Below are 57,671 nucleotides of genomic sequence, written 5' to 3'. Positions count from 1 at the left end.
GGCATCGCCCTTGCCCAGCGTCTGCGCCATCAGCGTGCCGATCCCGCTGGCGGCATCGCCCAGCGAGACGCCGGGCGCCAGATTCATCGACAGCGTCACCGCCGGCAGGCCGGCGTAGTGGTTGATCGCCACCGGCCCCACGCCCATGCGCACGTCGGCCACCGCGCGCAGCGGCACCATCGGGCCGCCGGCCGCGGTCAGTACCGCGCTGGTGCCCGAACTGCTGTTGGAGGTCTGCGTGCCGATCGCGGTGATGCCCGGGTTCTGGTTGCCGTTGAACGACAGCGCATCCAGGCCGTTGAGATCGGCCTGTGCCGATGGCTCGACCTGCAGCAACACTTCGTACTGGTCGGTGTCGCCATAGATGGTGCTGATCTTGCGGCCGCCGTACGCGCTCTGCAGGGTGTCCTGCAAGCCGGCGGCGGTGACGCCCAGCGCCGCGGCCTGCTCGCGGTGCAGGATCACCTCGATCTGCGGATTCTTGAGCTGCAGGTCGCTTTGCGGGTCCTGTACGCCGTCCACCCGCCCGATGTCCTGCAGGATCGCGTCCGACTGCGCGTACAGCGCCTTCTGGTCGGTCGACTGCAACACGTACTGCAGCGAGCCGTTGGAGGCCGTCGGCCCCATGTCGATCGCCGGCGGATTGCGCATGTTGAGGGTGACGCCCTGGATCCCGGCCACCTGCTTGCGCACCGCCTGGATGACCTCTTCCGCGGTGCCGCTGCGCTCGGACAACGGCTTGAGCCCGATCAGCAGGCGACCGCTGTTGCTGAGCGTGTTGTCCGAGCCGATCACCGATTCCACATTGGCGACGTTCGGATTGCGCTGGATGATCTTCACCACCGCGTTCTGCTTGGCCAGGAAATCGGCGAAGGCGGTGCCTTCCGGGACGCGGGTATCGCCATCGATCTTGCCCGAATCGACCTGCGGGATGAAGCCCTTCTCGACGATGGCGTACATGCCTGCGGTGCACACCAGCGTGGCGATGCCGATCGCGGCCATCAGGCCGATACGCTGCGTGGACCATTCCAGCGAGCGCGCGTAACCGCGCTCGGAAGCCTCGACCAGCCGATCGAAGCGCTCGAACACCCAGCCCGCACTCTTCTTCGGATCCAGCCAGCGGCTGGCGAGCATGGGCGTGAGGGTCAGCGAGACGATCCCGGAGAGGATCACCGCGATCGCGATCACCATGCCGAACTCGGAGAACAGCCGCCCGACCAGCCCGCCCATGAACACGATCGGCAGGAACACCGCCGCCAACGACAGCGTCATCGACAGCACGGTGAAGCCGATCTCCTGCGTCGCGGCGATGGACGCATCCATCCGGCTGGCGCCCTGTTCGGCGTGGCGGACGATGTTCTCGATCACCACGATCGCATCGTCGACCACGAAACCGACCGACAGGGTCAGCGCCAGCATCGAGATGTTGTCGAGGCTGAAATGCAGCAGGCGCATCACCGCGAAGGTGCCGATCAACGAGGTCGGCAGCGCCAGGGCGACGATCAGCGTCGCCATCCAGCTCCTGAGGAACAGCAGGATCACCACGATCACCAGCAGCAGCGAGCCGAGCAGCGTCCATTCGACATCTTCCACCGACGCGCCGATATAGTCGCCACGGTCGTAGAGCACATCGAGCTGGGCATCGCCGGGCAGCTGCGCGCGGATCGCGGGCAGCGCCGCCTGGATGCCACGGGTCACCGCCAGCGTGTTGGCGCCCGGCTGGCGATGGATGTTGATCTCGATCGCGCGCTGGCCATTGAGATAGGCCGCGGTCTGCAGGTTCTCGACGCTGTCCTGGGCATGGCCGATGTCGCGAAAGCGCACCGGCGCGCCGTCCGCATAGGACAGCACCATGTTGTCGAAGTCCGCCGCACGCTTGAGCTGGCCGTCGGCGCGGACGGTGTAGGAACGCGCCCGCCCCATCAGCGTTCCCGCCGGCGCGTTGCTGTTGCCCGCCTGCACCGCGGAAACGATCTGGTCGAAGCCCATGTGGCGGGCAGCGAGCAGGTGCGGATTGACGAACAGGCGCACCGCATACTTCTGCGCGCCGTTGACGTCGATCTGTCCCGCGCCCGGCACCGATGCCAGGCGCAACGCCACGCGATCCTTGGCGAACTGGTTGAGCAGCGGCAGCGCGATCGTCTTCGAGCGCACGATCAGATGCATGATCGGGGCCGCGCTGGGATCCTCCTTCCGGATCTGCGCCGGGTTGATTTCGCGCGGCAGCAGGCCGGCCGCCTGCGACACCGCGTTCTGCACGTCCTGCGCCGCCGCATCGACATTGCGGCTCAACGCGAACTGCAGGACGACCCGCGTGCTGCCGACGCTGCTGGTCGAGCTCATCGTCTCCAGCCCCGGCAGGCCGCTGAACTGGCGTTCCAGCGGCGTGGCCACCGCCGCGGCCATGGTCTCGGGATTGGCCCCCGGCAGCGACATGTTGACGGTGATGGTCGGGAAGCTGACGTCGGGCAGTTCGCTCACCGGCAAGGCGAAATACGCCATGCCGCCGGCCAGCACCAGGGCGATCATCAACACCGACGTCATCACCACGCGGCGGATGAACACGGCCGATGGATTCACGCGTGCCGCCCGGTGGCCGCCGCGCCTTGTCTGGCGGGCTGGTCGTTCGATCGCACCGCCGCGCCATCGCGCAGTTCGTTGGGAACGGTCAGGATGACGGTATCGCCCTTGCGCAAGCCCTTGCTGATCACCGCCTGCCCATCGACCATCCGCGCCACGGTCAACGGCCGCGCCATCGCCCGCCCGTTCACCACGCAGTACACGTACGGACCCTGCTGCCCCTGCTGCAGCGCGCCTTCGGGGACGGACAGGGTCTGCGGATCCTCCGCCAGGATCACCCGGACGCTGACGAACTGTCCGGGCCACAGCGTCGCGCCGGCATTGGCGAACCGCGCGCGCAGCTCCAGCGTGCCGCTACTGCTGTCGAATGCGTTATCGAGAAACGTCAGCCGGCCGCGGTCGAGCACGCGGGCGCTCACCGCATCCAGCGCCAGCACCGTCAGTCCAAGGCCATCGCGTCCTGCGCGTGCCGCGCGCACCGCATCGACCTGCACGTGGGCGAGCGCGAAGCGCACGTCGATCGGAGCGTTCACGTTGATCGTCAGCAGCGCCGTGCTGGAACCGCTCGACACCAGATTGCCCGGCTTGACCCCGATGGCGCCGGCACGGCCGTCGATGGGCGCACGAATCTGGGTGTAGGCGAGCGACAGCCGGGTCTGCTCGACCTGGGCCAGATCGACGGCGACGGTCCCGCGCAGGGAGCGCAGCGTGTCGGCCGCGGTGACGTAGGTCTTCGGATCCACCGCGCCGGTCTTGGACAGCTTGCTGTAGCGCGCTTCCGTGTCGGCCGCATCCGCGGCGAGCGCCTGGTCGCGCACCAGGGCGGCGCGGGCCTGTGCCAGCGTGGCGCGCAGCGGCCGCGGGTCGATGGTGAACAGCAGTTGCCCGGCGCGGACCTGCTCGCCGTCGTGGATCAGCACCGACTGCAGCACGCCGTCGGTCTGCGGCCGGACATCGACGGTATGCGGCGACACGATGATGCCGGAGGTTTCGATGATGTCCGGCACGGTGTGCGGTGCGACCGTCATCGTCTGCACCCGCAACGGCTCGGGCGCCGGCGTCGGCTGACGGCGATGTCCGATCCAGTAACAGAGGCCGACGATCACCAGGCACAACGCGGCCAGTCCCGACAGGACCGCCATCCGCCCCGCGCCGCGCTCGCCGCGGGCCATGGCCGGCCGGCCTGCGCCCTGGCCGCTGGCGGGCATCGCCGCGCCGGGATCGCCGCAGCTGGCACGCATGGCGGGGAGTCCTGCGCCGGCATCCGGGTGCCGCCCAGGAAACCACTCATTGTTCTGGCTTTGCATACCGTTGCGTCCGCACTGGTGATGAATGACCATGCCGCGACACCAGGAACTGTGTGCGCACGCAACGGCATGACTTCTGCCTATGATTCCACAGGCGCAGTAACGGTATCGTGATAGGACGCATCTTGCAGCAGGCGACGACGCGACGACGCGACGACGCGACGGCGCGACGCAAGTCGCAGACGCCAACGCAGACGATCCCTCTGAGCCGATGCCGCCAACCGCCGCGACGCCCCGCTCGGCCGGATGCTGCAGCGGCAGGACCGGGCGCTGCGGCTGGGCGCGGATGTGCGGATGCGACGGCGCCGCGTCATCCGGCATTTACGCCTGCCCGGGGCCGTGATGCACTGGCTGCCGCTCCAGCGCCTGCTGCGCGACCGGCAATTGCCGCCCAGCGCCGACCTGGCGTTGCAACGGATCGCCGCCGGCGGCGGCGCCGTGCCGCGCCAGCAGCCCGCACGCCCTCGGCCTGGCGCCGAGGGTTCCGCGCCGGCCGACCACGGCCCGCTGCGTTGCGACGATCGCGCAACCTCGCGCGCACTGGCAACGGCTACAATCGGCCCATGCGCGTCTTCCTCCAGCAACGTCCCGGCGGCAACGAGCCGCCCCGCTACATCCAGCTGACCCTGCAACCGGACCTGTTCGGCGGCTGGGAGCTGTTGCGCGAGACCGGCCAGATCGGCGGCCGCGCGCAGCTCAAGCGCGAGCAATACCTGCTGCAGGACGCCGCCCACGCCGCCTTCGAGAAAGCCCGCGATGCGCAACTCAAGCGCGGCTTCCAGGTCATGTTCACCCGCGGCGCCGACGCCCCGCGCTAAGGAAACCCCCATGCTCAAGAACGACCGTCTGCTGCGCGCCCTGCGCCGCGAGTCCGTGGACCAGACCCCCGTGTGGCTGATGCGCCAGGCCGGGCGCTACCTGCCCGAGTACCGCGCCACCCGCGCCCGCGCCGGCAGCTTCCTGGCCATGGCCAAGAACCCGGAACTGGCCTGCGAAGTGACCCTGCAGCCGTTGGCGCGGTTCCCGCTGGACGCGGCGATCCTGTTCTCCGACATCCTCACCATCCCCGATGCGATGGGCCTGGAGTTGTATTTCGTCGAAGGCGAGGGCCCGAAGTTCAAGCACCCGGTGCGCGACGCGGCGGCGATCGCCCGGCTCGGCGTGCCGGACATGGAGACCGAGCTGCGTTACGTGATGGACGCGGTGCGGGTGATCCGCCGCGAACTGGACGGCAGCGTGCCGCTGATCGGCTTCTCCGGCAGTCCGTGGACGCTGGCCTGCTACATGGTCGAGGGCGGCGGCAGCGACAACTATGCGCGGATCAAAGCCATGGCCCTGAACGATCCGGCCGCGCTGCACCAGTTGCTGTCGGTCAACACCGATGCGGTGATCGCCTACCTGGCGGCGCAGCGCGCGGCCGGCGCGCAGGCGCTGCAGGTGTTCGACACCTGGGGCGGCGTGCTCAGCCCGGCGATGTACCGCGAGTTCTCGCTGCCCTACCTGCAGCGCATCGCCCGCGAACTGCCGCGCGGCGACGGCGCCGAGCGCACCCCGCTGATCCTGTTCGGCAAGGGCAACGCGCCGTACCTGGAGGAGCTGGCCGCCTCCGGCGCCGAAGGCCTGGGCGTGGACTGGACCGTCGACCTGGCCGAGGCCGCGCGCCGCACCGGCGGCCGCGTCGCGCTGCAGGGCAACCTGGACCCGGCCACGCTGTACGGCGCGCCGGCGGCGATCGAGCGCGAGGTGCAGCGCGTGCTGCACAGCTACGCCGACGGCAACGGCTCGGCGGATGGTCACGTGTTCAACCTCGGCCACGGGCTGTCGCCGGACATGCAACCCGAGCACGTCGGCGCGCTGGTCGCCGCGGTGCAGGCGCACAGCCGCCGCACGCAGGCATAGCCCCGCGCGGCAAACCGTCGCAACACGCGCTTCCGCCATCGTGCAGTCGGGACTGAAGTCCCTCCCACAGTGCTCCCGGCCAGCGCGCCGCAAGTCCCTGTAGGAGCGGCTTCAGCCGCGACCAGCGGAGTCGGAACTACACCGGCTCCGGACACTGCCTGTCGGGGCTGAAGCCCCTCCTACAGTGCACCCAGCCCGCTCGCCGCACGCTCCCTGTAGGCTTCAGCCGCGACGAACGAAGCGGTGGACCCGACGGGGTCGCACAGCGTCGGGACTGGAACCCCCACCAAAAACCAGGACAGCATGCCGCGCAACGCGCCTTGCTCCGCCAGCGCAACCGGGCGGCAACGGGCGCAGCGCGCCACGACCGCCCGTTACTGCACGGCGCCACGACGCGAGCTGCGCGATCCTGTCCGCTCCTCGCGTCGCCGTGCGTGCCGATGTCCGCGCCTTCTTCCGATCCGATCGCCGTTGCGACCTACCGCAGTTTCCGGCCGCTGCTGTGGCTGGTGTCGCTGGCCATCTTCATGCAGATGCTGGACGCGACCATCGTCAACACCGCGTTGCCGGCGATGGCACGCAGCCTGGGCGAGAGCCCGCTGCAGATGCAGTCGGTGGTGTTCAGCTATGCGTTGGCGGTGGCGATGTTCATCCCCGCCTCGGGCTGGATCGCCGACCGCTACGGCACGCGCCGCACCTTCCTGACCGCGATCGTGCTGTTCACCCTCGGCTCGTTGCTGTGCGCGGCCGCGCCACGCCTGCCCTACCTGGTCGCCGCGCGCGTGCTGCGGGGCATCGGCGGGGCGATGCTGCTGCCGGTCGGACGCCTGGCGGTGATGCGTTCGGTGTCGCGCGCACAGTTCCTCAACGCGATGAGCTTCATCGCGATCCCGGCGCTGATCGGGCCGCTGGTCGGGCCGACGCTCGGCGGCTGGCTGGTGCAGGTGGCCTCCTGGCACTGGGTGTTCCTGATCAACCTGCCGATCGGCGTGATCGGCTTCGTCGCGGCGCTGAAGGTGATGCCGGATTTCCACGGCGAGCAGCGCACCCGCTTCGACCTGATCGGCTACGCGATGCTGGCGTTCGGCATGATCGCGCTGTCGCTGGCGCTGGACGGGATCTCCGAGTTGGGCCTGCGCCATGCGTGCGTGATGCTGCTGGCCATCGCCGGCCTGGCCGCGCTGATCGGCTACTGGCTGCACGCGGCCAATGCACCGGCAGCGCTGTTCCCGCTGCATCTGTTCAAGGTGATCAGCTTCCGCATCGGCATCCTCGGCAACCTGTTCGCGCGCGTGGGCAGCGGCAGCATGCCGTTGCTGATCCCGCTGCTGCTGCAGGTCGGCCTGGGCATGAGCCCGATGCGCGCGGGCCTGATGATGATCCCGGTGGCGCTGGCCGGCATGGCCTCCAAGCGCGCGGCGGTGAAGCTGGTGCAGCACTGCGGCTACCGGCGGGTGCTGATGACCAACACGGTGCTGGTCGGCCTGGCGATGGCCAGCTTCGTGCTGTTCGAGACCGGCCAGCCGCTGGGCTGGCGGCTGCTGCAGCTGGCGCTGTTCGGCGCGGTCAACTCGTTGCAGTTCACGGTCATGAACACGGTGACGCTACGCGACCTGGACCGCGACCAGGCCAGCGCCGGCAACAGCCTGCTGTCGATGGTGATGATGCTGGCCACCGGCTTCGGCGCGGCCGCCGCCGGCAGCCTGCTGGCGGCGTTCAACGACCACCTCGGCGACAGCCACGGCGCCACCGCCGCCCTGCACGCGACCTTCGTCTGCGTCGGCGCGATCACCCTGACCTCGACCCTGATCTTCTGGCAGTTGCCGGACAGCCGGCCGCATCCGGACAAGCAGGTGGAGGAAGTGGCGGAGTAGCCGGGACCAGGGACCAGGGACCGGGGACCCGGGGGAGCGCCGCGACGGTCGTTTTGCCGAGCCAGTGAAGCGATCACGCGAAACATCACGCTTTCCCGGGTCCCCGGTCCCCGGTCCCCGATCCCGGCTCCACCACCCCCTCGATCGCCTCAGCCAACATGTCTCCCGTCACCGGTTTGCGCAGGAAGCCGTCGAAGCCGGCCGCGCGGGCCTGCGGTTCGGCGTCGGCGTCGGCGCGGGCGGTGACCGCGATCAGCGGCATCTCGTAGCCGAACACGCGCAGCTGCCGCGCCAGCGCCAGGCCGTCCAGGCCCGGCAGGTCCAGGTCCAGCAAGGCCACGTCGAAGCGGGCGCCAGCCGCTTCGGTCAGCGCCGCCAGGGCGTGCGCGGCATGGGTGATGTGGTGCCCGCGCGCGCGGAGCAGGCCGCTGACGACCTCGGCGACGGTGGGGTCGTCCTCGACCAGCAGGATGCGCAGCGGCTGCGTCGGCGCCTGCGCATCGCGCGCGCTGCGGGTGCCGGCGGGCAGCGCTTCGGGAATCCACGGCAGCGGCAGGTCGACGATGAAGCGGGTGCCGACGCCGAGCTTGCTGTGCAGTTCCACGCGCCCGCCCATCGCCACCGCCAGCTCCTGGCAGATCGCCAGGCCCAGCCCGCTGCCGCCATAGCGCGCGGCGGTGCGCGAGCCGTCGGCCTGCTCGAAGCGCTGGAACAGCCGTACCTGCCGCTCGGGGTTGATCCCGGGACCGGTGTCGGCGACCTCGAAACGCACGCCCTGGCGCTCGTGCAGCGGCGCCACGCGCAAGGTCACGCTGCCGTGGTCGGTAAACTTGATCGCGTTGTTGAGCAGATTCAGCAGGATCTGCCGCACCCGCGTCGCATCGCCGTTGGCGGTCACCGCCGCCGGCATCGTGTTGTCCAGCGCGAATGCCAGGCCGCGGCTGTGCGCCATCGGCGCCATCATCGCCTCCAGCTCGGCGATCAGCTGGCCCAGGTCGAACGGCTGCTGTTCCAGTTCCAGGCGTCCGGCCTCGATCCGCGCCAGGTCCAGCGCGTCGTTGACCAGACGCAGCAGGTGCGCGCCGGCGCTACGGATCGCGTCGGTATAGCCGCGCTGTCTGGGATCCAGCGGCGTGGCCAGCAGCAGTTCGCTCATGCCGAGCACGCCGGTCATCGGCGTGCGCACCTCGTGCCCGAGCGTGGCCAGGAAGCGGGTCTTGGCCAGCGAGGCCTGCTCGGCCAACTCCTGCTTGTGCAGGGCCAGCTGCCAGGCGTTGCGCCGACGCAGGCGGCGTCGGTACCGGTAGGAGGCCAGCCACAGCGCCAACAGCACCAGCAAGGCCAGCCCGGCCAGCCCCCAGGGACTGCGCCACCACGGCGGCAGCACATGGAAACGCAGCGTGATAACCTTCGACCACACCTTGTCGGCGGTGCGCGCCTGCATTTCCAGGGTGTAGTGGCCGGACGGCAGGCGCGAGAACAGGCGTTCGCCGCCGGCACCGACATCCACCCAGTCCGGGTCGTAGCCGCTGAGCCGGAACCGGTAGGTGTTGGCGTCGGTCTCGGAGAACGACAGCAGGCGCGCGACCACATGCAGGTCGCGGTCGCCTTCCCGCAGCACGATGCTGCCGGCATGCAGCAGGTCCAGCGCGCGCTCGCCGCGGCGCACGCCGATGCGTTCGACCACCAGCGGCGGCTGCCGCCGCGATGGCACGACCTGCGACGGCTCGAACAGCACCACCCCGTCCGGGGTACCGCCGAGGATCTGCCCGCTGCGCGCCTGGATCAGGGTCTGGGCGTGGAATTCCTGGTTGGGCAGGCCATCGTGCACGCTGTAGGAGCGGATCGCCTTGCTCGCCGGATCGACCCGAATCAGGCCGCGCACGCTGCTCAACCAGGCCACGCCGCTGGCATCGACCACGATGCCATTCGGTGCCAGCGACGGGAACTCCTGCTGGACGTCGATGCGGTCGAGCAGGCTCAGCCGCTCGCCGTCCCACAGATAGCGCTCCAGGCGGCCGAGGCTGGCCAGCCACACCACGTTGCCGTCGGTGATGGTGAAGGCGCTCAGCGGCCGCGTCGGCGCACCCGGCACCGGCAAGAAGCGTTCGGTGGTCGCGTCCCAGGCCAGCACGCCGTATTCGCCGAGCACCCAGGGTTGGCCCAGCGGGCCGGGCCGGGCATCGTCCAAGGTCAGCTCCGACGGCAACCCGTCCGCGCCCAGGGCGATGTTGCGCAGCACGTGCCCGTCCAGATCGCGGACCTGGGCGCCGCAGAACTCGCCGAACAACCACAGGCGGCCATCGCCGCTGAGCACCAGCCGGTCGATTTCACCGGGCATCGGCGCATCGGCGCCATCCTGCTTGCCCCAGCGCCGCACTTCGCCGCTGACCGGGTCGTAACGCAACACCGCCGCCGCGGCCGCGGCCCACACCCGGCCCTGCGCATCCTCGCCCAGCACGCGCGACCATTCGCGGCCGAACAGCGCGGTGATGTGGTGGCGCACCGCACCGGTGTCAGGATCCAGCTTATCCAGCATGCCGCGGGTTCCGGCCAGCCACACCCCGCCATCGCGCGAGGCGGCGGTCGCGATGACGTAGGGATTGCCCATCGAGTCCGGATCGTCGACCCGGTACGACAGCACCGAGAACTGCCGCCAGTTGGCCGGCAGATACCACAGGCCGGCGTTGAAGCTGGCGAACCACAGATCGCCTTCGCGGCCCTCGAACGCCAGCGACCAATTGGGCTTGACCAGCCCATGCGCGGAGTTGCTGTACAGCGGCACGTTGCGGATCTGCCCGGCATCGCCCTCGCGGCCCAGGCCATCGAGGGTGTCGAACCAGCGATTGCCGTGGCGGTCGTGGACCAGCATGCCCAGCACGCTCTCGCTCGGCATGTTGCGCCAGTACGGCGCCACCGCGCTACCGTCGGCGCGCAGCAGGCGCGTACCGCCCTGGGTGGTCACCCACAGCGAGCCGTCGCGCTCGGGGGTCAGGCCCTGCACCTCCGGACGCGGCAGCGCCGAGGCCGGTAGCCGTTCGAAGTCGTGCCCGGTCCAGCGCGCCACGCCGCCGTGCGTCCCCACCCACAGCGTGCCGTCAGGCGTGGTCGCCAGCGAGGTCACCACCGGCGACGGCAGGCTGCGCTCGTCGCCCGGCCTCGGCATGTAGCGGCTCAGCTTGCCGTCCGCCTGCAGCCGTTCCAGGCCGCTGTTGGCGGTGCCGAACCAGATGCTGCCGTCGGGGGTGGATGCGATCGACCAGACCGTGGCGCCGCCGATCTGCGGAAAGTTGCTGCGGTCGTAGTAGCGGAACGTGCGCCGGTCCGCCGAGAGCATGCCCAGGCCGGCGTTCTGGGTGCCGAACCAGACCCGGTTCTGCGCATCCACGTGCACGGTCCAGATCTTGTTGTCGCGCAGCCCGTCCTCGATCCGCCAGATGCGGTAGCCGCGCCCGTCGAACCGCGCCAGGCCGTCGCTGCTGGCCAGCCACAGGTAGCCGAGCCGGTCTTCGGCGAAGCCGTTGATGCTGTTGGACGGCAAGCCGTCGGCCACGGTCAGCTGGCGCGGCTGCGGCGTCGGTGGCACCGCCGCCACGGCAAGCGCCGACCACAGCAGCAGCAGCCATCCCAAGATCCTTCTGGACCGCATCGTCATCTCCCTGTGCATGGAGGCCGGGTCTGCCAACGTCCGCCGCCATCGTCGGCGATAAGCGCGGCCGCTGGCAACCGACGGGTGGTGGACGCGGGACTCGAAAAGCGGCGCATGCGTTGCCTGCGAATCCGCTGCGGCCCTTACGCTTTCCGGGTCCCGGGTCCCGGGTCCCGAGTCCCGAGTCCCGCCCCCCCATCCATCACCCGCCGAATCGCTGCGGCCAGCATGTCGCCAGTGACAGGCTTACGCACGAAGCCGGCGAAACCGGCCGCCTTGGCCGCGGCCTCGGCCTCGCCGTCGGAACGCGCAGTGACCGCGATCAGCGGGAAGTCGTAGCCGAGCGCGCGCAGCTGCCGCGCCAGCGCCAGGCCGTCGAGCGCCGGCAGGTCCAGGTCGAGCAGGCCCAGGTCGAAGGTGGCCTGGCTGACCTCGGTCAGCGCTTCCAGGCCATGCGCGGCGCAGGCCACGTGGTGGCCGCGGCCGCGCAGCAGTTCGGCCATCACCTGGGCCACGGTGGGTTCGTCCTCGACCAGCAGGATCCGCAGCGGCGCCTGCACCCGCGCCGGCAGCGGCACCACCGTCAACGCCTCGGCAGGCCGCAGCTGCCAGCGCAGCGGCAGCGTCACCCGGAAGCGCGCGCCATGCCCGAGCCGGCTTTCCACCTGGATGCGCCCGCCCATCGCCATCGCCAGTTCCTGGCTGATCGCCAGGCCCAGCCCGCTGCCGCCGTAGCGGACGGCGGTGCGCGGGCCTTCGCCCTGTTCGAAGCGCTGGAACAGCCGCGCCTGCTGCTCGGCGCTCATGCCCGGGCCGGTGTCGGCGACCTCCACGCACAGCCCGTGCCCGCTGTGCAGCGGCGACAGGTGCAGCGTGACCGAGCCGCTGGCGGTGAACTTGATCGCGTTGCCGACCAGATTGAGCAGGATCTGCCGCACCCGCAGCGCATCGCCGTTGACGGTCACCGTGCCCGGCAAGGTGTCGTGGCATTCGAAGCGCAGCCCGCGCGCCTGCGCCAGCGGCGCCATCAGGTTCACCACATCGGCGATCAGCGCCTGCAGCGCGAAGGGCTGCAGGTCCAGCTGCAGGCGCCCGGCCTCGATCCGCGCCAGGTCCAGCGCGTCGTTGACCAGGTGCAGCAGGTGCGTGCCGGCGCGGCGGATCGATTCGGTGTAGCCGCGCTGCCTGGGATCCAGCGGCGTGGCCAGCAACAGTTCGCTCATGCCGAGCACGCCGGTCATCGGCGTGCGCACCTCGTGCCCGAGCGTGGCCAGGAAGCGGGTCTTGGCCAGCGAGGCCTGCTCGGCCACTTCCTGCTTGTGCAGCGCCAGCTGCCAGCCATGCTGGCGGCGCAGGCGGCGGCGGTAGGCGCGCAGCGACACCAGCAACAGCAAGGCACCGACGGCGAGCAGCCCGGCGATGCCCCAGACGCTGCGCCACCACGGCGGATACACCTGGAACGGCAAGCGCAGCGTCGGCGACCAGGCGCCGTTGCGGGTGCGCGCCTGCACCTCGAGCACATGCGCGCCGGCCGGCAGCTGCGGCAGCGTGCGCTCGCCGGCGGCGCCGACCGGGACCCAGTTGCGGTCGTAGCCGGACAGGCGGAAGCGGTAGCCGATGCCCTCCGGATCGACGAACGAGAGCAGCCGCGCCACCACGCGCAGGTCGCGGTCGTCCGGCTGCAAGGCGAAACCGCCGCTCGCCGGCAGCGCCAGCAGGCGCTCGCCGCGGCGCACCTGCACACTCTCCACGCTCAGCGCCAGCGGCACCGACGGCGGGTCCGGCATGCGCGTGTCCAGCAAGGCCACGCTGCCGTCGGCGGTGGCCGCCACCAACACCCCGTCGGCGGCCATCAGCAGCCCGCGCTTGACCACTTCCTGGCTGCTCAGGCCGTCGCGCGCGCCGAACGCGCGCACCGCCGGCTGGTGGCGCGGATCGATCCGGAACAGGCCGCGGCGCATGCCCAGCCAGGCGCGCCCCTGCTGATCGACGACCAGGCCCTGCGACTCGGTCGCCGGCACGCCTTCGGCCGCCGCATAGCGGTGCAGCTGCCGCCAACGCCCGCGCTCGCGGCGCCACAGCTCGAGTCCGGACAGACGATGCAGCCACAAGGTCTGCGCATCGGCGAAGGCGAACGACTGCAGCCGTTCGCCATCGAACTCCGGCAGGGCGCGGAACTGCCCGGCGGCGGCATCCCAGTAGTACAGGTGCTCGGCGGCCAGCCACGGTGTGCCGTCCGGCGCCAGATCGAACGCGGCGATATCGGCGGCCGCGGCCAGGCCGCGCTGCGGGCCGTGGATGTTGTCCAGCACGTGGCCGTCGGCGAGCGCGCGCACCTGCACGCCGAAGCCGGGGACGGCCACCCACAGGCTGCCGTCGGCGCGCTCGCGCAACCAGTCGTTGCCGCCGATGTCAGGGGTGGGGTCGCGCGCCGACCTGTGGCTCCAGCCCTGCAGCGCGCCACCGCCGGCCGAACCGCGCAACAGCGTGCCGCTGCTGCCCAGCCACAGCATGCCGGCGGCGTCCTGCAGCACCGACATCAAGCGCATATTGGGCAGGTCGGAGGTCCATGTCGATTTGCGCAGCTCGCCGCTGGCCGGTTGCAACCGGTACACGTTGCCGCCGGTGCCGGCCAGCCATGCCCCGCCATCGCGTGCCGGCGCCAGGCCCGCGTACAGGTCCGGCGCCAGGCCGTGCGCCGGCCCCAGCACCGCCAGCCGCCGCCAGTCCGGACGCAGGTAGCCCAGGCCGCGGGTCGGCAACGACACCCACAGCCCGCCTTCCTTGTCGCGCAGCATGCTCACCACCACGTTGGCGCCGGACACCGCCGCCTCGCCCTCGCTGATGTGGCGCAAGGCACCGTCGGCCGGCTTGTGCCACAGGCCCTGGCCGTTACCCAGCCAGTAACCGCCGCTGCCGTCCTCGGCCATGCACAGGACCCCGCGCTGCAGTGCGCCGGTCCAGTCGGCCCGCTGCCAACGCCCGTCGTGACCGAGCCGGTACAACTCCCGGTTGGCGCCGACCCACACCCCGTCGGACAGCGCGACCAGCGCCGACAGCCGCTGCTGCGTGCCATCGCTGCCGGGCAGCCGGTAGGCGCTGGCGCGGGTGCCGTCGTAGCGCACCAGACCCTTGATGGTGCCGACCCACAGCACCCCGGAGCGATCGAACGCCAGGCCCACCACCGCGCTGTCGAGCATCGCATCGACCTCGCTGTCGCCGCCCTGGATGCGCTGCACACGCCCGTCCGCCGGCAGCCGGTACAGCCCGCCGGCATAGGTGCCGAACACGATCTCGTCGCCACGGCTGGTGATCGCGAACACATCGTCGCTGCGCATCGCCGGTTGCGTGGCCATGTTGAAATGGCGGAAGCCGCGGCGCCCGGCGTCGAGCACGCTCAGACCGCCGCCTTCGCAGGCCACCCACACCCGGTTGCGCGCATCGATGTGCAATTCCTGCACGTAGTTGCAGCGCAGCGACTGCGGATCGTCCGGATCGTGGCGCCAGATGCGGAATTCGCGCCCATCGTAGCGGGCCAGGCCGTCGCCGCTGGCGATCCACAGGTAGCCGTCGCGGTCCAGGCCCAGCCGCGAGATCTCGCTGGAGGGCAGCCCGTGCTCGGCGCCCAGCACGCGGAACCGCGGCAGTTCCGGCACCGTCGCCAGCGCGCTGGCGCAGCAGCCGGCCAGCAGCAGTAGCAGCCAGGCGAGCATCCAGCCGCGGCGCAGGCGTCGAGGACATGGGGTTTGCATCGACATCGGCTCCAGCGGCAGTGAACGATCGGCGGCGGATGAACACCGGCGCACTGCCGGGGCCGGCCGCAAACAGCGCGGCCGCTCCGTGCCGCCTTGATGCGGCAGCGTTCTTATACCGCGGGGGGCGGCAAAATCCCACCCGCCGCGCGGCGCAACGAACCATTGCACGGCGCGCAGGCGCAAGCGCGGCGGACTGCGCCTAGAATCCGGGCTACACCTTCCTTCTGGCCGACCCATGCTCCAGCGCTGCCTGTTCGCCCTGCTGCTGACCCTGCCGACCGCCGCGCTGGCGGCCCCGGCGCAGTACGCGCTGGACCCGGTGCACACCCGCGTGCTGTTCGCGATCGAGCACGCCGGTTTCTCCAAGGCGCTGGGTACCGTGTCCGGCAGCACCGGCACGCTGCTGTTCGACCCGGACGACTGGCGCAGCGCGCGGCTGGACGCGCGGGTGCCGCTGCAGCGCCTGGACCTGGGCGACGACAAATGGAACCGCGCCGCGCTGGCGCACAACCTGGTCGATGGCGAACGTTTCCCCGAGGCGCGCTTCGTCTCCACCCGAATCGAGCCGATCGACGCCACCCACGCCAAGGTGTTCGGCACGCTGACCCTGCACGGGGTCAGCCGCGAGATCGCGCTGGAGGTGACCCTCAACGCGCTGAAGCGGCATCCGCTGCCGCCGTTCCGCCGCACCGTCGGCTTTTCCGCTACCACCACGCTGCAGCGCGCCGACTTCGGCATCGCCGCCTGGCCGTCGGTGATCGGCGCCACGGTCGAAGTGCGCATCGAGGCCGAGGCGACCCGCGCCGGCAGTGCCGATGCCGACCCGCCGCCAGCGGATGCGCCGGCGGATGCTCCGGCCGCCGCCACCCCCAGCGCCAGCCAGGACGCCACGCCATGACCGCCAGGAACACCGCCGAGCGCTGGGGCAGCGTCAGCCAGACCCTGCATTGGCTGATCGCCGCCTTGATCCTGCTGCTGGGCGTGGTCGGCCTGACCATGGGCGAGCTGCCGAAGACGCCCAAATACTTCTGGGTCTACACCGCGCACAAGTCGCTCGGCCTGACCGTGCTGGCGCTGGTGATCGCGCGCCTGGGCTGGCGCCTGTATGCCGGCACGCCCAAGCCGGTGCCGGGCACACCGAGCTGGCAGGAACGCATCGCCAGCGCCACCCACGTGCTGCTGTACGTGCTGATCTTCGCCATGCCGCTGTCCGGCTGGCTGTACGACTCCAGCAGCGGCCTGCGCCCGTTCCGCTGGTTCGGCCTGGTCGCCGTGCCCAAGCTCAGCGCGCCCGACGCACACCTGCGCGAGCTGTCGCATGCGGTGCACGAATGGGGCTTCTGGATCCTGATCGCAGTGGTGCTGGCGCATGCCGGCGCCGCCTTTTACCACCACCTATTCCAACGCGATGCCACTCTGGCGCGGATGTTGCCGCGCGGCTGGCTGAGCCCCAAATCCTGAGGAGTTCCCGCATGTCGTCCCGTTTCGCCTCCCCCGCCGCCGTCGCCGCCAGCCTGGTGGCGATGCTCGCCGCCGTCCCCGCGGTCGCCGCCGACTACGTGCAGGCGCCGGGCTCGAGCCTGGTGTTCGCCAGCAAGTACGACGGCGAAGTGTTCACCGGCCAGTTCCCCGGCTTCGACACCAAGCTCAGCTTCGACCCGGCCCACTTGGCCAGCGCCAGGCTCGACGTGGCGATCCCGCTGGCCGGCGCCAAGAGCGGCAATGCCGACCGCGACTCCACCTTGCAGGGGCCGGACTTCTTCGACGTGGCCAAGTTCGCCACCGCCCACTACCGCGCCGACAAGTTCCGCGCGCTCGGCAACAACCAGTACGCCGCCGACGGCACCCTGGAACTGCGCGGCGTGTCCAAGCCGGTGACCCTGACCTTCACCTGGACCCCGGGCGCGCAGCCGGTGCTGGCCGGCAAGGCGCTGGTCAAGCGCCTGGACTTCGGCGTCGGCGGCGGCGACTGGGCCGATACCAAGACCATCCCCAACGAGACCGCGATCAGCACCAAGGTCGTGCTCAAGGCGAAGTGATCCGCCACAGGCCGCAGCGGCACGCGGCCACTGGGCGGCGGATTCCCTCGTCGGGTCCGCCGCTTTTTTTTGCCTGGACGGGCACGGCGGCGGCGATCAGCCCTGCAGTGCCAGCCAATCCGCCACCCGACACACATCGAACGGCCACCCCAGTTCGCGCCCGCCGGCGTCGCGCAGCACCGGCACGCGCTCGCCGTAGCGCGCCTCCAAGGCCGCATCGCCATCGATGAACACGCTTTCCAGCTCGCCCACGCGCGCCTGCGCCAGCACGGTCAGCGCCTGGTCGCACAGCTGGCAGTCGTCGCGCTGGTACAGGGTCAGGGACATGGCCGCGGCTCCGATGCTGCGCTGCGGGCGTCCGCACTGCGCCAGGGGCATAGAATAGACGGTCTTTGGCCTTCCACCTGTCCGGCACGTATGGCTGTCAGCACCTTCGACCTGTTCAAGATCGGCATCGGCCCGAGCTCCTCGCATACCGTGGGGCCGATGCGTGCGGCCGAGCGCTTCGTGCACCGCTGGCTGCTGGATCCGGGCCGGCTCGGCGAGGTGGTGCGGATCCGCGCCGAGGTGTTCGGCTCGCTGGCGCTGACCGGGCGCGGCCACGGCACCGACAAGGCGCTGCTGCTGGGCCTGGAAGGCCAGCGCCCGAACCTGATCGATCCGGACATCATTCCGAGCACGCTGGAGCGCATCCGCGGCAGCAAGCGCATCAACCTGATGGGCCAGCACAGCATCGCCTTCGACGAAAAGCGCGACCTGGCGCTGAACAAGCGCCAGAAGCTGCCGTACCACACCAACGGCATGCGCTTCACTGCCTACGCCGCCGACGATGAGGTGATCGCCACGCGCGACTACTACTCGGTGGGCGGCGGCTTCGTGGTCAACCAGGACGACGCCGACGACGACCGCATCGTCGCCGACGAAACCCCGCTGCCCTACCCGTTCAAGAGCGGCGACGAACTGCTGGCGCAGGCCGCGCGCAGCGGCCTGAGCATCGCCGCGCTGATGTTCGAGAACGAGAAGTGCTGGCGCAGCGAGGACGAGATCCGCGCCGGCCTGCGCGAACTGTGGAACGCGATGCAGGCGTGCGTGGCGCGCGGCATTCGCGAGGAAGGCACCCTGCCCGGCGGCCTCAACGTGTCGCGGCGCGCACCGGCGCTGTACCGCGAACTGTCGTCCAAGCCGGAAGCGGCGATGCGCGATCCGCTGACCACGCTGGACTGGGTCAACCTGTACGCGCTGGCGGTCAACGAAGAGAACGCCGCCGGCGGGCGCGTGGTCACCGCACCGACCAACGGCGCGGCCGGGATCATTCCCTCGGTGCTGCACTACTTCGACCGTTTCTGCCCGGGCAGCGACGAACAACGCATCTTCGATTTCCTGCTGACCGCCGCAGCGATCGGCATCCTGTACAAGGAAAACGCCTCCATCTCCGGCGCCGAAGTCGGCTGCCAGGGCGAAGTCGGGGTAGCCTGCTCGATGGCCGCCGGCGGCCTGGTCGCCGCGCTCGGCGGCAAGCCGGGGCAGATCGAGAACGCCGCCGAGATCGGCATGGAGCACAACCTCGGCCTGACCTGCGACCCGATCGGCGGGCTGGTGCAGATCCCGTGCATCGAGCGCAACGCGATGGGCGCGGTGAAGGCGATCAACGCCAGCCGCATGGCCATGCGCGGCGACGGCAAGCACAAGGTGTCGCTGGACAAGGTGATCCGGACCATGCGCGACACCGGCCGCGACATGCAGGACAAGTACAAGGAAACCAGCCGCGGCGGGCTCGCGGTGAACGTGATCGAGTGCTGAGCTGATGCCGCGCGCGCGTCCTGCCTGTCCGCGCGCAGCGCACCGCTGCGGCGCATGCGCGGGCCACGCCGGCGCGCAGAGCCGCGCCGCGTGCAGCGCCCGCGCGGCGACGCGGCAGTGGCTCCGCGCCACCGCGCCGCGCAGGTGGGACCTGCCTGGATGACAGGCCTTGCGGCTGTCGCGATCGCCGACGCCGCGCAGGCCGTTGTTGCGGTACGGATAAAGATCGGCGCGCCTGCGCCGATAGCGGTTTCGACGCTCCGCCGAGCCGGCACTGGAATCCCCTTGCAGCCCCACCCCGCGTCCTGGTGCACCCGTGCGCTGAAGCTGGCCATGCTCTTCGGGGCGTGGATCGCGCTGGTGCCGAGCGCCGCCGCGCTGCAGCCGGACAAGCAGTTCAACCAGTACGAACGCCAGCGCTGGGGCCTGGAACAAGGGCTGCCGCAGCTGAGCGTGCAGGCCTTCGCGCAGGATCGGCAGGGCTATCTGTGGATCGGCACGATGGGCGGGCTGGCGCGCTTCGACGGCGTGCGCATGACCAGCTTCGGCGAAAAGGCGCCGGCCAACCTGCCCGGCACCTTGATCAAGGCCCTGCACGCGGATCCCTGCGGCGACCTGTGGATCGGCACCTACCGCGGGCTGGCGCGCTACCGCGACGGACGCTTCAGCAACCTGCTGCCGCAGGATCCGCAAGCGCCGCTGCTGAACATCGAAGCGATCGCGGTCGATGCGCGGGGCACGGTGCTGGTCGCCGCGCAGGATGGCGTCTACGCCGTGGCCGGCGACAGCCTGCGCCTGCGCCATCGCATCGCCGACGGCGCTTACGCACTTTTGCCGCGCAACGGCGAACTGTGGGTCGGCACGCGCGGCGCGGTGCTGCGCTTCGCCGATGACGATAACGATGGCGACGGCGAACCACTGCCGTTGCCCGCGGATGCGCACGCCGCGCCGGTGCGGCAGTTGCTGGACGCGCAGGGACGGCTGTGGGCCGGCAGCCGCGACGGCCTGCTGTTCCGCCGCGACGGCCGCTGGCAGCGCCTGCCCGGCGACCCGGCGTTGACCCGGCGCGCGGTGGAGGCGCTGTACCAGGACAGCGACGGCAATCTGTGGGTGGGCCTGCCCGGCGACCTGCTGCGCGTGCGCGACGGCGGCATCGTCGAGCACTACGCCGAACCCGAGCAGGACGCCGCCAGTACGTTCTTCGAAGATCGCGAGCGCAACCTGTGGCTGGGCAGCCGCTGGAATGGCGCGACCCGCCTGTGGAATGGCTGGACGCGCCGCTACAGCAGCGACGAAGGCTTGTCCGACCCGCTGGTGTGGACGCTGGCGCGCGATCCCGACGGCTCGCTGTGGGTCGGCACCGGCAACGGCCTGGCGCGGCTGCGCAATGGCCGCTACCAGCAGGTGCTGCGCCGCGCGCAACTGCCCGCCGACGTGCCCTACACCCTGCTCGCCGAACCCGGCCAGCTGTGGATCGGCACCCGCCGCGGCGCGCTGCTGTACCGCGCCGGGCGCGTCACCGAGCCGGCGCACCTGGCGCCGCTGCGCGAACTGCAGGTCAGCGGCATCGTCCGCGACCGCGCGCAACGGCTGTGGTTCGCCACCAGCGACGGCCTGTTCCGCAGCGACGGCGCGCGCCTGCAGCGCTACGGCGAGCGCGAGGGCCTGCGCGACCCGCGCATCCGCCTGATCCACGAGACCCGCGCCGGGCGCCTGCTGATCGGCTCCCAGGCCGGCCTGTACGAACTGCGCGGCGAGCGCCTGCTGCCGCTCGCCGCGGCCGGCTCGGCGCTGGCCGGCGCCGACATCACCGCCGTGCACGAACTGCCCGGCGGACAGTGGGTGGTGGGCACGCTGTCGGAACAGCTGTGGGTGTTCGACGGCAAGCGTTGGAGCATGTTCGACGAACACGCCGGACTGCCGGCGAACGCGGCGTTCTTCATCACCGACGACGGCCACGGCAGCCTGTGGGTGGCCGGCCTGCGCGGCGTGTACCGGATGCCGCTGGCGAGCCTGCTCAAGCGCCTCGAGGTGGCAGGCACGCCGCTGCAGGCCGAACTGCTGCTCAACGAACGCGGCCAGCGCCACGGCGGCGTGCAGGGCCTGTGCTGCAATGGCGCCGGCAACGGCAAGGGCTTCATCGACAACGGCACGCTGTGGCTGCCCAGCCGCGACGGCGTGGTGACCATGGACACCGCCGGCATCGTCAAGAACCCGGTCGCGCCGCAGCCGGTGGTGGAGCGGATCCGCGCGCAGGGCCGCTGGATGGCGCCGCAGGCGCTGCGCGGCACGCCATTGCCGGCGCAGGCGCGCGACCTGGATTTCGAGTTCACCGCCGCCTCGTTCCAGGCGCCGGAGAACGTGGAACTGCGCTATCGCCTGGTCGGCTACGACCCGCAGTGGCGCAGCCTGGACGACATCCGCCAGCGCGTGGCCAGCTATACCAACCTGCCCGGCGGCGACTACGTGTTCGAGGTCACCGGCAGCAACAACGCCGGGGTCTGGGCGCAGGCGCCGGCACGGCTGCCGTTGCGAATCCGGCTGCGCTTCCAGGAAACGCTGTCCTACAAGCTGCTGCTGGCGCTGGGCGCACTGGTCCTGGCGCTGCTCGGCATCGGCATGGCGCGGGTGGTCAACCAGCGCCTGCGCGCAACCCTGGAGCGGCAGGTGCGCCAGCGCACCGAGGCGCTGCAGGCGGCGAACCAGCGCCTGCAGGAAGCCAGCTTCACCGACGACCTGACACAGCTGCGCAATCGCCGCTACCTGTCGCTGCACATCCCCAGCGACATCGCGCTGTACCGGCGCATGGCCGCCAACGACCAGGACATGCTGTCCTCGGGCATGCTGTTCGCGCTGATCGATATCGACCATTTCAAGTCGATCAACGACAGCGGCGGCCACCATACCGGCGACGCGGTGCTGCAGCAGATGGCGCAGTTGCTGGTCAGGCTGACCCGCGAAAGCGATTACGTGGTGCGCTGGGGCGGCGAGGAATTCCTGCTGGTGCTGCGCTCGGCGCCGCGCGAGAACCTGACCGTGGCCGCCGAGCGCCTGTGCCGGGCGATCGCCGCGCACAGTTTCGCGCTCGAACACGGTCGCCAGAGCCAGATCACCTGCTCGATCGGCCTGGCCGAATTCCCGTTCGTGCACGATCCCGACAGCCGCCTGGGCTGGGAACAGTTGCTGGTCCTGGCCGACCGCGCGCTGTACCAGGCCAAGGCCAAGGGCCGCAACGGCTGGGCCGCGTACCGGCCGGTGCTCGGCACGCAGGCCGAACAGGTGCTGGCCGCGCTGCACGAACCGGCCGAACGCATGCAACACCACGCCTGCCTGAGCCTGGTGCATTCGCGCTGCTGAGCCGCGTTGACGCCGCGCGCGCATGCCCCCGGCTAGAGTCGTGGCCTCCCTGCACGTCTTCCAGCCCGCATGCGCCGACTCCCGCTTCTCGCCGCGCTCGCCGCCGCGCTCCTGCTGGCGCCGCCAAGCCACGCCGCCACGCCCGCGCCGCGCTACGGCGCGCAGTTGGAAGGCTTCGACTATCCGTATCCGCTCGCGCGCTACGACTTTGCCTCGCAGCGCCAGCCGTTGCAGATGGCCTACCTGGACGTGGCCCCGAGCGGCACGCCGAACGGCCGCACGGTCGTGCTGCTGCACGGCAAGAACTTCTGCGCGGCGACCTGGGAATCGGCGATCGCGGCACTCACCGCCGCAGGCTACCGGGTGATCGCGCCGGACCAGATCGGCTTCTGCAAATCGAGCAAGCCGCAGGCCTACCAGTTCTCCTTCGCGCAACTGGCGGCCAACACCCATGCGCTGCTGCAGCACGCCGGCGTGACCCGGGCGGTCTTGGTCGGTCACTCGATGGGCGGCATGCTCGCCGCGCACTACGCCCTGCAGTATCCGCAGGACGTGAGCCAGCTGCTGCTGGTGAATCCGATCGGGCTGGAGGACTGGAAGGCCGCCGGGGTACCGTGGCGCAGCGTCGATGCCTGGTACGCGAAGGAACTCAAGACCGATGCCGCCTCGATCAAGCAGTATCAACAGAGCGTCTACTACGGCGGGCAATGGAAACCCGCGTACGAGCGCTGGGTGACGATGCAGGCCGGGCTGTACGCCGGCGCCGGTCGCGAACGCGTGGCCTGGAACCAGGCGCTGACCTCGGACATGGTGTTCAACCAGCCGGTGGTGCAGCAGTTCGCGCAGCTGCGCGTGCCGACCACGCTGTTCATCGGCCAGCGCGACCGCACCGCGATCGGCAAGGACCTGGCGCCGCCGGCGCTGGCCAAGACCCTGGGCGACTACCCAGCGCTGGGCAAGCGCGCCGCGGCGGCGATTCCCGGTGCGACACTGGTCGAATTCGCCGACCTCGGCCACGCGCCGCAGGTCGAGGCGCCGCCGCGCTTCAACGCCGCACTGTTGCAGGCCTTGGCCGCACCCGGCACCACGCCGTAGCGCGGCCGCAGCGTCAGCGCACCGTCAGCGCACCGCGATCCGCAGCACGTCGTCGAGCAAGGCCGCCGCGGTCACCTCGGCACCGGCACCCGGACCCTGGATCAGCAGCGGCTGCTGCAGGTAGCGGTCGCTGTGGATGGCGACGCGGTTGTCGGTGCCGGCACCGCTGGCCAGCGGATGCGCCAGCGGCAGTTCGCGCAGTCCCACCGACGCGCCATGCGCATCGAAGCGGCCGACGAAACGCAGGCAGGCGCCGTTCGCACGCGCCTGCGCCAGGCGCGCCGCCAGCGGCGCATCCAGCGCAGAAAGTGCGGCATCCACGTCCTGCGCCGCCGCCGCAGCCAACGCCGGCGGCAGCAGCGAATCGACCTGCACCTGCTCGGCACGCAGCGACAGCCCGGCCGCGCGCGCCAGGATCAGCAGCTTGCGGCGCACGTCCTCGCCGGACAGGTCCTCGCGCGGATCGGGTTCGGTGTAGCCGGCCGCCGCCGCCTCGCGCACGCACTCGGAAAATGCGCGGCTGCCGTCATAGCGGTGCAGCAGCCAGGCCATCGAGCCGGACAGCACGCCTTCCACCGCGTGGATGTGGTCGCCGCCGGCGGCCAGCGCGCGCAGGCTGCTCAGCAACGGCAGGCCCGCGCCGACCGTGGCGCTGTCGCCGTAGTGCGCGCCGGCGGCATGCCGCGCGGTGTGGATCTGTTCGGCGCGCGCCAACGCCGCGCCCTGGCCGAGCTTGTTCGCGGTGACCACGTGCACCCCGCGCGCCAGCCACTCGGCATGCCGCTGCGCCACCGCCTCGCTGGCGGTGGCATCGACCACGATGTCGCCACCGCGCAGGTCGGCGGGTTGCGGCGCGCTGCCGCCATCACCGCGCGCGGCGGCATTGGCCACGGCCAGCGCCTGCGCCGGCGCCTGCCGGCACTCTTGCAGGACCCGCGAATTGGCCAGCCAGGCGAAGGCCGGCAAGCCCGCGCGGCGCTGCTGCAGCACCTGGTAGCGCGCGACGAAGGCGCGGCCGACCGTGCCGGTGCCGAGCAGGCCGAGGCGCGGCAGTGCGGCATCGGCGGCCCGCGCCGGCGCCGGCGCTATGGCATCGGCGACGCTACTGCTCACGCGTCCACCCGTTTGCGCGCCACCGCCTCGCCTGCCTGCTGCGCACGCAGCAGACCGGCCTGCAGGTCGGCGATCAAATCCTCGCTGGACTCGATGCCCACTGACAGCCGCAGCAGGCCATCGCTGATGCCGGCGTTGGCACGGGCCTCGGCGGTCATCGCCGCATGCGTCATCGACGCCGGATGCGCGATCAGGCTCTCCACCCCGCCCAGCGACTCGGCCAGGGTGAAATAGCGCAGGCCATCGACGAAGGCGCGCACCTGCGCCTCGCCGCCGGCCAGCTCGAAGCTGATCATCGCGCCGAAACCGGTCTGCTGCCGCGCCGCCACCGCATGCCCCGGATGCGTGGCCAGGCCCGGGTAATAGACCTGGTTGACCGCGGCATGCCCGTCGAGCAGCGCCACCACCGCCTGCGCATTCTCCTGGTGCACGCGCAGCCGCGCATCCAGCGTGCGCAGGCCGCGCAGGGTCAGGAACGCATCGAACGGCGAACCGGTCAGGCCCAGTGCGTTGGCCCACCACACCAGCTGCTGGTGCAGGTCGGCGTTGGCGGCGATCACCGCGCCGCCGACCACATCGCTGTGGCCGTTGACGTACTTGGTGGTGGAATGGATCACCAGGTCGGCGCCGAACGCAATGGGCTTTTGCAGCGCCGGCGACAGGAAGGTGTTGTCGACCACCGCCAGCGCGCCGGCCTTGTGCGCGGCATCGATGACGAAACGCAGGTCGGTGATGCGCAGCAGCGGATTGGACGGGGTCTCGATCAGCACCAGCTGCGGCGACTGCGCCAGCGCCTCGGCCAGCGAGCGCGGGTCGGTCAGGTCGGCGGTGATCAGTTCGAAATGGCCCTTCTTGGCCAGCGCGTTGAACAGGCGCCAGCTGCCGCCGTACGCATCGTGCGGCACCACCAGCTTGTCGCCCGGCTGCAGCAGCGCGTTCAGCACCAGGTTGATCGCACCCATGCCGGTGGCGGTGATCACGCCGCCGGCGCCGCCTTCCAGCTCCGCCAGCGCTTCGCCGAGCAGGTCGCGGGTCGGATTGCCGCTGCGGGTGTAGTCGTACTGGCGCTTGTTGCCGAAGCCGTCGAAGCTGAAGTTCGACGACAGCACGATCGGCGGGGTCACCGCGCCGTAGGCGGTGTCGCGGTCGATGCCGGCGCGCACCGCGGCGGTGGCGGCGCTACAGGGCAGATCGTTGTCGTGGGCAGTGCTCATGCGGTAGCTCCGGTGGGGCGAAGGGCGGTGGCGAGGATCGCGTCGATGCGGTCGGTTTCTTTCAGGAAGGCGTCGTGGCCGTACGGCGAACGCAGCACGCGCAGGCTGCCGCGCGGGCCTAGCCCTTCGACCAGGGTGACCAGGTCGGCCAGCGGCACCAGGCGGTCGCCTTCCACCGCGACCACCACGGTGGGCACGGCGACGGCGGCCGGATCGATGCGGTGCAGGTCGATGGATTCGGACAGGCGCAGGTAGGCGTTGACCTGGGTGCGCGCCACGTACTGCGCGCCGGCGGCATCCAGATAGTCTTCGGCGGCGACGCGGACGCGGCCGTTGATCACTTCCGGCGGCGCGGCGAAGCGCTCGCCGAACTCTTCCGGGGTACGGTAGCTGAGCATCGCGAACTGCCGCGCCAGCGACAGCCCGTGGCTCTCGGCGCACTGCAACTGGCCCAGCGCCACCGCGCGGCGCTGCAGCGCGCGCCACGCCGCGGCATACGGATGCGCGCGGTGTGCGCCGCTGACCGCGACCAGCTTCAGCAAGCGCTGCGGATGCCGCACCGCCAGCTGCAGGCCGACCAGCGCGCCGTAGGAATAGCCGACGAAGCCATGCAGTTGGGCGATGCCCAGCGCATCCAGCAGCGCGGCGATCGCATCGGCCTGGTCGGCGCTGTCGATCGGCACGTCCAGGCTGCCATCGGCACCGACGAAGTCGAACCCGAGCAGGCGCCGCTGGCCAGGATCCAGCGTCCGCCCCGGCCCGACCAGGCCTTCGGCCCAGCCTTTCTCGGGGAAGCTCGCGTTGGCGGCCAGATGGCGGTGCGCGGAAATACCGCCGGCCACGAACACCACAGGCGCATCGGCCGGGCCGCTCAGTTCGTAGCGCAGGCGCAGCAGGTGCACGCCGGCGTGGCGCAGCGGCAACGCCACCGCGACTTCGCCACGCATCGCGATCACCCCATCGGCAGCCGGCGCGACGTCGGCGGCGTAGCGGTCCAGCGCTGGATGCGCGTCAAGGGGGCGATTTGGCGTATTCACGAAGCTCATGGCGGTATCCGGTGAGGAACGGCCATCGAGCTTCGCGGAGCTCGCGTTCGACGTGCGGAAGGCACGAATCGAACCATCTTTCGGCGGACGCGGTGGTCCCCGCAGGATTTGGCACCTACACGGTCGCTTGCGCGTCCGCTGGCTGCCCCGGCATCAAAGGGCCTGTCCCTCCGCCGGTCTCGATGGTGGCGCCACGATGCCAGCGTTTTTCGGCGCTGTCAAATCTCTTTATTCGGATGGAGCGATATAAGAATCCACATCGCGGGCTGCCGCATACTGCGCAGCGCCACGGCGCTCCCCACGCCGGCGCCAGGAGCCCCGATGCCCGGCCAGTGCCCGGCCCCCGCCAGCGTCCGCGACGCCGCCGCCATCCGCTTGCGCGCTGCGCCGCGTTGGCTGCTGCTGGCCGTGTACGGATCGGCGCTGGCGCCCGCGTGCAGCGCGGCCGGCACGCTGTATGCGTGGCGCGACGCCGACGGCGTCGCCCACTACGGCGACCACGCCACGAATCCGCAGCGCGCGGCGACGCCCGCCCCGCGGCCGCAGCCGCAGCCGCAGCAGGCGGCAGCTGATGCGGCGCTGGCACAGCTGCGCGTGGACGGCCAGCTCCCGCGCCAGCAGGCCTGGGCCGACAACCGCGTGGACGGGCCAGTGCAGGTGCAACTGCGCTCCCGCCGCGCCGACAACCTCACCGCGGTTCCGGCACTGCCGCTACGCGCGCTGCTGCCCGCCCGCGGCAGCGCGCTGCTATCGCGGCTGTATCCCGGCGACCCGCGCTATCCCAGCCCATTCGAGCTGGTCCTGGAGGCCGTGCCCGGCGACCCGGCCGCCAAGCCGCAGGACGCGCTGTACCGGCTGCCGTTCGACGCCGCCCCGGTGCGCGTGGACCAGGGCGTGGGCAGCCGTTTCAGCCACCGCGACGCGCAGAACTATTACGCGTTGGATTTCGCCCTGGCCGAAGGCACCCCGGTGCTGGCCGCGCGCGCCGGCACGGTGATGCAGGTGCAAGCGGGCTTCGCCGCGGCCGGGCTGGACCGCGAACGCTTCGGCGGCCGCGCCAACTTCGTGCGCATCCTGCATGCCGACGGCAGCATGGCGCTGTACGCGCACCTGGCGCCGCAGGGCGTGGCGGTGCGTGCGGGCCAGCGCATCGCCGCCGGACAACGCCTGGCGCTGTCCGGCAACACTGGCCTGAGCAGCGCGCCGCACCTGCACTTCGCGGTGCAAGTCAACCGCGGCATGCGCCTGGACGCGATCCCGTTCCGCATGGCCGGCGCGCTGGGCGAACTCAGGCTGCCGCGCAGCGAGGACGCCACGGACGCCACGCAACCCGTGCCAGGCGGCGCGGCGCTATAATCGCGCTCTTCCCTGTAGCCGTGATCGCCCAGTGGGCGCCGTTGCCATGTCCGATGTTGCCCAGGAAGCTGCGCGCCGCCGCACCTTCGCCATCATTTCCCACCCCGACGCCGGCAAGACCACGCTGACCGAAAAGCTGCTGCTGTTCGGCGGCGCGATCCAGATGGCCGGCTCGGTCAAGGGCCGCAAGGCCGCGCGCCACGCGACCTCCGACTGGATGGCGCTGGAAAAGGAGCGCGGCATCTCGGTGACTTCGTCGGTAATGCAGTTCCCGTACGAAGGCAAGATCATCAACCTGCTCGACACCCCCGGCCACGCCGACTTCGGCGAGGACACCTACCGCGTGCTCACCGCGGTGGACTCGGCGCTGATGGTGATCGACGTGGCCAAGGGCGTGGAAGAACGCACCATCAAGCTGATGGAAGTGTGCCGGCTGCGCGACACGCCGATCATGACCTTCATCAACAAGCTCGACCGCGAGGGCAAGGACCCGATCGACCTGCTGGACGAAGTGGAGACCGTGCTCGGCATCCAGTGCGCGCCGGTGACCTGGCCGATCGGCATGGGCCAGCGCCTGAAGGGCGTGGTGCACCTGATCAGCGGCGAAGTGCACCTGTACGAACAGGGCCGCAACTTCACCCGCCAGGACTCGACCATCTTCCCGTCGCTGGACGCGCCCGGCCTGGCCGAACGCATCGGCGCGCAGATGCTGGCCGAACTGCGCGAGGAACTGGAGCTGGTGCAGGGCGCCAGCCATCCGTTCGACCTTGCCGCCTACCGCGCCGGCAAGCAGACCCCGGTGTTCTTCGGCTCCGGCGTCAACAACTTCGGCGTGCAGCCGCTGCTGGACTTCTTCGCCGAACACGCGCCGCCGCCGCAGCCGCACGCCACCACCGGCCGCGAGGTACAGGCGACCGAAGAGAAGCTGACCGGCTTCGTGTTCAAGATCCAGGCCAACATGGACCCGCAGCACCGCGACCGGGTCGCGTTCATGCGCATCTGCTCGGGCCGCTTCAGCGCCGGCATGAAGACCCTGCACGTGCGCACCGGCAAGGACACCAAACTGGCCAACGCGCTGACCTTCATGGCCAGCGACCGCGAGATCGCCGCCGAGGCCTACCCCGGCGACGTCATCGGCATCCACAACCACGGCACCATCTCCATCGGCGACACCTTCACCGAGGGCGAGGCGCTGGCGTTCACCGGCATCCCCAACTTCGCCCCGGAACTGTTCCGCCGCGCGCGGCTGCGCGACCCGCTCAAGCTCAAGCAGTTGCAGAAGGGCCTGGCGCAGCTGTCCGAGGAAGGCGCCACCCAGTTCTTCCGCCCGCTGATGAGCAACGACCTGATCCTCGGCGCGGTCGGCGTGCTGCAGTTTGAAGTAGTCGCCTACCGGCTCAAGGACGAATACGGCGTGGACGCCAGCTTCGAGCCGGTCGGCGTGGTCACCGCGCGCTGGGTGCATTGCGACAATCCGAAAACGCTGGAGGAATTCCGCGAGAAGAACGCAATGAACCTCGGCATCGACGGCGCCGGCGAACTGGTCTATCTGGCGCCGACCCGGGTCAACCTGCAGCTGGCGCAGGAACGCGCGCCGGACGTGCGCTTCGCCGCGACCCGCGAGCACGCGCACAGCGTCGCGCTGGACTGAGGCGCCATTCTTCAGCGGCCAGCGCGCGGGCGTGAACCGCGCGCCACGTGCTGGGCCGCAACGGATGCGAATCGCTCGCAACTGATGTACCTTTTCGCGCCATGGAAGCAGACCCACGGCCCTCGCGCATGCATGCCGACGCGCCGCCTTCTACGGACTGGCGCGACGAACTGGCCAGCGCGCTGACCCACGGCCTGGGCGCAGTCGCCGCACTGGCCGGCAGCTCGGTCCTCATCACCCTCGCCGCGATCTACGGCGACGGCTGGCAACTGGCCGGTGCCATCGTGTTCGGGGTCGCCTTGCTGCTGCTGTACACCGCCTCCACGCTGTACCACGCCATCCCGCATCCCGGCGCCAAGGCGCGGCTGCAGGTGCTGGACCACTGTGCGATCTACGTGCTGATCGCCGGCACCTATACCCCGTTCACCCTGATCAGCCTGCGCGGCCCCTGGGGCTGGTGCCTGTTCGCGGCGATCTGGAGCATCGCCCTGGCCGGAGTGGTGTTCAAGCTGTTCTGCACCGGCCGCTTCCGGCTGCTGTCCACCATCCTCTACCTGGCCATGGGCTGGCTGATCGTGGTCGCGATCGAGCCGCTGCTGCATTCGGTCGATGTCCCCACCCTGTGCTGGCTGCTGGCCGGCGGCCTGTTCTACACGCTGGGCACCTACTTCTATCAACGCGACACGGTGCGCTACTTCCATGCGATCTGGCACCTGTTCGTGCTCGCCGGCAGCGTCTGCCATTTCGTTGCGGTGACCACGCAAGTGCTCTAGCGCGCCTGGCGCGACGCGCGCCTTTCGCACCCCGTGCACGCGCACCGCCTACTATGGTCGGATGGATCGCGAACCCACTTCTGCACCACGTGGCCGACGCCGCTCCTGGCCCTGGCGCCGCAACGATGGCCGCCTGCGGCGCTGGCCGTTCGTGCTCGGCGCGCTGGTACTGGCGCTGCTGATCGTCATCCTGGTGTTCGACTGGAACTGGTTCAAGGGTCTGGTGGAACGCGCCGTGCAGGCCAAGACCGGCCGCGCATTCCATATCGACGGCAACCTCGACGTCGACCTCGGCAGCACCATCACCGTCCGCGGCGAGCGCCTGCGCCTGGCCAACGCAGACTGGTCGAAACAGCCGCAGATGGCCAGCGCGCAACGTGCCGAGATCGACCTCGCGTTATGGCCGCTGCTGCGCGGCAAACTGCGCATTCCCGAGATCCGCCTGACCCAGCCGAACCTGCTGCTCGAAACCGGGCCGAACGGGCAACCCGGCAACTGGAACTTCGGCAGCAGCGATGGCGGCACCCAGGTGGTCCTGGGCCGCATGCTGGTGCAACAGGGACGGCTGCGCTTCCAGGACGTGCCCGGCCGCACCGACATCGACGTCAGCGTCGACAGCCTGACCTCGCAGCGGCGCCGCGGCGACGCGGCGCCGCCGATCGCGGTCGCCGGCGATGGCCGCTGGCGCGGCAACCCGTTCACGCTCAAGGGCAGCACCGCTTCGCCGCTGGAACTGAGCGAAAGCGACCACCCGTTCAAGATCGACCTGCGCGGCAGCGCCGGCAGCACCCGCGCGCATATGCGCGGCACCCTGACCAATCCGTTCCAGCTGCGCGTGTTCGACCTGCAGCTGAGCCTGGTCGGCACCGACATGCAGCACCTGTATCCGCTGCTCGGCATCGCCATGCCCTCCACCCCGCCCTATCAACTGGACGGCCGGCTCAAGCGCAATGGCGAAATCTGGCGCTACGAGGACTTCAACGGCCGCGCCGGCGACAGCGACCTGGCCGGCACCGTGCAGATCGACAGCGCCGGACAGCGCCCGTTCCTGCACGCCGACCTGCGTTCGCGGCGCCTGGACTTCGACGACCTGGGCGGCTTCGTCGGCGCGCCGCCGCGCACCGGCGCCGGCGAGACCGCCAACGACGAACAGAAAGCGCAGGCGGCCAAACTCGCGGCCAGCGCCAAGCTGCTGCCGTCCACGCCGTACGACCTCGGCAAGTTGCGCGCGATGGACGCCGACGTCCGCTGGAAGGCGCAGCGGATCAACGCGCAGACACTGCCGCTGGACGCCATGGACGCGCACCTGAAGCTCAACGACGGCGTGCTGCTGCTGCAGCCGCTCGACTTCGGCGTGGCCGGCGGCAACATCCGCTCGGACATCCGCATGGATGCACGCAAATCCACCATCGCCACCCGCGCGCAGATCTCGGTGCGCGGCATGCAGCTGGGCAAGCTGTTCCCGGACGGGCAACTGGCCAAGGAAGCCTCCGGCGCGATCGGCGGCGAGATCGCACTGGCCGGCACCGGCAACTCGATCGCGCAGATGCTCGGCAGCGCCGACGGCAGCGTCGCCATCGGCATGGGCAAAGGCCATGTCAGCAACCTGGTCATGGAACTGGCCGGGCTGGACATCGCCGAATCGCTGAAGTTCCTGGTCACCAAGGACCGGCAGATTCCGGTGCGCTGCGCGTTCGGCGATTTCGCGGTCAGGGACGGGGTGATGGACGCGCGCGCGCTGGCCTTCGACACCACCGACACGCTGCTCGTCGGCAGCGGCAACATCGACCTGGGCGACGAAAAACTGGACCTGCTGCTGAAGGCGCGCCCGAAGGACCACAGCATTTTGTCGTTGCGCTCGCCGTTGCGCGTCGCCGGCACCTTCAAGGACCCGACCTTCCGCCCCGACTTCAAGGCCCTGGGCATGCGCGGCGCCGTCGCCCTGGCGCTGGGCGCCATCGCCCCGCCGGCGGCCCTGCTGGCGACCTTCGAGACGGGGCCAGGCAAGGACGTCGATTGCGTTGGCCATCACTCTAAGTAGCCGGGACTCGGAACTCGGGACACGGGACTCGGAAAATCAAAAGCCCATGTTGCACTCTTGCTTTTCCGAGTCCCGGGTCCCGAGTCCCGTCAACTAGTGATATAGCGCTGCAACTGATCCAGTTCCCGCTGCTGCTCCTCGATCACCGCCTTGACCAGGTCGCCGATCGAGATCACCCCGACCACCGCGCCGGCCTGTACCACCGGCAGATGGCGGATGCGTTGGCCGGTCATCAGTTCCATGCATTGCTGCACGCTCTGCGACGGGTCCACCGTGTATACCTTCGCGCTCATGATGTCGCGCACCGGCGTGGTCGCCGAAGAGCGGTCCTGCAGTACCACCTTGCGCGCGTAGTCGCGCTCGGACAGGATCCCGGCCAGGCCCCCGTCCTGCATCACCAGGACCGCGCCGATGCCCTTGTCGGCCATCAGCCGCAGCGCATCGACCACCGCCGCATCCGGCGCCACTGCATGGATCTCACCGCCCTTGTCGCCCAACAACTGTCGTACCGTACGCATCGCTGCCTCCCGGTTCGCTGGATCGCACGGCCGAGCATACTCCTCCGCCCGGCGCACGCCAGGTGTCGACCAGATACAGCGGCCGCTGCTTGGATTCCTCGTACAACCGGCCCAGGTATTCGCCGATCAGGCCCAGCGCGATCAGCTGCGTGCCGCCCAGGAACAGGATCACCGCCATCATCGTCGGCCAGCCGGCGACCGGATCGCCCCATAGCGCCGCCTTGACCACGATCCAGGTGCCGAACAGAAAGGCGCCGAGCGCGGTCGCCAGTCCCAGATAGGTCGCCACCCGCAGCGGCGCCGTGGAGAAACCGGTGATGCCTTCCAGCGCGAAGTTCCACAGCCGCCACAGGCCGTACTTGCTGCGCCCGGCCAGGCGCGGCGCACGCCGGTACGGCAACGCCAGCTGGCGGAAACCGACCCAGCCGAACAGCCCCTTCATGAAGCGATGGCGTTCGCGCAACTGCGCCAGCGCCGCCAGCGCGCGCGGCGACAACAGGCGGAAATCGCCGGTATCGGCCGGGATCGGGGTCTTCGACAGGCGCCCGATCACGCGGTAGAACAGCGACGCGGTGCCGCGCTTGAGCCAACTCTCGCCCTCGCGCGCGATGCGGGTGCCGTAGATATCGTCGTAGCCGGCGCGCCACTGCGCGACGAACTGCGCGATCAGCTCCGGCGGATCCTGGCCGTCGGCGTCCAGCAGCATCGCAGCGCCGTGCTCGACGAAATCCAGGCCCGCGGTCAGCGCCAGCTCCTTGCCGAAATTGCGCGACAGGCGCAGCGCGCCGACCCGCGGATCGGCCGCGGCCAGCGCCAGGATCACCTCCCAGGTCGCGTCGCGGCTGCCGTCGTCCACGTACAGCACCCGCCCCTCCAGGCCATCCACGCCATCGAGCGCGGCGAGGATGCGCGGCTGCAGCAACGGCAGGGTCTGCGCCTCGTTGAAGGCAGTGACGACGACGGTCAGGCGCTCGGGTTCCATGTGCCGATGGTACGGAGCGGCCTGCGCGTTCACCAGCGGCAGCGCGCCACCTGACCAGAATCCGGAGTCGCTCCCTTTTCCCACCGGCAACGGCTGTTCCTTCTCCCCTCGGGACCATGGCCGCCTTTTTGGGGGACGGTGGCACGCAGCGCCGGATGAGGGGACGGGCGAAGCTGTTGTGGTCAAGTTTTGGTGGACACGTGGATAGGGGGTTTCAGGTAGTGGCTTTCTCGTAGTCGGCTGGAGATCGATAGCCGAGGGTGGAGTGCAGGCGGTGGGTGTTGTAGAAGCCGACGATGTAGTGGGTGATATCGGCGATGGCCTCGTTGGGGTTGGTGTAGCGACGCTGCCAGACGCGCTCCATTTTCAGGCTCAGGAAGAACCGCTCCATTACCGCGTTGTCCCAGCAGTTGCCCTTGCGGCTCATGCTGGCCACCAGCTTGTGCTTGGTCAGCAGGTCGCGGTGGGCCTGGCTGGCGTACTGGCTGCCGCGGTCGCTATGCACGATCAGCCCCGGCTTGGGCTGGCGCAGGGCAATGGCCATCTGCAAGGCGGTACAGACCAGCTCGGCCGGCATGGTCGGTGCCATTGCCCAGCCCACCACCTTGCGCGAGTACAGGTCCAGCACCGCGGCCAGGTACAGCCAGCCGCGCTCGGTGCGGATGTAGGTGATATCGGCCACCCAGGCCTGGTCGAGGGCGTCCGGGTTGAAGCGCCGATCCAGATGGTTGTCCGCCACCGGCATCTCGTGTCGGCTGTCGGTGGTATGGACGAACTTGCGCCTCCAGCGCGCCTTCAGTCCCTGCTGCTTCATCAGGCGGCGGACTCGATGGCGACTGGCGGGCAGACCCTGGGCCTTCAGGCTCGCGCTCAGCCGGCGGCTGCCATAGTTGCCGCCGCTGGCCTGGAACGCCGTCTGCAATGGCGCAGCGAGCGTGCACGCCCTCGGTGCTGAGCGCCGCCGACGGGCCGCATACAGCCCCGAGCGGCTCACGCCCAGCAGCTGGCACAGCCGGGCGGTTGCGGCCTTCTCCTGCCACTGATCGATCATCTGCTGGATCATTTCAGTTCCCGGGCGAAGAAGGCCGATGCTTTTTTTAACAAGCTGTTGTCCTCACGCAGTCGCTGGTTCTCCCGTTCCAACTCACGGATGCGTTGCTGCTCGGGGGTCAGGGGCCGACCTTGCCCAGGCTGGCCGGCATGCTCGGCCTCGTATTGGGCCAGCCAGCGACGCACGGCGCTATCGACCAAGTCCAGGTCGCGGCACACCTGACCCACGCTCAGGCCTTGGTCGCGGATCATTTGCACCACCTGCAGCTTGAAGGCGGTATCGAAATTTCTACGGATACGGGGCGTCATGTCGTTCAAAGTCCTCGCTGGGGATGATCATCCCCTATCGAGGTGTCCACGAGAATTAGACCAGGACAGGTGGCGCACAGCGCCGGATGAGGGGACGGGCGAAGCCTCGCATACCCAAATCCGCCAGACGCTTCGCGCCGGACCCTCACCGCCCCCCCTCTGCCGATGGGAGAGGGGCTAAAACGCAGCGCCTGCGCTACAAAACCGCCTCATCGCGGCGAACGTCGCACGCGCCGTAGCGCAAATGTTCCTAAGGCGCCTGCAGATACGCCGGCCCGCCCAACTGCCGCGCCTGCCGCTGGATCCAGTTGGCGCGGCGTTGCACGTACGGCCCCGGGCGCGTGGCGGCGTAGCGCTGCGGCGCCGGCAGCACCGCCGCCAGCAGCGCGCTCTGCGCCAGACTCAGCTGCGCCGCATCCTTGCTCCAGAAACTGCGCGCCGCCGCCTGCGCGCCGTAGACCCCATCGCCGAACTCGGCGACGTTGGCATACACCTCCAGGATCCGCTGCTTCGACCACAGCGCCTCGATCAGCACCGTGTACCAGGCCTCCAGCCCCTTGCGCAGCCAGCTGCGGCCCTGCCACAGGAACAGGTTCTTGGCCACCTGCTGGCTGATCGTGCTGGCGCCGCGCAGGCGTCCGCCGCGCGCATTGTGGTCGCGCGCCTTCTCGATCGCCTCCAGGTCGAAACCGTGATGGCTGGGAAAGCGCTGATCCTCGGCCGCCACCAGCGAAATCGGCAGGCTCGCCGCGATCTGCGCGCTGTCGCGCCAGTCGTAGGCGACGCGGAACGACCAGTCGCCCTCGCCCCAGGCGCCGAGCTGGCGCTCCAGCATCATCGCCGAGAACGGCGGATCGACGAAGCGCAGCATGATCACCTGCGAGATGCTCGCCAGCGCGAACAACAGCGGCGCCGCCAGCAGCCAGCGCAGCCAGCGCCTGCGCCGCGGCCGCGGCACGGCCGCGCCACTTGCAACGCCCCGCGTCGCCCCCATTGCTATGCGTTCTTCGACTTTGTCCACCGTGATGACCCACTATCCTGCGGTCGCCATCTTCCCATGCGCAGCGAGGCCGCGATGCATTCTTCCGATCACGATCACCTGACCCGCTTCCTGCTGCCCGGCGCCGGCGTGCGCGGCGTGCACGTGCGCCTGCAATCGGCCTGGCGCGAGATCCTCGCGCCGGCCAGCTATCCCGCCGCGGCCACCGAATTGCTCGGCGAGGCCTGCGTGGCCGCAGCGCTGTTCACCGGCCACACCAAGGTCGACGGACGCCTGTCGGTGCAGTTGCGCAGCCAGGGCGCGCTGCGCACCCTGTTCGCCGAATGCACCGCGGCCGGCACCCTGCGCGGCATCGTCCAGCTGACCGAAGGCAGCGACGCGCCGCGCGACCTGCGCGCGCTCGGCACCGGCGCGCTGCTGGCGATCACCATCGAGAACCCGGGCCTGGATCCGCGCGAACCGCAGCGCTACCAGAGCCTGGTGGCGCTGTCGGCAGCCGAACTGGGCGAGGCCTTCGAAGACTATTTCCGCCAGTCCGAACAGCTGCCCACGCGCCTGATCCTGGCCGCCGACGGCCACCAGGCGGCCGGCCTGCTGTTGCAGAAGCTGCCCGGCGACAGCGGCGACGAGGACGGCTGGAACCGCGCCGGGGCCTTGTTCGAGACCGTGAGCGAAGCCGAATTGCTGGCGCTGCCGGCGGCGACCCTGCTGCACCGGCTGTTCCACGAGGAAGCGCCGGAACTGCTGGGCACCAGGCCGTTGCGCTTCGGCTGCTCCTGCTCGCGCGAGCGGGTGGCGGCCATGCTGCGCTCGCTGGGCGAGGAAGAAGCGCGCGCGGCCGCCGAGACAACCGGCCAAGTTGAGATACGGTGCGAGTTCTGCGGCCGCCGCTATGACTTCCCCTTGACGGAATTCAGCGTATTGTTCGCTGTAACACCGGCTGAACCGACACCTCCCGAGCGCTTGCAATAGTCGGCAACCAGCTTTAGGACGGGGAGTCCGACTTGTTAAAGAAACATAAATCCTCTAGCATCATCGCCCCTGCCCGGCGGGAACTTTAGTTCCTGCCTGAGAGTCACACACTGTCGATGCGAGCTTTACTGCGCCTACCACTTGCCCTGCTGATCGCCCTTGCGGCGAGCACGGGCGCGCACGCGCAGAGCAAGCCCGCCGGCAACCACGACCGTACCGTGCTGCCGGTGTGGAACAAGGGCAGCGGCAAGGTCGAGGCCTTGCTGTACCTGGAACCGACCGGCGAACAGGCGGTCGGCGCACGCTGGCACTTCGGCCGCAATTCGCTCGACGCCGCCTTCGGCCTGTCCTCCGGCGACTCGCTCGGCCTGCTGTGCAACAGCGCCAGCGGCAGCAGCATCAGCGGGCTGGCCAGCCATTGCATGCTTGCCAGCCTGGGCGACGACGACGGCGATGTCGGCCACCATGTCGCCGCGACCACCACCTTCAACCGTCCCGGCGGGCGCCTGTCGCTGTCGGCGGGGACCGGCCGCGAAAACATGCCGGCATGGCTGGCAGGACCCAACAAGACCCCATCGCTGCGCATGGAGCAGAACGACCTGACCGTGTTCGCGCAGCAGAACATCGGCCGCGAAGGCTTCGTCTCGATCGGCGGCACCTATGCGCGCGCGCGCCTTGTCCCGATCGCCGACGCCTCGCAGGCGCTGGTCGACCAGTGGGACAGCAAGAGCCTGAGCATCGGCGGCGGCTACGGCTCCTTCAGCGCCAACGTGATCGGCCGCGTGGTCGACGCGCCGGGCCAGCCCGGCAAGTGGTCCGGTCTCGGCGTGGGCCTGACCTGGCGCACCCCGTGGAGCGGCCAGCTGACCGTCGGCGCCGAGAACGTGGTCACCCGCGGCAAGAATCCGTTCGCCCCGAACAACATCAGCACCGAGGAAGGCACCATTCCCTACGTGCGCTACGAACAGGATTTGTAAGTCCCTCCAGCGTCGCAATGTTCTGCCAAAAAGCGCCCACGGGCGCTTTTTTTGTGATGAATGGCCGGTGTCCCCGCCTTCGATATTCACCCAATTCCATCAACTTGTTAACGCTACTTTAATTCTTCGGCAAGGCGAGATACCATCGGGTCACCCTGAAGGAATTGGCGTCGCTCTTTCGACTCCACCGGCAGGCACAACACACCATGGGTCAACCCCAGATCTCATTCGGAGAGAGAGCTAATGAATTGTAAGACCAACAAACTGCGCGACGCCGTTGTGCTCGCGCTGGTCGCGGGCGCGGGCGTCGGCATCAACACCGCCTCGGCACAGGACGCCGGCACCGGCGCGACCAATCTGGATCGCATCGAAGTCACTGGCTCGCGTATCCGCTCGGTCGACGTCGAAACCGCTCAGCCGGTCTTCACGGTGTCCTCCGAGGAAATCAAGAAATCAGGCCTGGTCAGCGTCGGCGACGTGCTGCAGAACCTGACCGTTTCCGGCACCCAGACCTACAGCAAGGCTGCCGTGCTGAACTCCAACCCGGAACAGGGCGGCCAGTACGTCAACCTGTACAACCTGGGCGAACAGCGCACCCTGGTCCTGGTCAACGGCAAGCGCTGGACCTCGAGCCTGGCCGGCTACACCGACATGTCGACCATCCCGGCCGCCTTGATCGACCGCATCGAAGTGCTGAAGGACGGCGCCTCGGCGATCTACGGCTCCGACGCCATCGCCGGCGTGGTGAACATCATCCTGCGCAAGAACTTCGATGGCGCCGAAGTCTCGGCCCTGATCGGCCAGAACAGCCGCGGCGACGGTCAGAAGGAAGCGTATTCCTTCACCCTCGGCGCCAGTGGCGAGCGCTCCTCGATCATCTTCGGCGCCAACTACACCAAGGAAGATCCGGTGTGGGCGAAGGATCGCGTCCTGACCCGGACCCAATTCGGCCCGAACCACCCGCTGGACGCGCTCAGCGCGACCGGTCCGTGGGGCCGCTTCAATGATCCGCGCGCTGCCGGGACCGCCGGCGCCGGCAACTACCTGGACGATGATGGCAATGTCGTCGGCCCGGACGCTGGCTCCTGGACCCCCAACACCTGGGTGCTGAACCACTCGGGTACCTGGAACGGTGCCGGTACCGGGTCGGACTCGCGTGACTTGAACAATTATCACGTCGGCGTACGCACCGACGACCGCTTCAACGCAACCCAGCAGGTCATGCTGGCGCAGGAAACCGAAACCAAGTCGGTCTTCACCGCCGGCAGTTTCGAGATCAACAACTACGTCACCTTCAAGTCGACGGTCATGTACTCGGAGCGCAACTCCGAGCGCCAGGTCGCGGGCTATCCGCTGAACGGCGCGTCGCAGCCGACGTATCCCGTGGCCATCAGCGGCCAGAGTTACTACAACCCGGTCGGCGAAGACATTAATTCCTGGTTCCGCCGCATCATCGAGATCCCGCGCGTTTCGCAGAACAACGTGAAGAGCTACCACTTCGACGCCGCGTTGGAAGGCGCGTTCGAAGTCGGGACGCACGGCTGGAACTGGGACGCAGGCATCAACTACAACAAGTTCGACGTGACGCAGATCAGCACCGGCAATGTCAACTTGCTGGCGCTGGAGAAGGCGCTCGGGCCGTCGTTCCTGAACAGCCAGGGCGTCGTCCAGTGCGGCACTGCCGCCAATCCGATCCCGCTGGGCACCAGCCTGTCGGCTGGTCAGTGCACGCCGTTCAACATCCTGGGCGGTCCGTCGGCCTCCACCGCCGACGCGCTGAAGTACGTCAACACCCTCAGCCAGGCCACCCAGCAGAGCGTGAGCAAGCAGTACTTCGCCAACATCACCGGCGGCCTGTTCGACATGCCGGGCGACGCGGGCGAATTCGCCTTTGCGGCCGGTGTCGAGCACCGTGAAGTCTCCGGCTACGACTACCCGGACCAACTGTCCAGCGCCGGTTACACCACCGACCTGGCCGCTGGCGCGACGACGGGCAAGTACAAGACCGACGAAGTCTATCTGGAGCTGATGATCCCATTGCTGAAGGATCTGCCGTTCGCCAAGCAACTGTCGTTCGATGTCGCCAGCCGCTATTCCGACTACGATCGGTTCGGCGACACCACCAACAGCAAATTCAGCCTGACCTGGAAGCCGGTTGAGGACCTGTTGGTCCGTGCCACCTACGGCAAGGGCTTCCGCGCCCCGACCCTGGACGACACCTTCGGCGGCGGCTCGCAGTCCTTCGACCCCATGACCGATCCGTGCGATGCGCGCTTCGGCCTGCTGTCCACCCCGGCCGTAGCGGCCCGTTGCGCCAGCGAAGGCCTCGCACCGACCTTCCGCCAGACCGACAACGCCGGCGTGCCGGTGACCGCGCGCGAAGTCCAGGGCAACTCACCGTTCCAGGCCGGCGTCGGCAACGCCAATCTGCAACCGGAATACAGCAAGACCCGCACTGTCGGCCTGGTGTTCAGCCCACGCTGGATCCAGGGCCTGGACTTCTCGCTGGACTGGTACAAGATCAGCATCTCCAATGTCATCACCGCGGTCAGTGCGACCTATGTGTTGAACCAGTGCTACAACGGCGTGACCTCGTTCTGCAACTACACCCGTGACGCGAGCAGCGGTCAGGTCGTGACCCTGAGCCGCGGCAACACCAACCTGGGTGCGCTGGAAACCGAAGGCTACAACTTCGTCATGAACTACCGCCTGCCGGAATTCGCGGCTGGTCAGTTCGCGCTTCGCCTGGACAGCAACTATCTGGTTGCGTTCCGCAGTCAGAGCGACGACAACTCCCCGTGGGACGACTACGCAGGTTACTGGAACTACCCACGCGTGCGCGCCACACTGGGCGTCAACTGGGCCAAGGGCGATCTGTCGGCCAACTGGAACCTTCGCTATTACGGCGGCTACCGCGACTTCTGCTATAACGCCGACGAGTGCAACGAACCGAACTACCAGACCGCCAATGCCGGCTGGGGCGGCGGCGTAGGCGCCAACAAGAAGGGCTCGATCAGCTACCAGGACGTCTCGGTCAGCTGGGCAGCGCCTTGGAACGGCTCGGTCACCCTGGGTGCTCGCAACGTCTGGAACAAGCAGCCGCCGATCACCAACTCGCTGACCAACAACAGCTCGTCGTCGATCGATCCGATGCTGGATTACGACCGCTACCTGTTCATGCAGTACACCCAGAAGTTCTGATCGCTGTTGATCGCGATCTGATCGTCTAAAGCAACGGCCCCGCAAGGGGCCGTTTCTTTTTTACGGTCCAAGGCATGTAATGGGTCAGGGTGCAACTAGTCGATTTCCGGTCTCGCCGCCACCAGCTGGGGCTGGGGAGGGGCTGAATGCCGACAGGTCAGCCACTGTCCACCCTGATATTGGTCAGAGAAATCTGACGCGGCACCGGGGCCTTCATCTAGTGGCCGATCCTATCTGCCGTGGTCACAATCGACAATTGTGGCGACGCGCAATCCCAACGATGTGATGCGCTTGACGTAGACCACCTGGATAAACGGCCAAAACCATGAAGGCAAGAACGTTGTTGATCTCAGTTGTTGGCGGCGTTGTTGTCGCCATCGGGGTGTACTTGGCGAATCAGCACTTTGCGAGCCCGTCACTCACAGTGCCTAAGCAGTCCTCTGAACCTCTCCCCAGCGGAGGACGGGGTAACGGCGCCCGATCGGAACGCGCTGTCGTCAATCAAGATCAAATCCTGGCTCCGGCCTTCGACTCCAACAAGGCGTTGGAGAAATTCATTTCGCTCAAGGATCGCGCCGCAAAGGGCGATGCAGCCTCGCAGCGAGAGCTGGCGGAGCTGTACGGCCTCTGCATTCCGGTCAACACGAATTCCGAGCGTTATTTGGCGAGTTACGAAGCAATTGCCAAGCAAGCGAAGACGCCAGCCAATGCCGAAGGATTACGCCGCGCAGCAAAGGCTGCTGTAAACGAATGCTCGGTCGTCGATAATGGTGCAATCATCCCGATTGAGGCGCGCGAGTTATGGCTCGCGCAAGCCGCCAAGAATGGGGACTTGGCCGCACAAGCGCAGATTTATCTGACTTCAAACCAAAGGCCGCAGGGTGAGCAATTGAAATGTTTCATGGATCGTGTTGTTAATAGCAGGGATCCGAACGCCGTCTTCGAGATGGGGCAACTGGTGGCTGGTAACGTGGATTCCGGTGATGTCGGGGCCTACACCAATGTGGCGAGCGACAAGCTTTCTGGCTATGCCTGGAGCATCGCAGCCTGCCGGATGGGGTTGGCGTGCGGGACCGGCTCGGAGATCATGAACTCCGCATGCTTGAACACGTCTGGTTGCTCCAGCACAGATTTTGAATCGTTCGTACGGGATAATCTCGTCAGTGCAGGCGATGCAGCCTTGCTAAATAGCAAGGTCCAGGAGGTAAGCGCGTTCCTGCCAATCAAAGAGTGAGGCTCCATGGAAAGGAAGTCTTTGACGAAGAGCGGTTCAGCCTATTCGCCGCAATGGCGCTGTCTTTCGCGGCGATTGCTGGGACGATCAGCATCAACGCCGGCACAGCGCCGTATAACACGGTCGCCGCAGCACAGGGTATTTCGGCCGATGACATGGGAGAGCTTCGAATCGCTGCCTTGACAGCACTAGTCGGAATGTATCGCACGGTGAACGGCACGGGTTCCGTGGGTATCGGCGATCAGGTCAGCGTAACCTACTCGGATGGATCGAAGGAAAAGGGTTCCGTGGTCTGCAACGTCGGCACCGTGTGTGTCACGCCTATCCCAGGCACGCAGCAGGGCGGTGGCGGTGGCGGCGGTGCCAATCTGCCCGGTCGCTGCATTGGAAACTGCGGCGTCGTCACTGTCGGCACCCCCTGATCGAAGCACAAGGCGCCGTACGGCGCCTTGTGTCGCTTCTGAGCGAACTGGGATGGTAGGGCAAGGTCGTCTGGGCGCCGGGGCGTTTTCAAGGACGGCTCATTGCAACGAAGGAGGCTCACGTCCAGCAACCGGTCAATTAGTTCCGGATGAATTACTCAAGTCCCTGTGGGAGTGGACGGCCGCAAAGGCAGACGACCTCCTCATCCACGCAGTGAATCACCCCGGAATCAACGTCACGATGACGTGCTCGACATAGGCCTCGAATTCCTCGCGCGCCTGCTTGGGCTGGTGCAGTTGCAGCGACAGCTGCAGGAAGCCGACGTAGGCCGCGTAGGCCAGCCGGGCGCGGTGCTGGGCATCGGTGCGGCTGAGGCCGGCCTGGCGGAACGAGGCGATCAGGTACTCCATGCGCCGCTGCGACACCCGGTCGATGACCGGGCGCACCGCGGGATGGTCCAGCGCCTTCAGCAACTCGCTGTAGATGATGTGCGGCTTGACCTCATGCGCGACCAGCTGGAACAGCGCGCGCAAGCGGGTGCGCGGATCCGGCACTTCCTCCAGGCTGCCGAACACCTGTTGCTGTTCGACCAGTTCCCAGCGCTCCAGCGCCGCCTGCAGCAGCGCATCGCGCGACGGGAAATGCCAATAGAAGCTGCCCTTGGTCACGCCCAGGCGCCGCGCCAACGGTTCCACCGCCACCGCGTTGACGCCCTGTTCGGCGATCAGGTCCAGCGCGGCCTGCGCCCAATCCTCGGCGCTGAGTCGGTTGTTGCGGCCACCGCTGGGAGCGGCGGCATCGTCGGTGGGAGACGCGGAGACATTGTTCATCCGTCGATTTAACCATACGGCGAAGCCGATTGCAGTATGTGTTCTTCATGAATCGCACGCAAATGCCCGGCAGCATTGGCTTTTCGTATCCATACTGCATCGTATTGACATCGCTGGCGGCTACTCCATACTAGCTCGTATGGTCTCCTCTCCTTCCAGCATGACGATTGCCGCCTCCGCCCTGCTCGCCGGCGCGGACGACATGCAGCTGGCAGCGACCCTCACCGAGCCCGGCGCTGCCGGCAGCGTGCTGTTCGCGCATGGATTCGGGCAGACCCGGCATGCCTGGATGGCCAGCGCCGCGGCGTTGCAGGCGCACGGCTACCGCAGCGTCGCCTATGACGCGCGTGGGCATGGCGACTCCACCCGCAATCCCGCCGCCCTGCCCTACCGCGGCGAACAGTTCACCGACGACCTGATCGTGGTCGCCGGCGAGATGGCGCCGGCACCGGTATTGGTGGCCGCCTCGATGGGCGGGCTGTTCGGGCTGATGGCCGAGGCGCGCTGGCCCGGCCTGTTCCGCGCGATGGTGCTGGTCGATATCACCCCGCGCTGGCAGCCGGCCGGGGTCGAGCGCATCCTTGCGTTCATGACCGCGCATCCGCACGGCTTCGCCAGCCTGGACGACGCCGGCGATGCCATCGCCGCCTATCTGCCGCAACGCGCGCGCAAGTCGCCCGACGCGCTGCGCAGCGTCCTGCGCCGGCACGCCGACGGCCGCTGGTACTGGCACTGGGATCCGCGCCTGGTGGAAGAACTGGCGCGCGACGGCGAGCAGCACCAGGACGCGATCGCGCAGGCCGCGAGCAAGGTGCATTGCCCGGTGCTGCTGGTCAGCGGCGGGCGCAGCGATCTGGTCACGCCGCAGACCATCGCAGAATTCCTGTCGTTGGTGCCGCATGCGCAGCATGCACACCTGCCCGAGGCTACGCATATGCTGGCCGGCGACGACAACGCCGCGTTTACCGCCACTGTGTTGCATTATCTGGACGCACTGCCACCGGCTAGCGCCGGCGCACCGTCTGCCGTTACCGAGCATGTCCCCGGAGCAAGCCCATGAGCATCGTCGCACCCTTCCTCGTGTTGTTGCTGGCAGGCGCCTTCGCCGCCTATCACCGCATGCGGCTCGCCGTCTGGGCCGCGCTGAGCGCCACGCTGCTGGTCGCGTGCTGGCTGCTCGGCGCCAGCCATAGCGCCACCATCGTCGCCGCCGTGCTGCTGGCGCTGGTCGCGGTGCCGCTGCTGCTGCCGTTCGTGCGCAAGCCGCTGCTCACCGCGCCGATGCTGAAGGTGTTCCGCAAGGTGCTGCCGCCGCTGTCGCAGACCGAGCGGATCGCGCTGGAAACCGGTTCGGTCGGTTTCGAGGGCGAACTGTTCACCGGCGATCCGGACTGGCAGAAGCTGCTCGACTACCCGAAGCCGCAGCTGACCGCCGAGGAGCAGGCCTTCCTCGACGGCCCGGTGGAAGAGCTGTGCCGGATGACCAACGACTGGGAAATCACCCACGTCCACGCCGATCTGCCGCCGGAGCTGTGGAGCTTCGTCAAGAAGCACAAGTTCTTCGGCATGATCATTCCCAAGGAATACGGCGGCCTGGGCTTCTCGGCGCTGGCCCACCACAAGGTGATCCAGAAGATCGCCTCGGTATCGAGCGTGGTCAGTTCCACCGTCGGCGTGCCGAACTCGCTGGGCCCGGGCGAACTGCTGCTGCATTACGGCTCCAAGGAACAGAAGGACTATTACCTGCCGCGCCTGGCGGTGGGCCAGGAAGTGCCGTGCTTCGGCCTGACCGGCCCGTTCGCCGGCTCCGACGCGACCTCGATCCCCGACTACGGCATCGTCTGCAAGGGCGAGTGGAACGGCGCCAACGTGCTCGGCGTCAAACTGACCTTCGACAAGCGCTACATCACCCTGGCGCCGGTGGCCACGCTGGTCGGCCTGGCGTTCCGCATGTACGACCCGGACGGCCTGATCGGCGACACCAAGGACATCGGCATCACCCTGGCGCTGCTGCCGCGCGAAACGCCCGGCGTTGAAATCGGCCGCCGCCACTTCCCGCTGAACTCGCCGTTCCAGAACGGCCCGATCCACGGCCGCGAGGTGTTCATCCCGCTCAGCCAGCTGATCGGCGGTGTGGACATGGTCGGCAAGGGCTGGAACATGCTCAACGAGTGCCTGGCCGTGGGCCGCTCGATCACCCTGCCCTCCACCGCCAGCGGCGGCGCCAAGTACGGCGCGATCGTCACCGGCGCCTACGCGCGCATCCGCAAGCAGTTCGGCCTGTCGGTCGGCCGCTTCGAAGGCGTGGAAGAGGCGCTGGCGCGGATCGGCGGCAAGGCCTATGCGATCAGCGCGCTGGCCCAGGCCACCGCCGCCGCGGTGGACCGTGGCGACGTGCCGTCGGTGCCGTCGGCGATCGCCAAGTACCACTGCACCACGATGAGCCGCGAAGTCATCAGCGACGTGATGGACGTGGTCGGCGGCAAGGGCATCATCCTCGGCCCGCGCAATTTCGCCGGCCGCAGCTGGCAGGCTGCGCCGATCGCGATCACCGTGGAAGGCGCCAACATCATGACCCGCAGCCTGCTGATCTTCGGGCAGGGCGCGATCCTGTGCCATCCGTGGGTGATGAAGGAAATGAAGGCCGCCGCCAACCCGGACCACAAGGCCGGCGTCGACGCGTTCGACCGCAACCTGTTCGGCCATATCGGCTTCGCGATCTCCAACGCGGTGCGCTCGCTGTGGTTCGGCCTGACCGCCGCACGCATCGGTGCAGCACCCGGCGACGCCTACACCCGCCGCTTCTTCCGCAAGCTGGACCGCTACTCGGCGAACCTGGCGCTGATGGCCGACGTGTCGATGCTGATGCTCGGCGGCAAGCTGAAGTTCAAGGAATCGCTGTCCGGCCGCCTGGGCGACGTGCTGAGCCACATCTACATGACCAGCGCGATGCTCAAGCGCTACCACGACGAGGGCGCGCCGGCGACCGACCAGCCGCTGCTGGCCTGGGCGTTCCACGACAGCGTGCACAAGATCGAGCTGGCGCTGTCGGCGGCACTGCGCAACTTCCCGATCCGTCCGGTGGGCTGGCTGATGTGGGCGCTGATCTTCCCGTGGGGCCGTCGCGCCGAAGCCCCGGGCGACCGCCTGGGCCACCGCGTCGCTGCGCTGCTGATGACCCCGAACGAAGCCCGCGACCGTCTCGGCCAGGGCGTGTTCCTGACCCCGTGCGAGAACAACCCGGGCGGCCGCATCGCCAGCTACCTGACCAAGGCGGTGCTGGCCGAGCCGGTCGAGCGCAAGTTCCTGAAGGCGCTCAAGAGCAAGGGCATCGAGGCGCTGGACTTCGCGGCGCAGCTGGACGAGGCGGTGCGCGAAGGCGTGCTCTCGGCCGACGAGCGCCGCCAGCTGGAGGAACTGCGCGAGATCACCATGGACACGATCAGCGTGGACGATTTCGACGCCGACGAATTGCGCTCGGCCAGCTACTACCAGCGTGCCACGGCCGGCGACGACCACTCGCGCGAAGCGGCCTGATCGCAGCGGCGAGACGCCCTGCGCCGGCAGAGATGCGTCTGCCTGCCGGCGCAGAGGGCGACAGCTCCGCGCTGCCGCGTTACTTGCACCTCTTTCCGGCGCCCGGCGACTCCGGCCGCCTCCAGCAATACCTGCAGCATCGCTGGCGGCGCTCGTTCGCTGCCCGAGCTTGGCCTCGCCTGTCGCCTCTCGACGAGGCCTGGCTGGAACTTCACCGTTGAATCCTGCGGCATGCGTCTGTCGCCGCTGTGCGCTTGCCACCGCCAGCGCCGCCGACGCGGGCATCAGCCGGTGGGCGGATGCGACGAAGGCAGCAGACGCGCCTGACGCAACGCGGCCAGATCTGCCGAGCCGGTACAGAAACACGCGACCGCCAACTGGCGTATCACGATCTCGAAATGCGCGACGACCGCCTCGGTGGATAGCGCCGCGGCACGCAGCACGCCGGCCGCCTGCCCGGCGATGTCCGCTCCCAGGCGGATGGCCTTGGCCACATCGACACCGTCACGGATGCCCCCCGAGGCGATCAGCTTCACCGCCGGCAATACCTGGCGTACTGCCTGCACGCTGAGCGCGGTCGGGATGCCCCAATCCGCGAACGCCATCGCCACCGCACGGTCGGCGGCATCGTTGGCGCGCTCGCCTTCCACTGCGGCCCAACTGGTGCCGCCGGCTCCGGCGACATCGATCACCGCTACGCCCGCATCGACCAGCGCGCACGCCACCGATGCCGACAGTCCGGATCCCACTTCCTTGACCACGATCGGCACTCCGACGCTGCGCACGGCGCGTGCGATCTGAGCCAGGATCCCGCGCCAATCGCGGTCGCCCTCCGGCTGCACCGCTTCCTGCAATGGATTGAGATGGACGATCAGCGCATCGGCTTCCAGCGCCTCCACTGCGCAGCGCGCCAGGTCCAGACCATCAGGTTCACGCAGTTGCGCGGCGCCGAGATTGGCCAGCAAGGGAACGTCCGGCGCAAGGCGCCGCAGCGCGCGCGTCAGCCCTTGCGAGTTCCCGGATCGCAGGCTCACCCGCTGCGACCCGACGCACATGGCGATCCCCAGCGCCTGCGCTGCCTCGCTCAGATGCCGATTAATGGCTTCCGCACGCGCCGTGCCGCCGGTCATGGAACTGATCAGCAACGGCGCCCGCAGCGCCTTGCCGAACAGCGAGGCGCGCAGATCGATCTGCGCCAAGTCCAATTCGGGCAATGCGCAGTGTTCGAAACGGATACCGTCCCAGCCGGCCGTGGCCGTGGCCGATGCCGCGCGCCGATCCAGCACGATATCCAGGTGGTCGTCCTTGCGCTGGCTCAGTCCGCGATCGCTCATGCCCGTGTCCCCCGCAGCGTTGGACGATCGCGTGGCATCGCCTTGGACCGCAGGCGCCACTGCCGGCGCCGCTGCATCTGCGCGTTCACGCCGGCGCATGGCGACCTCTCTTGACGTCCTCGCTGCGATAGCGGCCGGTCGAGGTTTGATAGTACTGCGCGCGGATGACCGCCATGGTCTCGAACAACCGTCCCCACGGCTCGGGAAAGCGCGCGTCGGCCATCACCCGCTGCAGCATGCGCGCATGGCCGGCCAACTCATCTTCGAGGAACGCTGCCACGGGCATGGCCGGATAGCGGCGCTGCAGCAGCAGCGCGACATTATCGGACTCGCCCGCCGACCTGTCCTTGTCCCGCCCATGCAGATCGTTCTGCAGGCGCCCCATCGCCGAGATGAGCCACAGCGCATGGCGAAACGCCGGCTGCTCGCGCCACCTGACCATGTCCAGACCCCACAGCAGCGACAGGCAACAGAAAACGTTCGCGTAGGCGATCGAATCGATCCCGTTGTGCAGATACTCCGCATAGGACCAGGGTTCCGCTGCTGGCGCCCGCGCGTTTCCGGCGCGCAGCGCCACGCAATAGCGCCGGGTATCGGCAAGAAGCTGTGCATACTCGCTGCGATCGTAGGCGAGCGCCGCCAGCGACGTGCGCAGTGCGGCGCAACCATCGAAGCCGGGGATCGCGCACGGCACGCCGTGCACCAGCGCATGTTCCGCCGCGGCGAGCTGCCCGGACGTGATCAGGCCGAGATCGTTGCAGTCGTCCAGCCAGAACAGCAGCGCCATTTCGCGATAGAACGCCACGGTTAGCGCTTCGTCCTCGGGATCCCGGCCTGTGCAGGCAGCGTTCTCGTGCAACCCCTGCTGGATGCGCTGCAGGATGTACTGTCCGCCCTTGACTGCCTCCTCGGCATGTTCGGCGGCAAACCCGGTCAGCGACCGTCCCCAGGTCATCACCTGCTCCAATGCGCGTTCGGCCGGGATCACGGCGTCGCCTCCGCTGCGTGCCCCGGACTGCGGCAGCCCCAACGATGCGCCAGCCAGAGACCGGCGAGTTCGGTAACGCGCACCACCCGCACGGGGCAATAGAGTTCCTTGCCGATCCACAGCGGGATCTGGGTCGGCGCGCCCGGCGCGTAGCGAGCGAGCATGTAGTCCAGCGCGTGCGCCACGGCCTGCGCGATGCGCCGGCGCCCCTGCGGCTCCTCGCGCTCGTCCATGGCGTGCAATGCGAACAACGCGTATGCGGTTTCCTCGAGCGTGGACCCGCTTCCGGCTCCCCAACCGCCGTCGTCGCGTTGTGCCTGGAGCAGTCCGGCCAGCGCACGCTCGTCCCGCCATTGCGGCTGCGCCTGCGATAGCGCTGCGAGCGCATGCGCGGTCGGATACAGCCACGATACGTGCCATTTCTCGTTATCCCAGAGACCACGCAGGTTGCGCTGGGCCTGGACATAGGCGCTGGCGCCGTCGGCGGGCCGTCCCAGCAATCGCAGCGCATGCAGGACATGGATGTTGGTGGACACGGAGGTATTGCGTTCGCCGGGAAAGGTGACGAACAGCGCGCCGCTTTCGAACTGGCGCAAGGCGTCGGCCGTCGGCTTGCGGCCTGCCAGGTGCAGAACGCACAACGCCACGGAGGTGTCGTCCGCATCGGCCGCGAAGTGCAAGGCCGGCCCCAGACCGCGCACGCTCATGCGCTCGTCGATCTGCGTGACGATCGGCTGCACCGTATCGATGAGCGCGGGATGCGCGAACAGTTCGGCCAGATGCAGCGTATACAGCGACCAGCACGGCTCGAACACATCGATCGGCCAGACGTTGGGAACGACGCCGTCGATGCCGCTGCGTGTCGCCCGCGCCGCCGCCTGCAGATACGCGTCGGCGCTGTCGAGCTGCGGCGTGCCGCCCTGCGCCAGCGCCTGCGCACGCCAGGCGGCGGTCGCCGCCGGGCTGATGCCGATGCTGCCGTCGGCGTCCGGACGCGCGCTCGCCGGCAACGTTCCCCACGCTTCCCAGGAATGCAGCAGCGGATGGCCGCTCGGCAAGGTCACCGCTCCCAACTTGGCGAGGCGCGCCTGCCGAAGCGGCAACAGCGCCGCGTGACGCGGATGGTCCACAGCGGCCAGCTGCCGCGCGGCCTCGCTGCACAACTGTGGCAGGATCAGTTCCGCCCCGATGGGCGCGTCCTCCGGCACCGCATGCGCATAGGGATCGGGCGCGGTCGCGAGGAAGCGCATTGCGGCCCTTAGTGCATCGGCAGCGCCCGGAAGCTGCTCGACGCGCTGCAGGGCCAGCAGGGCCGCCCACGTGGGCACATGGCGAAACAGGGGGAAGTCCGTGCTTCCCCATCCCCCATCCGCCTGTTGCTGCGCGATCAGCCACAGGTAGGCGTCTTGCCGATCGGCCCAGTCGCCATGGACTTGCAGGGATCGCGCCGTGTCGTAGCAGGAGGGACCGACGCTGCCGCCATCGTGCATCTCGCGCAACAATTGCCGCAATTCGTGGAGGATCTGCTCGGACAGCGCGTTCACGCGGGCTTCCTTCTGACAGTGGGAGACGAGAAACGGGATCTGGCGCATGCCGCGCACGCGGCGATACGCCCGCCGTGGTTCGCCGCGCGCCTGCGTGCATCGCCGCACCGCCAGCGCGCGTGGGCACGGCGGCGCGCAACGCGGCGCCTGCAGTGTTTCCACGCCAGGCGACCGAGGCGATCGGTGGCCCGCCCGGGCCAGGGCGGCCCCGCTGCCGCGGCCGGCTGCCACGGCGGCGGGGTGCATCGAGGCAGGCAGGACGTTTCATGCGCATGGCGCGTGCTCGGCCAGATACAGGTCTGCCCGCCGCAGCATCTGCGCCAGCCGTTCCGCGCGCGGCCCCAGCGGCGCGATCGCCGCTCCGGCATCGCGCAACAGCTCCAGCGCGAACGCGTGCGCGGCCTGCAGCCCCATGATCGACGCGCAGGTCGGCTTCTGCGCCGCCGCATCCTTGCCCGCGGTCTTGCCCAGCGTCGCGGTATCGGCGGTCGCATCGAGGATGTCGTCGACCACCTGCAATGCCAAGCCGAAGCAGGAACTGTAGCGATCGAGCGCACGGTACAGTTCGGCGTGCGCGCCGTCTTCGGCGATCGCGCACAAGGCGCCCATGCGCACGGAGGCACGCACCAGCGCGCCGCTCTTCATGCTGTGCATCGCGACGATCTTGTCCAGCTCCACATACTGTCCGACCAAGGCCAGATCCAGTGCCTGCCCGCCGGCGGCGCCGGCAGCGGACACGGCATGCGCCAGCTCGCGGACGAGCGCGACGCGAATGTCGCCGGGCGCATCCAGTTGCGCGAGGGTCAGAAACGCGTGCGCCTGCAACGCATCGCCGACCAGGATCGCGGTGGCTTCGCCGAACTCGACGTGCACGGTCGGGATACCGCGACGAAGCACGTCGTCGTCCATCGCCGGCAGGTCGTCGTGGACCAGGGTGCAGGCGTGCATCAGTTCAATGGCGGCGCCGACATCGTCGAGCACATGCGACGGCGCGTCGGCCAGTGCGCCGGCAGCCAGACAAAGCAAGGCGCGGGTACGCTTTCCGCCCTGCAAGGTGGCGTAACGCATCGCCGCCACCAGTTTGGTCCCTCCGTCGTCTTCGACGCAGAGCAACCGCGCCATCGCCTGCTCGACCCGCCTTGCGCCAGCCTGCGCCCACGGTTCCTGGAGCGACGTGGCAGAGGCATCGCGCGCCTGCATCTGCGTACTCCCAGCAGCGGGAGCATCCGATCGTGGGGCGTACATCGTGGAACCGGTGTGCATGTTGTTCATGTCCTTGTACCTGCAAGGAAACGGCCACGGCGGAAGGCGAACCGCCGCGATGGTGCCGGCACCCCATCGGCCATGGCCGTGGGCGTCGAAATGTCTTGGCTCGTCAGCGTCGATGTCCCGACCGAGCGCACGCTGCGTAACCTCACGAAAAGCCGATATGGATGCCCATCGACGGATGCGCGGTCGGGTAATAGCGACGGCCCTTTTCGACATCGCCCAGCAACCGCGGCCGTACCCCGGCTTTGTCCATGGTCAGTGCCAGGGCGATGCAGAACTGCACCAATTCCAGCCACACCAGGTGGTAGCCGATGCACACATGCGGACCGGTACCGAACTGCAGCATGTCCACCGGCCGGATCGGTTCGGTGCGTTGCAGCCACCGCTCCAAGCGGAACCGATCCGCTTCCCCGTGCAGCAGCGCCGAGGTCGAGAAGTACAGCAGCGGGATGCACAGGCGGGTGCCTGCCGGAACCCGCCGCTGGCCCAGTTGCAGTTCATGCAGTGTGCGGCGCGGCAGCAGCGTGGTCGCCGGATGCACGCGCAGCGTTTCGCGGAACAGCGCCTCGGCGACCCGACACTGCGCCAGGTCCGCAGGCTGGGTCGGCACCTCCCCGACGCGCCGCGCCTCCTCGACCAGGGCGTCCCACAATGCCGGCTGCCGCGCCAGTTCGATCACCATCCAGGCCATCGTCGAAGCGGTGGTGTCGTGGCCGGCGAGCAGCAGCAATCGGATGTTCGCGACCAGAACGTCGTCGGAGAGCGCATCGTCGCCATGGTCGAAGGCGTTCACCATGTCGTTGAGCAGGCCATTGCGCGCGGCATGCGCGCGCGCGTCGCCGATGAATTGGCGCAACTGTGCGTCGATCCATTCGCGTGCGGCGCGGCCGCGCCGCAATGGCAGGCCAGGCAGATCGACAGGCGGAGCGACGATCAACTGCAGCAGCTGGTGGTACTTGCGACGCCATCCCGGCAGGTCCTGCACCGGAATGCCCATGAGGCTGAAGATGAGCTTGAGCATCAAGTCGCCGGTCTCGCGCAGGATGGCCACCTCGCCGCGGTCGCGCCACGCCTGCAACCGCGTCTGGATGACCGGCGCGAACAGTTCGCCGATTCCGGCCTGGATCAGACCTTTGGGCAGGAACGCCGCCTTGATCGCATCGCGCGCCTGTCGATGCACGGCGCCGTCCTGTGCGACCAGCGTTCCGCCAAGCAGTTCGGGTGCGATTTCTTCGATCAGCGCCGACGACACGTCCTTGTGCCGCAGCAGCGCGAACGCCTCCGGATCGAGGCAGGTCATGAGTTGCCCGGCAGGGCCGAAATCGAGCCAGAAGTGGTTGCCCAACGTCTGCTCGGCGCGCTGCAGCAAGTTCGGCAGATCACACACGATGGCAGGAAGATGCCCGACCAGAGGAAATGCGCCGCGCATGACCGGGATGTCGTGGCGCAGCCGCGGACGACGGTGCAACGGATTGAGCAGCATGGCCATCAGCGGTGCGGCGCCGCGGCCACGGCGGGGGCGGCAACATGCGCAGCAGCGCGGCTGTTGCCGCCGTCCGCATACGTCGGCACATGCGCCAGCATGCCGCCATCGATGCAGACGACCTGACCGGTGATGAAGGCGGCATCGTCGGACAGCAGAAACGCCACCAGCGCCGCCACGTCCTGCGCACGACCGACGCGTGGAAGCAGTTGGTGCCGGCGCAAGTGCCGTTGCGTGGCGTCGTCCAGTTTGGCGACAAGTCGCTCGGTCATGATCAGGCCCGGCGCGACCGCATTGCAGCGGATCTGCGCGTGACCGTACTGGGTGGCGAGCGAGGTCGACAGCATGTTCATCGCCGCCTTCGACGCGGCATAGGAAGTCTGCGCGGTATCGCCGCTCAGCCCCTGGCACGAGGACATGACCACGATCGCGCCGCCGCCGCGGGCGATCATGCGCGGGACGGCCTGCCGGCAGCACAGCAGCGTGCCGCGCAGATTGGTCGCCATGGTCTGGTCCCAGACTTCCATGTCCAGCTCCAGGAGCGCGCGGTCGCGCGGCGTCAGCTGCATCGCGCTCGCGTTGTTCACCAACAGATCGACCACGCCGAAGTGCCGTTGTGCCGCCTCGAACAGTGCGGCCACCGCCTGCGCATCGGCGATGTCCGTGGTGACGGCCAGCGCCTGGCCCGCGGCGGATGCGATCTGCGCGGCGCACGCCGTGGCCGCCGGACCATCGATATCGGCCACCACCACCCTGCCGCCTTCGCGCGCGATGGCGAGCGCGCATGCCTTGCCGATACCGGCGCCTGCACCGGTCACCACCGCCACCTTGCCTTCAAACCGGTTCATCGCGTCCTCCCGGGATCGGTTCGTCGGTCGCCGTCTGTCGCGCGACCGACGACGACGGCGGGGCATTGCCGTGATCGGCCTCATCAACAGCGTCGCGCTCGATGAGGCGGATCGCGGCGACAGGACACTGGCTGGCCGCGAGCCGCACGGCGGCATGCAGGGCGTCCGGCACGACCGCCACGCACACTTCGGCGATGCCGTCCGACGCGCGCTGGCGAAAGATGCGCGGCAGGGTCAGCATGCACTGCCCGGTGGTTCCGCACAGATGCTGGTCGACCAAGACGCGCATCTCAGTCCCCCACCGCATGCAGCCGCACCGGCAGCACGCGGAACGTGCGCAGGAAGGCGGACGGCTCCCGGGTCGGCTCCCCGGCCAACACCAGCGTGGGAAAGCGCGCATGGATCCGCGGCAGGCTCTCTGCCAACTGCACCCTGGCCAGTTGCGCGCCTAGGCAAAAATGGATGCCGTGGCCGAAGCTCAACATGATGTTTCCCTCCGTCGACATGCCAGGACTGGTGTGGTGAAAGCGCGCGGGATCGAAGCGGTCGGGGTCGGCGAACGCATTCGGATCGCGGTTGCCGGCCGCGATCAGCACGCGCACGTCCGCGTTCTTCGGGATCACTCCGCCGTCCAGTGCGATGTCGCGCTGGGCGATGCGCGGAATGGAGCTGAACATCGCCGGCGCCTCGCAGCGAAGGACCTCCTCGACGAACGCCTTCACCGCGGCGGCGTCGCCCTGCAGCCAGTGCCGCTGCTCGGGATAGGCCAGCATGGCCAGGACCGCGTGGTCGATGGTCGCGGCAGTCGTCGCGAAACCGCCCAACAGCATGCCCCAGAGCATGCTGATCAGTTCGGCATCCGACAGCGCATCGGCATCGTCGTCGTGCGCGCCGACCAGCAGCGACACGATGTCCTGACGGGACTCGGTCCGCTTGCGCTCTATCAGGGCACCGAAGTAGGCCTGGACCTTGGCGCTAGTGGCATCCGCCGCGGCCAGCTGCGCGTCGCTGGCATGCGGGCTCAGACCTTCCAGAATGGTGCCGATGCCGGCGGCCAGGCCGGACATGTCCTCCTGCGGCATGCCGAACAATTCGGCGAAGACCAGCATCGGCAAGGCGAGCGCGAACTCCCGATGCAGGTCCACGGTCTCCCCGCGCGCCAGCGCGGGCGCCATGCGGTCCAGGCGCGCTTCTACGATCCGCACGATGCTGGGCCGCAGGCTGTCGATCTGGCGCACGGTGAAGTCACGGGAAACGAGCCGACGCAGGCGCGTGTGCGTCGGCGGTTCTTTCATTGCCAGCGTGGATGCCAGCAAGTTGAGCGAAAGGCTGGTCGCCGCACGCGGAAAGTAGCGCGCCAGCTCGCCCGGCGCCGGTCCGCGGAATGCGTCGCCGGTAGCCTTGAGCGCCCAATAGATGTCGGCATGACGGCTCAAAAGGAAGATGCCCGAGGCCGCGCGATGCACTGGATCGTGCTGGCGCAGCCAGTGCATGAATGGGTACGGGTCGCGGATGCACGCTGGCGATGCCAGTTCGGCGAATGCGTCCCGGCATACTGCCGTGGTGTTTTGCACGTCCATCGTCGTTCCCTGTTTGGCTGGTTGATCTGCCCGGCGCGCGGCAAGCGCGCCGGCGACTGGCGGAAGATCGCCGTGTCCGCTGGCATTCGTCCTCACCAGCGCACCGGAAACTCCTCGAATCCACCGGTGATGATCTCTTTGCGCAGTCTGAGTTCGTCGGGCGCCACCGCCAGGCGCAATCCGGGAAAGCGCTGGAAGATCGAGCCGAACACGACCTTGAGCTCCAGCCTGGCCAGCGCGACGCCGATGCAATAGTGCGGCCCGTAGGAGAACGCCAGATGCGGCTTTTCGTCGCGTCCGATATCGAAGACTTCCGGGTCGTTGAAATGGAGCGGATCGAACGAGGTCGCCGGCAGGCCGACCAGCACCTTGCTCTCCGCGGGAATGTGCACCCCTGCGATGGTCACGTCGGTCCTCGGATAGCGCATGATGCCGTCCCACCCGGCACCAGGCGGGTACATGCGCAGGATTTCCTCAACCGCCTTCTCGACCAGAGACGGATCGCCGACCAGACGCTCGCGCTGTTGCGGATGGCGGAACAACGCCAGCAGCCCGAATTCGATCTGCGCGACCGTGCTCTCATGCCCTGCAACCAGCATGCCCGCTGCCAAGCCGATCGCTTCCTCCTCGGTCGCTTCGCCGCGATCGACCGCCTTCATCAGATCCGTCAACAGGTTATCGCCCGGAGCCTGGCGTTTTTCCCGCATCTTGCCGCGGATGTAGGCGCGCAGTTCTTCCCAGGCCAGGCGCGACGCGTTGCGCGGGCCGCTTTCGTGCTGGTGCGTCATCACTTCGTCGGACAGTCCGGCGAAGAAGGCATGATCCTCGTAAGGCACGCCCATCAGCGCGCTGATGACCATGGCCGGAAGCGGGAAGGAGAGCGCGCGCCGCAGGTCGGCGAGCTGCGGCTGGGCCTCCAGCGCATCGAACAACTGCGTGGCGATCGCCTCGACCTGTTGCGCGAGCAGCTTCACCCGCCGGTTGCTGAAGGCCGGCGCGACGATCGTGCGCAGTCTGGCGTGTTCAATGCCCTCATGCGAGAC

Annotated in this window: 42 protein-coding genes and 1 riboswitch (2 of these 43 running past the window's edge); of the genes, 20 read left to right on the top strand and 22 right to left on the bottom strand. The window is 68.9% G+C overall.

Annotated elements, in window-relative coordinates:
- Positions 1 to 2,580, bottom strand: the 5' portion of a protein-coding gene (locus KHF85_RS06150; protein WP_284568909.1) for an efflux RND transporter permease subunit. Its footprint begins 621 nt before the window's first position; only the first 2,580 of its 3,201 coding nucleotides appear in the window; it begins with the start codon at positions 2,578 to 2,580; its stop codon lies off the left edge, out of view.
- Positions 2,577 to 4,208, bottom strand: coding sequence for an efflux RND transporter periplasmic adaptor subunit (locus KHF85_RS06145; protein WP_284568908.1), 1,632 nt, complete (start codon positions 4,206 to 4,208; stop codon positions 2,577 to 2,579). The genes KHF85_RS06150 and KHF85_RS06145 overlap by 4 nt, the downstream gene beginning before the upstream one ends.
- 242 nt (positions 4,209 to 4,450) lie before the next feature.
- Here KHF85_RS06145 and KHF85_RS06140 point away from each other — a divergent pair, with 242 nt between their 5' ends.
- From KHF85_RS06140 to mdtD, 3 genes are all read left to right on the top strand, one after another.
- Complete coding sequence (locus tag KHF85_RS06140) at positions 4,451 to 4,705, top strand: WGR domain-containing protein (protein WP_003471688.1); 255 nt, start codon at positions 4,451 to 4,453, stop codon at positions 4,703 to 4,705.
- Between the two features lie 10 nt (positions 4,706 to 4,715).
- Positions 4,716 to 5,786: a uroporphyrinogen decarboxylase gene (gene hemE / locus KHF85_RS06135; RefSeq protein WP_064538839.1), complete on the top strand. Its 1,071-nt coding sequence runs from the start codon at positions 4,716 to 4,718 to the stop codon at positions 5,784 to 5,786.
- A 440-nt stretch (positions 5,787 to 6,226) separates the two neighbouring features.
- Complete coding sequence (gene mdtD, locus KHF85_RS06130; protein ID WP_284568907.1) at positions 6,227 to 7,660, top strand: multidrug transporter subunit MdtD; 1,434 nt, start codon at positions 6,227 to 6,229, stop codon at positions 7,658 to 7,660.
- A gap of 85 nt (positions 7,661 to 7,745) precedes the next feature.
- Here the strand turns inward: mdtD and KHF85_RS06125 are convergent, their stop codons facing one another.
- Together KHF85_RS06125 and KHF85_RS06120 are read right to left on the bottom strand one after the other, a co-directional pair.
- Positions 7,746 to 11,315 carry a hybrid sensor histidine kinase/response regulator gene (locus KHF85_RS06125; RefSeq protein ID WP_284568906.1) on the bottom strand — a complete coding sequence of 1,190 codons (3,570 nt, stop codon included), beginning with the start codon at positions 11,313 to 11,315 and terminating at the stop codon, positions 7,746 to 7,748.
- A gap of 137 nt (positions 11,316 to 11,452) precedes the next feature.
- Positions 11,453 to 15,061 carry a hybrid sensor histidine kinase/response regulator gene (locus KHF85_RS06120; protein WP_284568905.1) on the bottom strand — a complete coding sequence of 1,203 codons (3,609 nt, stop codon included), beginning with the start codon at positions 15,059 to 15,061 and terminating at the stop codon, positions 11,453 to 11,455.
- 238 nt (positions 15,062 to 15,299) lie between these two features.
- Here KHF85_RS06120 and KHF85_RS06115 point away from each other — a divergent pair, with 238 nt between their 5' ends.
- Genes KHF85_RS06115 through KHF85_RS06105 form a run of 3 tightly spaced genes read left to right on the top strand, consistent with a single transcriptional unit; the run spans position 15,300 to position 17,103 of the window.
- Entirely contained in the window at positions 15,300 to 15,962 is a 663-nt protein-coding gene (locus KHF85_RS06115; RefSeq protein ID WP_284568904.1) for a YceI family protein, read from the top strand.
- The gene (locus tag KHF85_RS06110) at positions 15,959 to 16,525 is read left to right on the top strand and encodes a cytochrome b (protein WP_284568903.1); all 567 of its coding nucleotides are present in this window, start codon (positions 15,959 to 15,961) and stop codon (positions 16,523 to 16,525) included. Before KHF85_RS06115 ends, KHF85_RS06110 begins: the two co-directional genes overlap by 4 nt.
- A gap of 11 nt (positions 16,526 to 16,536) precedes the next feature.
- Positions 16,537 to 17,103, top strand: a complete 567-nt coding sequence (locus tag KHF85_RS06105; protein ID WP_284568902.1) for a YceI family protein — start codon at positions 16,537 to 16,539, stop codon at positions 17,101 to 17,103.
- Between the two features lie 96 nt (positions 17,104 to 17,199).
- On the opposite strand, the gene KHF85_RS06100 is transcribed toward KHF85_RS06105, so the two are convergent.
- Positions 17,200 to 17,430: a glutaredoxin family protein gene (locus tag KHF85_RS06100; protein WP_284568901.1), complete on the bottom strand. Its 231-nt coding sequence runs from the start codon at positions 17,428 to 17,430 to the stop codon at positions 17,200 to 17,202.
- Between the two features lie 90 nt (positions 17,431 to 17,520).
- On the opposite strand from KHF85_RS06100, the gene KHF85_RS06095 reads away from it, so the two are divergent.
- The 3 genes from KHF85_RS06095 (at position 17,521) to KHF85_RS06085 (ending at position 23,355) form a co-directional block, all read left to right on the top strand.
- Positions 17,521 to 18,903: an L-serine ammonia-lyase gene (locus tag KHF85_RS06095; RefSeq protein ID WP_284568900.1), complete on the top strand. Its 1,383-nt coding sequence runs from the start codon at positions 17,521 to 17,523 to the stop codon at positions 18,901 to 18,903.
- A gap of 285 nt (positions 18,904 to 19,188) precedes the next feature.
- Positions 19,189 to 22,260: a ligand-binding sensor domain-containing diguanylate cyclase gene (locus KHF85_RS06090; RefSeq protein WP_284568899.1), complete on the top strand. Its 3,072-nt coding sequence runs from the start codon at positions 19,189 to 19,191 to the stop codon at positions 22,258 to 22,260.
- 69 nt (positions 22,261 to 22,329) lie between these two features.
- Positions 22,330 to 23,355 carry an alpha/beta fold hydrolase gene (locus KHF85_RS06085; protein WP_284568898.1) on the top strand — a complete coding sequence of 342 codons (1,026 nt, stop codon included), beginning with the start codon at positions 22,330 to 22,332 and terminating at the stop codon, positions 23,353 to 23,355.
- 24 nt (positions 23,356 to 23,379) lie between these two features.
- On the opposite strand, the gene KHF85_RS06080 is transcribed toward KHF85_RS06085, so the two are convergent.
- Genes KHF85_RS06080 through metX form a run of 3 tightly spaced genes read right to left on the bottom strand, consistent with a single transcriptional unit; the run spans position 23,380 to position 26,728 of the window.
- Positions 23,380 to 24,444 carry a homoserine dehydrogenase family protein gene (locus tag KHF85_RS06080; protein WP_284569485.1) on the bottom strand — a complete coding sequence of 355 codons (1,065 nt, stop codon included), beginning with the start codon at positions 24,442 to 24,444 and terminating at the stop codon, positions 23,380 to 23,382.
- 20 nt (positions 24,445 to 24,464) lie between these two features.
- Positions 24,465 to 25,682, bottom strand: a complete 1,218-nt coding sequence (locus KHF85_RS06075) for an O-succinylhomoserine (thiol)-lyase (RefSeq protein ID WP_003472881.1) — start codon at positions 25,680 to 25,682, stop codon at positions 24,465 to 24,467.
- Entirely contained in the window at positions 25,679 to 26,728 is a 1,050-nt protein-coding gene (metX, locus tag KHF85_RS06070) for a homoserine O-succinyltransferase MetX (RefSeq protein WP_284568897.1), read from the bottom strand. Before metX ends, KHF85_RS06075 begins: the two co-directional genes overlap by 4 nt.
- A 70-nt stretch (positions 26,729 to 26,798) precedes the next feature.
- A riboswitch (SAM riboswitch) is annotated at positions 26,799 to 26,917 on the bottom strand.
- 132 nt (positions 26,918 to 27,049) lie between these two features.
- Between metX and KHF85_RS06065 the strand changes: the two genes are divergently transcribed.
- The 4 genes from KHF85_RS06065 (at position 27,050) to KHF85_RS06050 (ending at position 32,549) form a co-directional block, all read left to right on the top strand.
- Positions 27,050 to 28,084: a peptidoglycan DD-metalloendopeptidase family protein gene (locus KHF85_RS06065; protein ID WP_284568896.1), complete on the top strand. Its 1,035-nt coding sequence runs from the start codon at positions 27,050 to 27,052 to the stop codon at positions 28,082 to 28,084.
- 46 nt (positions 28,085 to 28,130) lie between these two features.
- Positions 28,131 to 29,735 (top strand): peptide chain release factor 3, encoded by a 1,605-nt coding sequence (locus KHF85_RS06060; RefSeq protein WP_284568895.1) that lies wholly within the window; start codon positions 28,131 to 28,133, stop codon positions 29,733 to 29,735.
- A 128-nt stretch (positions 29,736 to 29,863) separates the two neighbouring features.
- Positions 29,864 to 30,508 carry a PAQR family membrane homeostasis protein TrhA gene (gene trhA, locus KHF85_RS06055; RefSeq protein WP_284568894.1) on the top strand — a complete coding sequence of 215 codons (645 nt, stop codon included), beginning with the start codon at positions 29,864 to 29,866 and terminating at the stop codon, positions 30,506 to 30,508.
- A 61-nt stretch (positions 30,509 to 30,569) separates the two neighbouring features.
- Entirely contained in the window at positions 30,570 to 32,549 is a 1,980-nt protein-coding gene (locus KHF85_RS06050; protein ID WP_284568893.1) for an AsmA family protein, read from the top strand.
- An 89-nt stretch (positions 32,550 to 32,638) separates the two neighbouring features.
- Here the strand turns inward: KHF85_RS06050 and KHF85_RS06045 are convergent, their stop codons facing one another.
- The 4 genes from KHF85_RS06045 to mtgA all read right to left on the bottom strand — a co-directional run bounded on the left by KHF85_RS06045 (position 32,639) and on the right by mtgA (position 36,402).
- Positions 32,639 to 33,067, bottom strand: coding sequence for a CBS domain-containing protein (locus KHF85_RS06045; RefSeq protein WP_284568892.1), 429 nt, complete (start codon positions 33,065 to 33,067; stop codon positions 32,639 to 32,641).
- On the bottom strand, positions 33,027 to 34,049 hold the full coding sequence (locus KHF85_RS06040) for a glycosyltransferase family 2 protein (protein ID WP_003466976.1): 1,023 nt from the start codon (positions 34,047 to 34,049) through the stop codon (positions 33,027 to 33,029). The genes KHF85_RS06045 and KHF85_RS06040 overlap by 41 nt, the downstream gene beginning before the upstream one ends.
- A 214-nt stretch (positions 34,050 to 34,263) precedes the next feature.
- A protein-coding gene (locus KHF85_RS06035; protein WP_284566970.1) for an IS3 family transposase occupies positions 34,264 to 35,408 on the bottom strand; the annotation gives its coding sequence in 2 pieces (ribosomal slippage) (positions 34,264 to 35,156 and positions 35,156 to 35,408; 1,146 coding nt in all).
- 250 nt (positions 35,409 to 35,658) lie between these two features.
- Positions 35,659 to 36,402 (bottom strand): monofunctional biosynthetic peptidoglycan transglycosylase, encoded by a 744-nt coding sequence (mtgA, locus tag KHF85_RS06030; RefSeq protein WP_284568891.1) that lies wholly within the window; start codon positions 36,400 to 36,402, stop codon positions 35,659 to 35,661.
- A 63-nt stretch (positions 36,403 to 36,465) separates the two neighbouring features.
- On the opposite strand from mtgA, the gene hslO reads away from it, so the two are divergent.
- The 5 genes from hslO to KHF85_RS06005 all read left to right on the top strand — a co-directional run bounded on the left by hslO (position 36,466) and on the right by KHF85_RS06005 (position 43,214).
- Positions 36,466 to 37,380 (top strand): Hsp33 family molecular chaperone HslO, encoded by a 915-nt coding sequence (gene hslO, locus KHF85_RS06025; protein WP_284568890.1) that lies wholly within the window; start codon positions 36,466 to 36,468, stop codon positions 37,378 to 37,380.
- A 116-nt stretch (positions 37,381 to 37,496) separates the two neighbouring features.
- Entirely contained in the window at positions 37,497 to 38,357 is an 861-nt protein-coding gene (locus KHF85_RS06020) for an XOO1806 family protein (RefSeq protein WP_053834962.1), read from the top strand.
- Positions 38,358 to 38,600: 243 nt separating this feature from the next.
- On the top strand, positions 38,601 to 41,558 hold the full coding sequence (locus KHF85_RS06015) for a TonB-dependent receptor plug domain-containing protein (protein ID WP_284568889.1): 2,958 nt from the start codon (positions 38,601 to 38,603) through the stop codon (positions 41,556 to 41,558).
- A gap of 325 nt (positions 41,559 to 41,883) precedes the next feature.
- Complete coding sequence (locus tag KHF85_RS06010; RefSeq protein ID WP_284568888.1) at positions 41,884 to 42,792, top strand: hypothetical protein; 909 nt, start codon at positions 41,884 to 41,886, stop codon at positions 42,790 to 42,792.
- A gap of 53 nt (positions 42,793 to 42,845) precedes the next feature.
- Positions 42,846 to 43,214, top strand: coding sequence for a hypothetical protein (locus tag KHF85_RS06005; RefSeq protein WP_284568887.1), 369 nt, complete (start codon positions 42,846 to 42,848; stop codon positions 43,212 to 43,214).
- A gap of 219 nt (positions 43,215 to 43,433) precedes the next feature.
- Here the strand turns inward: KHF85_RS06005 and KHF85_RS06000 are convergent, their stop codons facing one another.
- Positions 43,434 to 44,045, bottom strand: a complete 612-nt coding sequence (locus tag KHF85_RS06000) for a TetR/AcrR family transcriptional regulator (protein WP_284568886.1) — start codon at positions 44,043 to 44,045, stop codon at positions 43,434 to 43,436.
- Positions 44,046 to 44,184: 139 nt separating this feature from the next.
- On the opposite strand from KHF85_RS06000, the gene KHF85_RS05995 reads away from it, so the two are divergent.
- Both KHF85_RS05995 and KHF85_RS05990 read left to right on the top strand, forming a co-directional pair.
- Positions 44,185 to 45,105, top strand: coding sequence for an alpha/beta fold hydrolase (locus KHF85_RS05995; protein ID WP_409976665.1), 921 nt, complete (start codon positions 44,185 to 44,187; stop codon positions 45,103 to 45,105).
- Positions 45,102 to 47,582, top strand: a complete 2,481-nt coding sequence (locus tag KHF85_RS05990) for an acyl-CoA dehydrogenase (RefSeq protein WP_064539601.1) — start codon at positions 45,102 to 45,104, stop codon at positions 47,580 to 47,582. The genes KHF85_RS05995 and KHF85_RS05990 overlap by 4 nt, the downstream gene beginning before the upstream one ends.
- Positions 47,583 to 47,866: 284 nt before the next feature.
- Here KHF85_RS05990 and fni read toward each other — a convergent pair whose 3' ends face one another.
- The 9 genes from fni to KHF85_RS05945 form a co-directional block, all read right to left on the bottom strand.
- On the bottom strand, positions 47,867 to 48,916 hold the full coding sequence (fni, locus tag KHF85_RS05985) for a type 2 isopentenyl-diphosphate Delta-isomerase (RefSeq protein ID WP_284568885.1): 1,050 nt from the start codon (positions 48,914 to 48,916) through the stop codon (positions 47,867 to 47,869).
- An 85-nt stretch (positions 48,917 to 49,001) separates the two neighbouring features.
- Positions 49,002 to 49,904: a terpene synthase family protein gene (locus KHF85_RS05980; RefSeq protein ID WP_284568884.1), complete on the bottom strand. Its 903-nt coding sequence runs from the start codon at positions 49,902 to 49,904 to the stop codon at positions 49,002 to 49,004.
- On the bottom strand, positions 49,901 to 51,496 hold the full coding sequence (locus KHF85_RS05975) for a hypothetical protein (protein WP_284568883.1): 1,596 nt from the start codon (positions 51,494 to 51,496) through the stop codon (positions 49,901 to 49,903). The genes KHF85_RS05980 and KHF85_RS05975 overlap by 4 nt, the downstream gene beginning before the upstream one ends.
- A 216-nt stretch (positions 51,497 to 51,712) precedes the next feature.
- Positions 51,713 to 52,648: a polyprenyl synthetase family protein gene (locus tag KHF85_RS05970; protein ID WP_409976694.1), complete on the bottom strand. Its 936-nt coding sequence runs from the start codon at positions 52,646 to 52,648 to the stop codon at positions 51,713 to 51,715.
- Between the two features lie 214 nt (positions 52,649 to 52,862).
- A complete protein-coding gene (locus tag KHF85_RS05965; RefSeq protein WP_284568881.1) occupies positions 52,863 to 54,200 on the bottom strand; it encodes a cytochrome P450 in 1,338 nt (445 codons plus the stop codon).
- Between the two features lie 5 nt (positions 54,201 to 54,205).
- The gene (locus KHF85_RS05960; RefSeq protein ID WP_284568880.1) at positions 54,206 to 55,027 is read right to left on the bottom strand and encodes a glucose 1-dehydrogenase; all 822 of its coding nucleotides are present in this window, start codon (positions 55,025 to 55,027) and stop codon (positions 54,206 to 54,208) included.
- A 7-nt stretch (positions 55,028 to 55,034) separates the two neighbouring features.
- Positions 55,035 to 55,337: a ferredoxin gene (locus KHF85_RS05955; protein ID WP_284568879.1), complete on the bottom strand. Its 303-nt coding sequence runs from the start codon at positions 55,335 to 55,337 to the stop codon at positions 55,035 to 55,037.
- Between the two features lies 1 nt (position 55,338).
- The gene (locus KHF85_RS05950) at positions 55,339 to 56,628 is read right to left on the bottom strand and encodes a cytochrome P450 (protein ID WP_284568878.1); all 1,290 of its coding nucleotides are present in this window, start codon (positions 56,626 to 56,628) and stop codon (positions 55,339 to 55,341) included.
- A gap of 92 nt (positions 56,629 to 56,720) precedes the next feature.
- Positions 56,721 to 57,671, bottom strand: the 3' portion of a protein-coding gene (locus KHF85_RS05945) for a cytochrome P450 (protein ID WP_284568877.1). 252 nt of this gene lie beyond the right edge of the window; 951 of the gene's 1,203 nt are visible here — the last part of the coding sequence; its start codon lies beyond the right edge, outside the window — the gene reads right to left on this strand; its stop codon occupies positions 56,721 to 56,723.

Origin of the sequence: Xanthomonas graminis pv. graminis, from assembly GCF_030168915.1 — a bacterium.
In the GTDB taxonomy this organism is placed as follows: Bacteria; Pseudomonadota; Gammaproteobacteria; order Xanthomonadales; family Xanthomonadaceae; genus Xanthomonas_A; species Xanthomonas_A translucens.
This window is presented reverse-complemented; position numbering and strand designations above follow the sequence as displayed.

Bases quoted from the DNA above. Each gene is read 5' to 3' on its own strand.
- KHF85_RS06145 (WP_284568908.1), bottom strand. From the start codon at position 4,208: ATGCCGGATGACGCGGCGCCGTCGCATCCGCACATCCGCGCCCAGCCG.
- KHF85_RS06140 (WP_003471688.1), top strand. From the start codon at position 4,451: ATGCGCGTCTTCCTCCAGCAACGTCCCGGCGGCAACGAGCCGCCCCGC.
- hemE (WP_064538839.1), top strand. From the start codon at position 4,716: ATGCTCAAGAACGACCGTCTGCTGCGCGCCCTGCGCCGCGAGTCCGTG.
- mdtD (WP_284568907.1), top strand. From the start codon at position 6,227: ATGTCCGCGCCTTCTTCCGATCCGATCGCCGTTGCGACCTACCGCAGT.
- KHF85_RS06125 (WP_284568906.1), bottom strand. From the start codon at position 11,315: ATGACGATGCGGTCCAGAAGGATCTTGGGATGGCTGCTGCTGCTGTGG.
- KHF85_RS06120 (WP_284568905.1), bottom strand. From the start codon at position 15,061: ATGCAAACCCCATGTCCTCGACGCCTGCGCCGCGGCTGGATGCTCGCC.
- KHF85_RS06115 (WP_284568904.1), top strand. From the start codon at position 15,300: ATGCTCCAGCGCTGCCTGTTCGCCCTGCTGCTGACCCTGCCGACCGCC.
- KHF85_RS06110 (WP_284568903.1), top strand. From the start codon at position 15,959: ATGACCGCCAGGAACACCGCCGAGCGCTGGGGCAGCGTCAGCCAGACC.
- KHF85_RS06105 (WP_284568902.1), top strand. From the start codon at position 16,537: ATGTCGTCCCGTTTCGCCTCCCCCGCCGCCGTCGCCGCCAGCCTGGTG.
- KHF85_RS06100 (WP_284568901.1), bottom strand. From the start codon at position 17,430: ATGTCCCTGACCCTGTACCAGCGCGACGACTGCCAGCTGTGCGACCAG.
- KHF85_RS06095 (WP_284568900.1), top strand. From the start codon at position 17,521: ATGGCTGTCAGCACCTTCGACCTGTTCAAGATCGGCATCGGCCCGAGC.
- KHF85_RS06085 (WP_284568898.1), top strand. From the start codon at position 22,330: ATGCGCCGACTCCCGCTTCTCGCCGCGCTCGCCGCCGCGCTCCTGCTG.
- KHF85_RS06075 (WP_003472881.1), bottom strand. From the start codon at position 25,682: ATGAGCACTGCCCACGACAACGATCTGCCCTGTAGCGCCGCCACCGCC.
- metX (WP_284568897.1), bottom strand. From the start codon at position 26,728: ATGAGCTTCGTGAATACGCCAAATCGCCCCCTTGACGCGCATCCAGCG.
- KHF85_RS06065 (WP_284568896.1), top strand. From the start codon at position 27,050: ATGCCCGGCCAGTGCCCGGCCCCCGCCAGCGTCCGCGACGCCGCCGCC.
- KHF85_RS06060 (WP_284568895.1), top strand. From the start codon at position 28,131: ATGTCCGATGTTGCCCAGGAAGCTGCGCGCCGCCGCACCTTCGCCATC.
- trhA (WP_284568894.1), top strand. From the start codon at position 29,864: ATGCATGCCGACGCGCCGCCTTCTACGGACTGGCGCGACGAACTGGCC.
- KHF85_RS06050 (WP_284568893.1), top strand. From the start codon at position 30,570: ATGGATCGCGAACCCACTTCTGCACCACGTGGCCGACGCCGCTCCTGG.
- KHF85_RS06045 (WP_284568892.1), bottom strand. From the start codon at position 33,067: ATGCGTACGGTACGACAGTTGTTGGGCGACAAGGGCGGTGAGATCCAT.
- KHF85_RS06040 (WP_003466976.1), bottom strand. From the start codon at position 34,049: ATGGAACCCGAGCGCCTGACCGTCGTCGTCACTGCCTTCAACGAGGCG.
- mtgA (WP_284568891.1), bottom strand. From the start codon at position 36,402: ATGGGGGCGACGCGGGGCGTTGCAAGTGGCGCGGCCGTGCCGCGGCCG.
- hslO (WP_284568890.1), top strand. From the start codon at position 36,466: ATGCGCAGCGAGGCCGCGATGCATTCTTCCGATCACGATCACCTGACC.
- KHF85_RS06020 (WP_053834962.1), top strand. From the start codon at position 37,497: ATGCGAGCTTTACTGCGCCTACCACTTGCCCTGCTGATCGCCCTTGCG.
- KHF85_RS06015 (WP_284568889.1), top strand. From the start codon at position 38,601: ATGAATTGTAAGACCAACAAACTGCGCGACGCCGTTGTGCTCGCGCTG.
- KHF85_RS06010 (WP_284568888.1), top strand. From the start codon at position 41,884: ATGAAGGCAAGAACGTTGTTGATCTCAGTTGTTGGCGGCGTTGTTGTC.
- KHF85_RS06005 (WP_284568887.1), top strand. From the start codon at position 42,846: ATGGCGCTGTCTTTCGCGGCGATTGCTGGGACGATCAGCATCAACGCC.
- KHF85_RS06000 (WP_284568886.1), bottom strand. From the start codon at position 44,045: ATGAACAATGTCTCCGCGTCTCCCACCGACGATGCCGCCGCTCCCAGC.
- KHF85_RS05995 (WP_409976665.1), top strand. From the start codon at position 44,185: ATGGTCTCCTCTCCTTCCAGCATGACGATTGCCGCCTCCGCCCTGCTC.
- KHF85_RS05990 (WP_064539601.1), top strand. From the start codon at position 45,102: ATGAGCATCGTCGCACCCTTCCTCGTGTTGTTGCTGGCAGGCGCCTTC.
- fni (WP_284568885.1), bottom strand. From the start codon at position 48,916: ATGAGCGATCGCGGACTGAGCCAGCGCAAGGACGACCACCTGGATATC.
- KHF85_RS05975 (WP_284568883.1), bottom strand. From the start codon at position 51,496: ATGCGCCAGATCCCGTTTCTCGTCTCCCACTGTCAGAAGGAAGCCCGC.
- KHF85_RS05970 (WP_409976694.1), bottom strand. From the start codon at position 52,648: ATGCAGGCGCGCGATGCCTCTGCCACGTCGCTCCAGGAACCGTGGGCG.
- KHF85_RS05965 (WP_284568881.1), bottom strand. From the start codon at position 54,200: ATGCTGCTCAATCCGTTGCACCGTCGTCCGCGGCTGCGCCACGACATC.
- KHF85_RS05955 (WP_284568879.1), bottom strand. From the start codon at position 55,337: ATGCGCGTCTTGGTCGACCAGCATCTGTGCGGAACCACCGGGCAGTGC.
- KHF85_RS05950 (WP_284568878.1), bottom strand. From the start codon at position 56,628: ATGGACGTGCAAAACACCACGGCAGTATGCCGGGACGCATTCGCCGAA.